Below are 57,671 nucleotides of genomic sequence, written 5' to 3'. Positions count from 1 at the left end.
CCGAATATCATTTCTTAAATTTGTCATATCTGCCTCTACTTCGTTTAGTTTAACTAAAAAAGTATATCACATATCTCCATAAAAAGCACCGATAAGCTGATTGTAAATGTTTTCAGAGAGGGACGATGAAAGAAATGAGAATTCTCATGAAATAAAAGGAGACAGAAAAAGGCTGGAGCTAGTGTCCAACCTTCTTAAGATAAGGCTACTAATTCCTCCAATAGTGGTGCGTAATCCACTGTAGCATAATCAGTAACATCTATCTCATAAAGTTTACCTAAAGAAAATTGATTGTACTGCCTCGCTTCAATAATATCCCAAAAACCTTGTTTAGTAATCAATTCGTCTGCCTGCTTACGATCCTGCAATGCATCCCCGTAGTGATAATGACTCATCAAAAAGCTCAAATGCCGACTCTCGTCTAAATCACGTTGAATCCTCCTTTGCCACAGGACTTCAAACTCAGCCACTAAACGAATCGTGATAATATGATAATTGTATTTTTGAGAAAATTCTTCAAAGTAAGGTTTTTGCTTATAAGAGAAAGGATACTCTGTTACAATAAATTGCTTTCCAACGCTCATGTAGATTTCCAAGGCTTGGTAATATAGGTGCCAGACTTGTTGTTCCAATTCCTTTTTCTCTTCTGCTGTTGAAAAACCGACACGATCCGCTAAATCTTGTTTGAACTCATCTGGTGAAATGGTATAGGTTTGCGGAAGAGCATCACATATCAAACTGCTTAAATAGCTTTTCCCCGTAGCTGGTGGTCCAGCCAAAAGAATCAAATACTTTTCCATAAGCTACCCCATCGTAATAGGCTGATGTCGATTGAGGAATAAGTTCATTTTATGTTTGACAATTTCTTTTACTTTTTGATTGGCTGGAATGACATTATATCGCAGGGATTTGTTAACCGCTGTTTCACCAAAGGTTTGTTTCGCTTCTTGGGTCCAATTAACAAGTAATTCTGTTCCTACGTTGAATTTCCGGATACCATTATTGATTAATTCAGGGTAATCCTCTTCTTTCACACCCGTACCACCATGAATCACTAAGGGAACATCTACTACTTTATGAATCTCTTTGAGAAGAGGGACATTTACTTCCGTTTTGGATTTAAATTGTCCATGATTTGTACCAATTGCAACTGCCAAGGCATCAACCCCTGTCTCTTCTACAAACAAAACAGCATCTTCTGGTCTAGTATAAACCTTATCATCTTCCGCAACAGAAATTCCTTCCTCTGTTCCACCGATAGTCCCAAGCTCCCCTTCTACAGAAACACCACGGGCATGCGCATATTCGACAACCAATTTGGTCTTTTCAATATTTTCCTTAAAAGGCAAACGAGAACCATCAAACATAATGCTTGAATAACCTGCGGCAATTGCCTCTTTTATCGCATCTACATCTCTTGCATGATCAAGATGCAAAGCAACATCTACCATATGTGTTTCAGCAAGCGACTTTACAACTGCTACAATCACTTCATAGCCAATGTATTTTGCTGTATCGATACTTGTTTGAATGATAATCGGAGCTCCAACTTCCTTTGCTCCCCGAATCATATCAGGAAGCATTTCCAAATTATGCATATTAAAGGCTCCAACCGTCATATTTAATCTACTTGCTGTCTCCGTTACTTCTTTTAAAGTTTTGTACATACACTCCTCCTATCTTGTCAACGTTAATTTTTTGGCGATATTTCGCATATCATCCATCTTACTCATGTAATAATCAATCGCCTCATTGTCTTTATCACGAGCGGCTTCTGCTCTTTTTAGGTTATATAAACTCATTAATTGTTTGTAACCGTCACCTATTGTCAACTTTAAATCCAGACTTTTTTCTAAAGTCTCAATGGCAACATTTGTTTCTCCTAATTTTGCCTGTAATAAGCCTACTTCTTCATAGAGTCGAGCCTGCTGAGCAACTGCAAGGCCTTCTTGCTCTAATTGCTTGTTTAAATCTAGGATTTTCCCCCGCAATAGAACTTTTTCGTCTGCACTTAAACTATCTTGAGGAATCTCCTCTTTTTTCTGAAATTTCTTTTTCTTAAAAAATGAAAACATATCTATTCACCTCCTAAGATAGATGACTAAACATTAAGCATTTTCAATAGTGGACTAAAAATCCAAGCATATAACAATGCTGCCGCTACTGTATCAACATCTGTTGCAGTCGCATTGACAAAGCCAAGTTGACCAAATGCAGTAACCAAGAGAGCCGGAAGAAGAGTGATGAAGAAACCATGAGCAATGCCGCCAATGATTGCTCCTCTGCGACCTCCTACAGCATTTCCGAAAATACCTGCTGTTCCACCAGCAAAGAAATTCGTCAGCATACCTGGCAAAATAGTCGCAAGACCAAATACTGGTAGAGCTACCATGGCAATCAGAGTTCCAATGGTAGTTGTAATAAATCCTAAAATAACTGCGTTCGGTGAGTATGGGAAAAAGACCGGACAATCAAGAGCTGGAATCGCATCTGGAACAAGTTTCATCGCAATTCCACGGAAGGCTGGTACAATCTCTGCTAACAAGAGGCGGACACCTGATAAGAGGATATATACCCCCACTACAAATTGAATGGACTGCAGGAAGGCAAACATGACATGATGTTGACTACCAGTATCAACGGCATCTGGACCTGCGATAATAGCTGTAATAAGATAAAGTGGTACCATTACTACCATGACAGATAGATAAGTATCCTGCAAGAAATCAAACGCTTTTGGCAACTCAATATCTTCAATAGATTTCTTATTTTCTCCGCGTTCTCCAAAAATTTTTGCTACTCCTGCCTCAAACAAATATCCAATTGTACAAAAATGTCCCAAAGCAATGTCATTTGAACCAGTTACCTTCCGAATAATCGGTTGAGCAATAGCCGGCATTGCAATGGCAAAGAAACCGCCGACAATACCACCCACAACAATCAGGACAAATCCACGCAATCCTGCAAAATAACCAAAGACAGTTGTCATCGTAGCCATCCAAAGAATCGCTTGACCAGTAAGGAAGATGTATTTCCACTTCGTTAGACGAGCAAATAGAATGTTGAAAATAAAGATTGCTAGAAAGGTCAGCGCAATATCGCTTCCTAAACCAAGGTCATTCATGGCTTGACCATTAATCGCTTCAATTGAAGGGACGATTCCCTGCGTATGGAAAGCTAGCTTAAAAATATCACCAAAGTATAACAAACTACCTACAATAACACTTGAGCCAGCACTCAACACTTGGAAACCAAGTAAGGTTTTTAACGTTCCAGAAATGACCTGCCCGAGAGATTTTTTCTGGAGAACAAGCCCTAGCATGGCAATCAATGCAATCGTAATAGAGGCCTGAGTTAAAATATTATTAATAATGAAATTCACAATCTGCATCACTTTTCTCCTTTATTTAATTACTTGTTTTTCCCGTAATACAGGTAATAATTTTTCTTCAATTTCCTTTGAAGACACTATGTTTTTTAAATAAATAATCGCCGTTTTCTCCTCATCAATTGAAAATGTTTCAAATTGTTTTTGGAAATTCTGTGCGGTGATAATAACATCTGGTTGAACAGAAGCCGCTGTTGAAATATCAACATGGTCTAATTTTGCATTGATATTGTATTGATTCAATACATCCTCTGCAGCCATCTGAGCAGCAAAACTAGACCCTAGTCCTGCTCCGCATACAAATAAAATTGTGATTGGACGTTCCATCATTCTTCCTCCTTATGTGAATGAAATAAAATTTGTTTGACAGTTTCAATGTCCCTCGCTTGGGAAAGCTGTTCCACTTTATCCGTATGGCGAATTAAATTCACCAAACTTTTCATAATATTCAAATGAGAAAATGCATCAACTGCTGATAAGCAAAAGATAACGGATACTAGCTGCTCTTCTTCTGGTCCAAAGTAAACTGGATTTTCAAAAATAGTCACGCTTAGTCCCAGTTCATTGGCTCCATCTTGTGGGCGAGCGTGTGCCAAAGCGAAATGCGGTCCTATGACAATGTAGGGACCATATTCTGATACACTATCAATCATGGCTGACACATAGTTTTGTGTAATGACCTCCTTATCCAGCAAAGGCTGAGCGACTAGTTTTATAGCATCTGGCCAGTCGTATTCTTTGGATACGATTTGAATAGCATCATCAGTTAAAATATCTTGAATCATTGGCTGTACCTCTCTTATATTAATTGTTAAATCATACTCTTTAAATAGTTGTTCTAGCTTTAGATAAAGTTCTGTGTCAACTTCTCCCATCTGCTCAATCATTTGAAGTAAGTCTCGAAACATGACTGTATACTCATTTCGTTTGTGGATAACTCGTCTAGCTTCAGGGTGTTCTGCTAAAAAATGTAAAATCCGAACCTTCGTTCCTTCTTGGATTAAAGAATCCACAATGAGTAGCGGTTTTTGAGTGTAGGTAATTTCTACTGTAGAAAAAACCAAATCCACATCCAACTTATCTACAATGGCCAATTCCTTAGAACTCAACACAGCAAAAACTTCAATGTTAAAAAATTCCCTAAGATTTTCGGAAAGTAATTTTCCAGTTGCCACGCCATGATTACAAATCACCACCGCTCGATACCAATACTGATTTTCCTGATTCATTTCGCTCAATACTGCTGAAAAATGAATCGCTAGAAAGGCAATTTCATCTTCCAAAATGGTCTTCCCTAACTGTTTCTCTAAATCAGTTGAAAATACTTGAACTGCTTCATAAATAGCCCCATAGCTTTGCCGAATTTTATCTGTCAAAGGATTTGTTAGCTGGATATCATTCTCAATTCGTGAAACCATGCTAATCATATGCCGATACAACGATTCTTGTAATGAATTTTCCTTTTTGGAAAACGGAACACCTGTTCGTTCTGTAACAAAATGAATCAATTGTAGTGTTAGCATTTGCAATTGCAGCCAGTTAATGGGACTATATTCTTCCTTTACATGAAAGGACTGTAACATAGCATAAATATAGTCCAACTCTGTAATGGTAGGTACCAAGGTATAGTATGTACAAATTCGTTGTAAATACTCTCTAATTCCACGAATATCTTTTACAGATTCATTGGGGACTTCCGTTACTTCAACCAACTGTCCTTTCATCATTCTTCCCATCCAAATACAAGTAAAAAGATTAAAGTGAAGTCGATGAAGTTGGTCACCAATCGAATAAATAGTTTCTTCAAATAAATTGTCAAGCAGGCGAACACATTCAGTTGCTATATAGCGTCCGATGATATCTGGACGACTTAGTTCAAATCGTTCGTTATCCCTCGCAATTGCCGAGCTGATGAAAGCATATAACATGGTTCGGATTGTCGACTCCTTTCCCTCTAAAACCAAACCAATTTTAGGATGACTAACAATTTCTACATGATAAGAAATCAGTCGCTGTCTCAACTGGCGCATGTCTTCATCAATAGTCGATTTCGAGACACGGTACTCTTCTTCTTTCCGATAGAGAAAAACAGGATTTGCATTTAACGCTATATCCAACAAAATATCCAACATGCGTTCTTCTCGTGTTAAATAATCTTGGTTTTTTTCATTACGTAGAGAATCCCTAAATGTCTTTTCTTCCTGCTCTGACAACTCCAATTTAAAGCCTTTATTTCTTATTGATTGAATTCTAGGAAGCTGATGTTCTTCCAGAAATTCATTCAAGTGAGTAATATCGTTACGAATGGTTCTAGCACTAACTTGCAAGTCTTTTTGTAGTTGATTCATTTGAACAGGGAGCTTTGAGACTAACAACTTGTTAATCAAATCAATTGTTCTCTCTTTCACCTTCTTCCCCTCTCTTTCTATATTTTTATTATAAAGCTCGATCAAATTGTTTGGTAGTAGATATTTTTGCAACCTGTATTGGCAACGAAGTAAGCGTTTCCTAGGGCACTAAAAAAGAACTGAAAATTCAGTTCTTTACAATATATTCTCAAATGTATCGCGGACGTCCTGTGGCCAAACGCTGGACTGGACTTCGCCGATGTGTTTTTTACGGAGGAGGAACATGGCAAGGCGTGATTGTCCGATTCCACCACCAATCGTGAGAGGGAAGAGACCGTTTAATAGGGCCTTGTGCCATTCAAATGCCAGCCTATCCTCATCACCTGTAATAGCCACTTGGCGTTTCAGAGCCTCTTCATCCACCCGAATGCCCATAGAGGACAATTCAAAGGCAGACTGTAATTGCTCATTCCAGACGAGAATGTCTCCATTTAGCCCCTTGTAGCCATTTTCAGATGGTGTCGTCCAGTCATCGTAGTCAGGTGCTCTGCCGTCATGTGGTTTGCCATCTGACAACTCTCCACCAATGCCGATGAGAAAGACCGCGCCATATTCTTTTGCAATGGCATTTTCCCGCTCTTTTGGTGTCAAGCCTGGATAGCGATCTGCCAATTCTTCCGAATGGATAAAGGTAATCTGCTTCGGTAGTACCGCTTCGATGTCATAGCGGGCTTCAACAGCTAATTCTGTCAGCCGAATAGCCTTATAAATCAACTCCACCGTCTCTTTCAAATAAGCGAGGTTGCGTCTACCATCTGGAATCACCTTTTCCCAATCCCACTGGTCTACGTAGACCGAGTGAATGGGATCAAGCGAGTCTTCATCTGGTCGAAGAGCCTTCATGTGGACAAATAGTCCCTCCCCTTCATTGAAGCCAAAGCGAGCCAAGGTATGGCGTTTCCATTTGGCCAAGGAATGCACAACCTCATAGGTCGCATCTGGAATCAATTTGACATGGACGGTGACCGCATTTTCAACCCCTGACAAGTTGTCCTGCATACCGTCACCGACACGGCTCAAAATCGGACCCTGTACTTCGACAATTTCCAACTTGTCCTTTAGATACTGGGTAAAGGTATTTTTGACAAAGGAAATCTCTTCCTGCTGGTGGATAAAACTCTTCTTCATACTCCATAACCTCCAAAACTATATTCCTATTATAGACTTTTTCAAAAAGATGTAAAGCAAAACATTGAATTTTCTGATAATTCTCCAAATCAGCACTCTTCCAGCAGTTTTTCCAATGCCGCTCTGCATTCTGGTGTCGCAAGCCGTGGTCCACGCACTGCTTTCACCCCTAATTCCTTCATCTGTGCCAAGGGAAAGGTATCATCTGCAAGTTCCCGAACTAATTCCAGCTGCATGAATTCCTTCTCCTCCCCAAGGATGTGGGCTTCGGTCACACGACAGAGATAGCGAATGGCCTGAATCGGTGCGGTCATATAAATACAGACCAGATCTCCTGCCTTGATTTTAGGCTTCTGAGTCCAAAGAATCATACCTTTACTGCGCAACTCAGTATCAATATCATAGAGTTTGGGATTGGCTGGGATAAACCAGCAACAAGGACCAAATGAAAATTGCGTCGTTTTCGGAGCGACCAAATCGCGGCTCTTGCTGACAAGGGCAAACAAGGCCTCATCTGCTAAACTGCCGTCCAAGCTAATCGAAACCCAGGTTTTCTTGGACATGTGGTAGGCAGGGTAAATGCCCTCCTGTGCCAACCATTCTTTCATCTGCCCAGCTTCTACTTTGACATTGATGATTTCGACTGTTCCTGCTTTGTCTACCACTCCCAAGGCTGTCCACGGCACTTGGGTCACCAACCCGTACCATTTTTGATTAGTAGCATGGCGTAAGGTAGCGATGTCTGGCGCCTTAGTAAAGGGATAATCAGGAACTTCTTGAAAATGTTCCTTTACATAGCGAACCAAGCGGTTTCCTTGGGTGGATCGAAAGGTTTCTTCTTCGGTGCAATGCTGTACCAAGTGTTGCAGAATCTCCGCATAACGCTCTCGTACTTCTCCTACAAAGGCTCCGACTGCACGCTGAATGCGAAAGCCATGGTATTCTTCATCCATATCCAAGTCCCAGATTTGGGCAGAGGCTTGATTGTTCGAGTCAACCTGAATCCGCGCTTCAAAATGCCCATCCATGAACGATTGGCAAAAGCGCAACACTCCTCTTTCTTCCTTAAAACCATAGTCCAACAGGCGCGCTCTCTGCCAGATTTTATCCTTGAAAAAGGCTTCTTCAAATTGCATCTTTCTCCCTTCCCTCACCTTTTATAGTCTTCAAAAAAGAGTGTGGAACTCTCCATCGAGCTTCCTCACTCTATCTACTCTTTTTCTGAATATCAGCCGACTAGTTGGCTGTATCGTCCTTGTCTGTTGATTCTCCTTGATCCATGGCTTTTTTAAAGGATGAAATCATTTTGCCGATGGAGTCGCCCAACTCTGGCAGGCGTTTTGGTCCAAAAATCAAGAGGGCACCCAAGACCAAGATAATCATTCCTGGTGCTCCAATATCGCGTAAGATTCCCATATCAGGTTCTCCCTTTTTCTTTTCTTCGGTAGAGCCACTTGCTAAGCGCCACACTCACTTCATAGATGAGAATGAGTGGCACCGTCATGGCTAAATCACTGGTAAAATCAGCTGGCGTAATGATAACCGCAACCACCAGCAAACTAAAGTAGGCATGTCTTCTATATTGTACCAAAAATAGTGGATGAAGGATACCAATGGAGGTCAAAAAAGCGACCAAAACTGGAATTTCAAAGACAACTGCCATAGGCAGGGTCGTATGGAGCAAGAAAGCGAGATAGTTTTGAGCCGTTAATCTAGTATCAAAGAGCCCCTCTCCAAAGGATAAGAGAACCTGTAAGAGGGCTGGACTAACCAAATAAAATCCAAATAGGAGACCCACCACAAAGCATAAAAAGACCGCCGGGATATACCAAAAAGCACTCCTTGCCTCTGCCTTATCAAGGGCTGGTAGGATAAAAGCCCAGACCTGATAGGTCAAAAAAGGCAGGGTCAGGGTAAAGGCCACGAGGCTTGCTAAATTGATATAAATCCACAAGATGTCATTTGGACCTAGCACAATCAATTTCTGGGAAAATCCCTGGGTCAAAAACTGATAGATACTACTCGAAAAGTAAAGGCTGACCAAGAAACTGATAAAGAAAAAGGAAATGGTCCAAATGAAACGGCTCCGAAACTCGGTCAAATGCTCGACAATGGTTAATTCTTGCTTAGTCTTCATGAATTTCGCGATTCCTCCAGGTTAGCCAGCCGATCAAGACGATAAGCAAGAGCTGTGACAAGAGAACTTCCAGACTTGGATAGAGGCCGATAAGGTCTAATGTCGGTACTCCTTTGATCACATGGCTCGGCAGGATACTGGTCAATTGTAGGGCATGAATACTCACGCCTAGCATCTTAAAGGCAAGGACATAGATCAGCCAAGTCAGGTAGAAAAAGACCCGATGTGGTTTGATTTTACTGGTCGTTTGTACCATCAGAATCGCTAGGATGATGAGAACAAGAAAGGCGAGACCAATCCCTAGCAAAAACTCTCTAAGACTAATTTGGGGAAGCATACCTGCATAAAAGAGAATGGTTTCTGCCCCCTCCCGAAAGACTGCTAGAAAGCTGAGGGCAAACATAGATACAAAACTACCACTTGCTGTCACCACTCGCATCTGCTCTTCCATATAGTCATTCCACTTCTTAACAGAGGACTTGCTGTGAAGCCAGATTCCAATGACAATCATCATCACTACCGCAACAATGCCGACTATCCCCTCAATGATTTCACGGTTGGTTCCTGATGAAAGGGTCGGAAAAAATTGTTGCAGCGCAATGGCTAGTATCGTACTGGCTAAAAGACCTACGACTGCTCCACCATATACCCACGTCAAGCCCTTTTTCTGCTTGCTGGCTTTAAGAGTAGATACCAATGCCATGACGATGAGCAAGGCTTCCACTCCCTCCCGAAGCAAAATCAGCATGGCATCAAAGGCATTGTAACTGGCAGAGGTATCAATACTTGATAAATCTGCAATCAACTGATCCAGCTTTTCTTGGTATTCAGCCTCCTCTCCCCGCACCATGATAAGGGGTGTTTGGTTCTCTACACGGGTATAAAGGCTCGGATAGCGCGTACTGACATCCCCTTCGATACTTGGCCAAATAGTGATAAATTCTTTCATGAAAGCAGTCCCTTTATCCCTATCTCCTGCTTCAAAAGCAGTCCGTGCTTGCTCCAGCAGACCGATCCCATCTTTCAAGGTCAGGTTGTTCGCAGTCGTTGCTACTTCCTTACCGTCCTTAAAGGCTTGAATCGCATTTTTCAGTTCATCAAACGACAGTTGAATCGCACTATAATCTACTGCTTCTGTCTCAATACTGCTACGCAAGAAAGAAATGGCTGTTTCAATTTTCCCATAATGACCCGTACTGGTATCACGAACAATACGCTCATTGACCGTCCAAGCACTGTTTAGTTTTTTGTACTGCTCCTTGACTGCATCCATATCCTTAGTATCAATAGCTGCCTGCAAGCTAGTATAACTAGGGGCGAGTTTCGTCATCAACTTCTCTTTTTCAGCATCAACATCCACGGGGTGTTGCTCCGCATCAAAGTCTAAAAGGGCTTTTGAAACAGCGACCAATTTTTCTTCTGTCGGAGCTTTTTCCAATTCCTCTAAGCGCTCGGTCACCGATTGACCAGCCTTGGAATCATGGTTTTCAATTTGCGTAAAATCTGCTCGTAACTGGGAAATCAGCTGCTCCGCTGTCCCCCGATCTCCTTTTTGCAAAGCGGTTGTCGCATCTGTAATCGTAATAAACAGGTGACTATAAGAATCCTCTGCTGAAACGGGGGAAGCAAGCAGGGTCAGAGCAAGGAGGGCAAGGACTGCCAATTTATTCAAATAAGGCTTGACCAATATACTCTCCTTTTTTCACACCAGCAAAACAGGCAAACAAACCACTTCCGACATGGGTGATGTACTCATTTAGCTTGTCTAGATTTCCAAGATTATTCTGAATAGTGATAAACTGCTCTGGATCTTTTTGGAAAGAGATAAAGAGCAGACCTGAGTCAAATTGCCCTGTTTTCTCATCAATCCCGTCTGAATACGAAAAGGCTCTGCGGTAGATTTCAAGCCCTGTTTCCTTTGCCAAGCGGACATGGGAATCAACCGGCACAACTGGCTCTCCCTTTTCGTCCTTCAAATCCAAGTCCACTTCGTCAAATTCATCCTTTTGTCCGAAAGGTGCACCACTTTCCTTATAGCGACCAAAGGTATGTTCCTGTTCGTTGAGACTGGTTCGATCCCATGTTTCCAAAAACATCTGAATCCGGCGCACCGCCATATAGGTACCACCCCGCATCCAGTTGGCATCATCACACCAGATGACCTCTTTAAACTCTTCTTCGGTTTTCCCATTTGCTGTACCGTCTTTAAAACCAAAAAGATTGCGCGGTGTTTCCTTGCGGTTACCAAGCGCTGCAAAACCTGCCTGACTCCATTTCATAGTCACGACATGGCGTCCCTTTCTCACCAGATTTCTAACCGCATGAAATGCCACCTGCTCATCATCTGCACATGCCTGGATAACAATGTCTCCACCAGTGTATCTTTCCTTGAGCTGATCCCGTGGAAATACAGGTAGATCTCGAAATTCTTTAGGCTTCTTACTATCCAAGCCTAACTTGGTCAAAAAAGCAGGAGAAATTCCAAAGGTCAGTGTCAGACGGTGCGGATTAAGCCCGACTGTCTCGCCTGTATCAAAAGGTGGCAGATAGGCATTGTCGCTATCTTCTTTGACCAATTGGCCTGTCACTAATTTCTCGCTGTAATCTGTCCAGTCCTTAAACATCTGGATAACTTCAGCCCTCTCTATTGAATGCAGGTCTAATACGACAAAATAGACATTTTTCTGCATTGGCGTCACAATACCTGCCTGATGTTCACCATAGAAAGAGATGTCTTCTCCACCCTCGGCTTTTGCGGTCTCACTCGTCACCTTTCTAGCGAAAAAAGCAGAGGCACCAGAAGCACCGAGTGCAAGTCCAGCTCCCCCTAAGCCTGCTTTTTTGAGAAATTCACGACGATCCATTTTCTTATCAAACCATTTTTCGTCTTTTGTCATTGTTTACTTCCCGTCTAAAATAATCCCCATTTGAGAAAGAGGTTCACCGAGCTTGGTCACAGCTTCAGCCAAGGTTTTGGTATCGTCTGTACTCAAATCAGTATAGAGCTTGTAGTGTGTGTCATCTGTCATGTATTGATCAAGAAGATCGTTGACATTTTTAAATTCTTTTTCGAGGCTTGTCACTAAACTACTATCTTTTAGTTCTAGCATTGGTTTGAAAAGTTCAAAAATCTTCTCCGCCCCCTCGATATTGGCTCTAAAGTCGTACAAATCCGTATGGGAATAGACTTCTTCCTCACCCGTAATCTTGCTGGTTGCTACTTCGTTGAGCAAGTCAACTGCTCCAGTCAACATGATGTCTGGCGTTACTTCAACAGTTGCAATTTTCGCCTTTAATTCCTTGATGTCATTGACCAGCTGGTCGGCGTATGCTTCAGTACCTGCTGTGGTATTGTCTTCCCAGAGGATTTTTTCAATACGGTGAAAACCTGACCAGCCTTCTTCTGTCTTATTTTCCTCCAGATAATCCACCAAGCGGAAATCGATCTTCACATCCGACTCACCGAAACTTTCCGCAATCGGCTCCGAGCGCTCATAGGCCATACGGATCACAGGATAGACCTTTTTAGCTTCTTCTAGCTTGCCATCTTTGAGCAACTGGGCAAAATCTTCCGTATCTGCCAACAGTTGACCAATTTGCTCTTCTACAAAAGCCTTGTACTTTGATGTCGCCTGATCTAGGTCCTTGTCATCCACCTGTATCCTTGTGCTTTCTTGGCTTGTCTCCCCTTGGGGTGCTGTTCCTGCGCATGCTGTTAGTAAAAGCGCAGATGATAATAGAATAATGCCGAATTTTTTCATCGTCCTTCCCTTTCTTAAAACCTATCTCCATTATAGCACAGTTTCTCTCATTTTCAAGTAATTGTCTGATAATTTTAATTCTATTTCACATTTCATTATGAAGATCGAGCCTTTGCCGCATTTGATAGGCTTTGAAAATCAAAAGGACACTTGTCGGGAACCTTGATATAAAAGCTACACTTTCATATCAAGCACTTGTCTAGTGATCAACTAGACCACTATCTTCGGCTTATCGGAGATTAACTGCGCCAAGCCTATCTCCAACCTTCCACTATCTCCCAGATAGTGGAAGCTAATCTAGTTTTGATTTTCGTTGGGTATGAGCAATGAAAAATCGAACAAAAAGAGCGAGACACGAAAGTTCTCGCTTCTTCCTTATTCCAGATACAAAGAATATCCATATCAGGGACAATCTCGTAACAGCTAGGGAGGTGTTGCATATAGTTCATCTTCCATTCGGCTGTTTTTAATCTTCCCAATTTCTTGACTTACTGGGTTGCTGACTGCAGTTTATTCCATCTCTAGGCTCGCACCTATCATGTAAGCCAACTCTTACGAATGACCAATTTTTACGCATCCTCTATCCTGTGACGAATTATCTGAACTGCCGCCTCCAAACTACTCTCGGCGGTGAGAAATGCCTCTTCCTCCCCGCCAAGATAATCCTGATCTAGCCACCAACGTTTCATATCTGCTGCGGTAAAGTCATGCTTTTTGACCCGGGTGGCATGTCGCTTAACGGTCTCTTCAAAGGGAATATCATAGTAATAAGCAAAGACCCTAGGTGCAAACAGGCTACGCAAGTTTGCCAGCATCTCTCCATAGACCTCTGCCTCATAAAATCCCTCAACAATCACCAATAAATCCTCTGCATACCCAAAGCGAGCGATTGTTTCGGTCAGCGCAATCGAAAGATTCCCAGGCTCCACTTTTTCTCTTAACATGGTCCTGCGAACATTGTCTTGGGAGATGAGCAGGGTTCTACGACCATAATGAGCCTGTAAAGCCGCTGCCAAACTGGTCTTACCCGAGCCAGAATTTCCCCGAATAATGACGAGAGTTGCCATCAGTCCACAGACCCTTTCATAAGCCGAACATATTCTCGCTTGATACAGCGATTCATGACCACATCTTCCCGACCTGCTGCCTGTAATATTGCTGCTGCTTCTTGGCTCTGTAAGTCTAGCTGCGCCCAGAAGACCTGGGCGTCGAGGGTCACAAATTCACGCGCTACATCCGCTAAATATTCACTCTTGCGATAAATATTCACAATATCAATCGCGAGCGGAATATCTGAAAGGCTCGCATACACTTTTTCGCCTAAAATCTCACCGCCAGCCAAGCGAGGATTTACAAGAATAATCTGATAGCCCATCTCCTGCATAAACTTAGAAACGCGCTTGCTGACCGCATCGTCCTTGTCCGATAAGCCTACTACCGCAATGGTCTTGCTATTTGCTAGATAGGCTTGGATCTGTTCATCTGTTGGATTTTGAAATTCGTACATGGCACTGCCTCCTTTTCTTCTATTATAGCATGGAACTCCTCCAATAGTCCAAGCATAAAAGGCTTGGACGAAACGATTATACTGTTTCTCCCAAGCCTTTGTAGGCATAGTCATCTAAGATCAATATCTAATATATTATACTCTTCAAAAATCAAAATACGACTCTCTCAACTTAATCTTGTAAGTTGAATTTGAGCTACATTGCTAGTGAAAAAGTGATGTAACTGTTCCAGTTTTAACTGATTAGAGATACTGCTCCTTTTAGGAACTAGGCTGAAAACCTCCACAGGAGCTTTTCACTCGTCAAAACTCTAGTTTGCTGTTGCAGGCTATGCTACTATGCAGATACAGTATAAACAGTCAGGGAAGTGACTATTTATACCTGAAAGAGTGCGCTTTGAGTTTTTTACGGGCTTTGTATCTTAGCGTAATTGAACTCGAGCTACGAGCTGTGCAAAAAAGATAGTTTTTCCTAGAACTTGTAGTTCTGCGTCAAAACTCCTATTTTTGCTGTGCTCGCTTCCACAGTCTAGGAATAGACTGTGGAAGGTTGGAGATAAAACGAGTGAAACTCGTGTCAAACGCTCTCGTATCTTGACTAACTGAACACGCCCTAAACTCTGTGCGAAAAGAGACATAACTGTTTCAGCTTTAGCTGATTACAGGTCTGGCTACCTTGAGGTATAAATCTTCCTAGCTCCAAAGGTATGGGATACCTTTGGAGGCGGGAAATAGAAGTTTGCGAAGCAAACTCTCTCTAGTCTCTGCGTCAGATTTCCTAGTTTGCCGTAGCCGTTGCGGACTATGTCCGCTTACGGATAAGGATACTCTTGAGTGCGCTGTGAGTTTTTTACGGGCTTTGTATCTTAATCTAGACGCAAGGCTAAAGTGGTCCACTGGACCACTTTACTCCTCGCTAAATTGGCTGTTATATAGGTTGGCATAGAAGCCATTTTGAGCCATGAGGGCGTCATGATTGCCTTGCTCAATAATATTACCATCTTTCATGACTAGAATGAGGTCAGCATTACGAATGGTAGATAAGCGGTGGGCAATGACAAAGGAGGTACGCCCTTCCATAAGTTTGTCCATGGCTTTTTGGATCAGTTCTTCCGTTCGGGTATCGACAGAACTCGTCGCCTCATCAAGAATGAGTAGCGGCGCATCTTTTAAAAGCGCTCGAGCAATCGTCAGCAATTGTTTTTGTCCGACTGACAAGGTCACTGTATCATCAAGTCTGGTATCATAGCCCTTTGGCAAGGTCATGATAAAGTGATGTACTCCGACCGCCTTTGCAGCCTGGATAACCGCCGCATCCGAAATATCTTGCTGATTATAGATTAGATTTTCCTTAATGGTTCCTTCAAAAAGCCAGGTATCTTGCAAGACCATACTAAAGGCATCATGCACCTCGGAGCGTTTCATGGTCTTGGTATCCACACCATCAATCAAAATCCGTCCTTGGTCAATCTCATAGAATTTCATCAGCAGATTGACAATCGTCGTCTTGCCAGCACCAGTCGGGCCAACAATGGCAATTTTTTGCCCTGCCTTAGCGACTGCAGAAAAGTCATGGATAATGGTCTTATCAGGCGAATAGCCAAAGGACACATGGTCAAAGGTCACGTCCCCTTTTAGAGAAACTAGCTGTTGCACTTTTGCCTGATCATCTTCCATCTCTTGCTCACCTAAGAAGTCAAAGACACGCCCCATAGCAGCACTGGCAGATTGCAAGACTGTCAAACCTTGCGCAATCTGGGACAGAGGTTGAGAGAAAATACGTACATAGGCCATAAAGGCAACAATCGTCCCCATCGTTGCATGACCATGCAAGGTCAAAGCAGCTCCTGCTATCACTACCATCACATAGCCGAAGTTTCCGATAAACATCATCAGCGGCATCATAATGCCAGAAATAAATTGAGATTTCCACATGCTGACATAGAGGGCTTGATTGAGATTTTCAAACTGCTTTTTTACTTCATGGTCCGCATGATAAGCTGTCACAACCTGATGACCAGAGTACATCTCTTCTACGTAACCATTCACTTTGGCGAGATTGGTTTGCTGGTTCTTAAAAAATCCTCGCGCCCGTCTCATGATAATGCTGACAAAGACAAATCCAAATAAGACAGAACCGATCGCTACAAAGGATAGGGTTACGTTGACTTTAAACATCATTATAAGGGTCACAAGTAAAAGGATACTTGAGGAAAGAACGGTACCCAAACTTTGATTCAGAGACTGGCTGGCTGTATCCACGTCATTGGTCACACGAGAGAGGGTATCTCCTTGGGAGTGACGATCAAAGTAGCCCAAAGGGAGCCTGTTGATTTTTTCTGCAATTGCTGTCCGCAGGCGTTTTGAAAAATACTGAATGATCGTTGAAATCGTAAAGGATTGAGCGTAGTTGAGAAGAGCTCCGATTCCGTAAAGAAGCGCCAGGGTCATTGCAATCTTAGATACTTTATCGGTGTCAATCCCTGTCCTCAATCCCTCAGTAATCAAGTCTGTGATCTCCCTGATCTTATCGGGTCCAATTACCGTAATCACACTTGATATAAACGCTCCAAGCATCGCAAGGACAAAAGGAACTTGAAAACCTTTGATATGAGGTTTCATTTGGCTAAATAAAGAAGATGTCTTATTTTCCATTTTCCAATTCCTCCTTTGATAATTGTGAGTAAGCAATTTCTTGATAGACTTCATTGTTGGCAAGTAATTCTTTGTGACTTCCTTGACCCACAACTTTGCCCTTATCCAGCACCAAGATTTGATCAGCATCCATAATGGTCGAAATCCTTTGTGCTACAATCAACTTGGTCATCCCAGCAGTACGTTTTGCAAGCTCCTCCCGTAACGTACGATCCGTCCGGTAATCTAGAGCAGAGAAGGAATCGTCAAAGATCAGGATTTCAGGCTTACGAGCAAGGGCGCGTGCAATCGCTAAGCGCTGACGCTGACCGCCGGAAAAATTGCTCCCCGACTGGGCGACATGTGCAGAAAGCCCGTCTTCTTTTTCCGCAACAAAATCTTTAGCCTGTGCCAGATCTAAGGCTTCCCAAATCGCCTCATCATTGAGTGGGCTCTCCTTACTCTCTCCAAAGTCAATGTTACTGCGAATATCGCCTGAGAATAAGACTGCTTTTTGTGGAATGTAGCCGACCTTGGCACGCAAGTCTGCCTCACTGTAATTTCTGACATCTACCCCGTCTAGCAAAATCTGACCTTCACTGACATCATAAAAACGCGGAATTAAGCTGACCAAAGTAGATTTTCCAGAACCAGTTGAACCGATAAAGGCCACCGTATCGCCAGCTTTTGCGGTAAAGCTGACATGCTCAATGACTGCCTCTGATGCATCTGAATAACGGAAGGTCACATCATCAAAGATAATCTGCTCCTCCGTAGCTACTCCTGCTTGGGATTTTTGAAGCGAAAGAATAGAGGAGGTTAAGTCCAGTACTTCATTGATCCGCTTGGTTGAGACCAAGACACGCGGTAGAATAATAAACAAAGCACTCATCATCATGAAGCCCATGACCACCTGCATCGCATAGGACATAAAGACGACCATATCGCTAAAAATCGGCAACTTATCTGCTAGAGCAGCCTCATTGATGAGATAAGCACCAATCCAATAAATGGCTAGGCTCAAGCCACTGGAAATCATCATCATGACAGGATTCATCAGCGCCATTAAACGGCTGACAAATAGGTTGAGTGCTGTTAGTTCTTCATTGGCCTGAGCAAATTTTCCATCCTGGTACTCTTCGGCATTATAAGCACGAACGACTCGGATACCTGTTAGCCCTTCACGGGTAATACTGTTCAAACGGTCGGTCAATTGTTGGACAAGCGTTTGTTTTGGAAAGGCGAGAGTGACTAAAACCGTCATCATGATTAGGTTAATCAAGACTGCTACGATGACCGCCCAAAGCCAATGATCTGATTTGCCGACAATTTTACTCAATGCCCAGAGCGCCATAATCGGTCCACGAGTTGCAACCTGCAAGCCCATGGTGAATAAGAGTTGAATCTGGGTCAAGTCATTGGTTGTCCGTGTCAAAAGACTAGGGATACTAAAGTGCTTAACTTCAGCGTCTGAATAATCTAAAACTCGGTGAAAAATATCCTTGCGCAAACGGGTGGTAAAGCTGGCAGCCAAGCGCGACGCCATAAAACCAACTATGATAGAGGCTCCCAAACTAGCTAACGAAAAACCCAGCATTTTGAGACCCGGTGACCAGAGTTCGGAAGTCCTTGTATCCGGCAGTTGCAAGAGTCTAGTAATGTCAGACATATAGCCTGGGACTTCTAACTCTAGCCAAACTGTCAGACAGACAAAGGCGATACTCGTTAGAATCATCAACCACTCTTTGCCATTTAAGCGTTTAAATAGTTTACTCATTCTTTCTCCTTCTGCTCAATTTTTTCTAAATTATGATGAAGTTGTTGGATAACCTTTGAAAAGACTGCTAGATCTTCTTCTGCGATCCCTGCTAGTAATTTTTGGCGCATATCACCCCAAAACTTACCGATCTTTTGACTTTTTATCCTAGCAGTATCTGACATGCGGACAATTTTCTTGCGTTTATCCCTCTTAGATGGCTCCACCACGATAAAGCCATTTTTTCCCATCCGCTTGATGAGGTTGCTGGTTACAGATTTGGAAATCTTCAGATGGTGCTCAATATCCTTGATAAAAATTTCCTCATCTTCATGGTGGGCAAGATAATAGAGGACATGCCCCTGCGGTCCTCCCAGCAATTCCATATCAGCATCTCGGGCGGCAGAATGGACAACCGAACCCATGTTATGAGCTAGTCTATTAAATTCTTTCAATAGATCTGTCGTCATAACATTTTCCTTTCTTATTCGTTACCATGAGAACTATTTTAACACTTCTAGATCGAATGTCAAGAAAAAGTTCTCGTGAGAACGATTTCCCGACTTATAAACTGCTTTCGGTCCAAGGTGACAAACTAGCCTGTTCATTTTCAAAGGGGTTAAACTCTATGGCAAACCGAAACCTAGCTGTTATACAGATAGGGATTAGCTTATTTTTTAGGAACCTTATAGCAGTCTTTCACCATCTTTTCTAGTACAAGGATTTATGGTATACTAACTAAATATTTCGCAATTTAGTTAGAAAGAAAGGTCTTTACTCTTTATGATTCTCCACCTCGTTTGGCTCTTACCTGCCCTCTTATTTATGGCACTCTTTCTCCTCGAACCAAGGCGTCTCCTCAATGCCTACCTCTTTTTTATAGTCTTGATTCTCTTTGCCTTTATCATAGCAGGTTTCTTTGTCGTCCAATTGAGCCTCTGGGACAAGCAAACAGCTATACTCATCCTTATCGGTGGACTACTGCTCATCCCCCTGAGTGTCCTCCTATCCACTATCTATCTCCTCTTTAACGGCAAACAGATGATCACCTTTGAGGGGCGTAGGTTAGCCAATCTTCTCTCCCTCTTTTACGGTCTTGCGATTCTGATTACTCTAGCTCTGCACTTCTTTGGTGGCTATTTCCTCATTAGAAAAATCACCGAATTGCTGGACAGCCTGCTCATCTACGGAAGTTTTATCTACCTATCCTATATCGCCTACGGCATTTTTTACAATCTATTCCCCCTCACCTACCAGCCAGACTATATCATTGTCCTTGGTTCTGGACTGATAGGGGACAAGGTTCCGCCCCTCCTTGCCCAGCGACTAGACAAGGGACTATTCTACTATGAAAAATTCGGCAAACAGCCAACCATCATTGTTTCTGGTGGTCAAGGAAATGATGAAGCGATTTCGGAAGCCCAAGCCATGTCTCGCTACCTCCTTGATAAGGGACTGGCGAGCGACAAACTGCTCCTTGAAGCACAATCCACAACGACCCTCGAAAATCTAACATTTTCCCGGAAGCTCATTGGTGAAACTCAAGATACCACACCACGTTTTCTGGTTGTGACCAACAGTTTTCATTCCCTGCGAGCTGGAATTTATATGCGAAAGCTAAAACTCAAGGGGCGCAGTGTCGGTTCTAAAACAGCCTTCTACTACCTCCCGAGTGCTTGGATCCGTGAAACAGCCGGCCTCGTGCTCATGTATTGGAAATGGCACGCTGTCATTATCGGTCTAAACATTTTATCGTGGATTAGCTCGCTCTTTTTCTAATCTATTCGTAAAAAAGAGACAAAATAGAACATTTGACAAGTCGAAAACTCCAGAGGGGATTTGCAGCCTATTTCTAAGGGCATCACTAAAGGGAACACAGCTTTTATACAGCTCGTAGCCTGTGTTCAATTATAAAAATAAACGGAACAACTATAATAAAAAACAACCACTCGTATCACAAGCTTTCCCAGAGAGCTTGTGATATTTTCACATTTTGAGTGCAAATCAATTGACGCCGCTTTCAGAAATTGCTATACTACTTATTGTAAGCGCTAACAAAAATAGATTTTTATTAGAAAGTAGATCTAGTCTAGATTTAGAGGAAAACCGCATGGATTTCAAAACAAGTAAAGCAGAGGGCCCCGTTGAATTTATCAATGTCTTTGACTTAGAAAAAATGGCACAAGGGGTCATTCCAAAAGGGGCATTTGGTTATATTGCAAGTGGAGCTGGGGATACCTTCACTTTACACGAAAACATCCGTTCCTTTAACCACAAATTGATTGTGCCTCACAGCTTGAAGGGGGTTGAAAATCCTTCTACCGAAATTACCTATGATGGGGATAGACTAACTTCTCCAATCATTATGGCTCCCGTTGCTGCTCATAAGCTAGCCAATGAGCAAGGCGAGGTTGCCAGTGCTAAAGGAGTCAGCGAATTTGGTACCATTTACACAACCAGTTCCTATTCAACTACCGACATTCCTGACATTACACAGGCTCTGAATGGCGCTCCTCAATGGTTCCAGTTCTATTACAGTAAGGATGACGGTATCAACCGCCACATTATGGACCGCGTGAAAGAACAAGGGGTTAAAGCGATCGTCTTAACAGTGGACGCTACTGTCGGAGGAAACCGTGAGGTCGATAAACGTAACGGCTTTGTCTTCCCAGTCGGTATGCCAATCGTCCAAGAATACCTACCAGACGGTGCTGGAAAGACCATGGATTACGTCTACCGTTCAGCCAAACAAGCCCTCTCACCAAAAGATGTCGAATATATCGCCCAATACTCCGGACTTCCAGTCTATGTCAAAGGACCCCAGTGTGCCGAAGATGTCTTTCGTGCCTTGAATGCTGGAGCAGCTGGTATTTGGGTCACCAACCACGGTGGTCGTCAGCTCGACGGTGGACCAGCTGCCTTTGATTCCCTCCAAGAAGTGGCGGAAGCTGTTGACAGACGTGTCCCAATTGTCTTTGACTCTGGCGTTCGACGTGGGCAACATGTCTTTAAAGCGCTGGCTTCTGGTGCCGACCTTGTCGCCCTCGGTCGTCCAGTGGTCTACGGACTGGCTATGGGAGGTAGCGTTGGTACCCGCCAAGTCTTTGAAAAGATAAACGAGGAACTCAAAATGGTCATGCAGCTGGCTGGTACTCAAACCATTGAAGATATCAAACACTTTAAACTACGCCACAATCCCTACGATTCCTCTATCCCTTTCAATCAAGATGCCTTGAAATTGGACTAATGCTCTTTAAAAACCTTGTTGACTTATCTTGATGAGTGACAAGCACCAGCAGAGGTTTTCATACCGCTCCCTAAAAATGATAAGGAACAACCTTCTACCTGCTCCAACAATATGGGGAGAGATTGTTGGAGGTAGGAGATAGAACAAGTGAAACTCGTGTCAAACAGTCTAGGAATAGACTGGGGAAGGTAGGAAATGAAACGAGTGGAACTCGTGTCAAGTGTGCCCCCTTTGGGACATAACTGTTTCAGCTTTAGCCAGTTCCAGATTTTGATTTTTCTTGGGTATAAGCGTTACAAAACAGGAAAGCTAACCAGAAGCTATACTGACAGATGGCAAGGAGGGGCTGGTATCATGTACTTGTGAGGTTTGCAGTATACTAGCCTGCTATTTACAAGAGACACTCTAGCAATCTTTCTGAATATACTCCATATACCTTTAAAATACAGATAAAAAAGAGCCAACTGGCTCTTTTTTATGCACTTTCTTCTTTTTTCGCGAATTGACTTGTGTAGAGATCATAATAGAAACCCTTGTCAGCCAAGAGGCTCTGATGATTTCCTTGCTCGATAATTTGGCCATCTTTCAAGACCAAGATCTTATCAGCTTCTTGAATGGTGGATAGACGGTGGGCAATGACAAAGCTGGTCCGCCCTTTCATCAGGTTCTTCATAGCCTTTTGAATCAGGAGCTCCAAGCGCGTATCGACAGAACTCGTCGCCTCATCCAAAATCAGGATCTTCGGATCTGCTAAAAGCGCCCGTGCAATGGTCAAGAGTTGTTTTTGACCGAGCGAGATATTGCTTGATTCCTGGTTCATCTCCATATTGTAACCACCGGGTAAGGTGCGGATAAAGTGATCGACATTGGCAGCCTTGGCAGCGGCAATGATTTCCTCATCTGTCGCCTGCAAATTCCCAAAGCGGAGATTCTCCTTGATAGTCCCCTCATAGAGCCAAGCATCCTGCAAGACCATCCCAAACTGCTGGCGGTATTCCTGCCGAGAGAGTGTGCGAATATCATGGCCATCCACCATAATCGCTCCACTTGTTACATCATAAAAACGCATCAAGAGATTGATCAGCGTCGTCTTCCCAGCCCCTGTCGGACCAACAATTGCTACCATTTCACCCGGTTCTACTTCCAGATTAAAATCCCGAATCAAAGGCTTGTTTTCCACATATTGAAAATCAACATGCTTGAAGCTGACCCGCCCCGTCAAATCATGGGCTAATTTCTCTTTCACCTCCATCTGCTCATCTGGCTCGTCTAAGACTTGGAAAATCCGCTCGAGTGATGACTGGGCACTCTGCAAGGGTCCTGCCAACTGGGTCAAGGTCTGAATCGGCTGACTGACCTGCCATACATATTGGACAAAGGCCTGCATATTCCCAATGGTCAAGCGCCCTGCAATGACCTGTAAGCCACCGACAACAGCGACAAGTAGGTAGGTCACATCAGACACTGCATGCAGAATGGGCATCATCAAACCAGAAATGAAACTTGCCCTAAAGCCAACATGCTGCAAGGTATCCGTGATTTTTTGGAAATCCTCTGTTGAGGTTTCCTCACGACCATAGAGTTTTAGGACATTGAAACCTGATAAATTCTCTTGAACAAAACCATTGAGCCGTCCTAAAATAGCCGCCTGCTCCTTGAAATAGGGTTGTGATTTTTTTAGGATAAATTGAGCACCAAGGTAAGTCAGGGGAATACTGATGATGACAATCAGTGCCAAGTTGAGGTTCAAAAAGAGCATCATGGCAATGACAAGGGCAATCGTAAAGATGGCATTGACTAGCTGGAGCACACTTTGCTGGAGGGCATTGGATACCGTCTCCACATCACTGGTAAAGCGTCCCAATACATCACCGAACTGTTGCTTATCAAAGTAAGAGACCGAGATACGATTGATTTTTCGACTCAAATCATTACGCAGATCCGCCACCGTCTGCTGCACAGCATTGGTCATGAAATAATTGGAATAATAGGCTCCGATTTCATAGAAAAGCGCTCGGATAAAATACAGAACCAATATCCAGAAAATATAGCTTACATTGATCCCTGCACCTGCCACACCTTTTGCCATCTCCATGAGATTTTTGGTCAACTCGGTAATCGCAAGCCCCAAAACAAAGGGCTCCAAGACACTCATCACGACACTAAGAATCTTGAGAAAAACGGCTGCAAAAAGAGGCAGTTTATAGACTTTCAAATAGCTCCATAAACGAGCAAAACTAGATGATTTCTTCATGTTTCCTCCTATTCTTCTGTCAATGAGTGACTATTCAGCTGAGAGTTAGCTATTTCACGGTAAATATCATTGCTCTCCATCAGTTCCTCATGTGTCCCGCGACCGATGATTTCTCCCTTATCAAGAACAATAATCTGATCAGCATCCATGATGGTTCCCACACGTTGCGCCACGATGAGAACCGTCGCATTCTCCGTTACTTCTTTCAAGCGGCGACGTAAGATGGCATCTGTCTTATAGTCTAGAGCCGAAAAAGAATCGTCAAAGATATAGATATCCGGTTCTTTGACTACCGCACGGGCAATGGACAAGCGTTGCTTTTGTCCACCAGACAGATTGCTTCCTCCTTCTGCCAAGTGGGTTTCAAACTGGTCTTCCTTGCTTTCGATAAACTCACGCGCCTGCGCTACATCCGCTGCCTGATGCAGTTCCTCATGGCTAGCATCTTCTTTTCCGTAGCGGAGATTTTCTGCAATCGTCCCAGTAAAGAGAAGCGCCTTCTGCGGGATAAAGCCAATCTTCTGGCGAAGGGCTTTGAGATTATAGGAGCGCACATCCACCCCGTCCACTAGAATCTTTCCAAGAGTAACATCATAGAAACGTGGAATCAACTGGACCAAGGAAGACTTACCAGAACCAGTCGAGCCGATAAAGGCAATGGTTTCACCCGGTTTCGCCTTAAAGGAAATGTTATGCAAGACTGGACTTTCTGTTTCTCCCGGATAGGCAAAGGTCACATTATCAAACTCCAGATAACCCTTGGTTTCTGTCTCTGTAATCCCCTCTTCATTCGGATTGATCGAGATTGGCATCTCCACGACTTCCTTCAAGCGTTCGCTAGAGACTGCCGTCCGAGGGTACATGGTAAAGAGATTCGATAGGAGAAGGAAAGACAAGAGGGCGTGGAAGCTGTACTCGATAAAGGCAACCAAATCCCCAATCTGCAAGTCGCCCCGACCGAGTGGCGCTAAAGCAAACCAGACAATGGCAACAATCATGGCAATGATAATCTGGACAAACAAGGGCTCTGTCAAACCGGTCAATTTAAACAAGCGATTGGAATTTTGCGCATAGAGATTATTTTGCTCCGCAAAGCGGTCTTCCTGAAATTCCTCCCGCGCAAAGGCGCGAATAACCCGCAAACCAGTCAAATTTTCCCGAGCATACTGGTTGATCTTATCCAAGGTTTTCTGTTGCTTTTCAGATAACGGACGGGTTTTCACCGCTACGTACCAGACAACCATCGCTAAAAAGGGCATGGCAAAGGCTACTATCCAAGCCATGGATGGGCTGGTCAGAAAAATCATCATGACGCTTGAAAACATCATCAAGGGCGTAATAACCCCCAATTTCAAAACCTGCTCCGCAAATTGCATCAGAACAAAAGCATCACTGGTCAGCCTTGTCACCAAGGAGGAAACTCCGATTTGTTCATATTCATGATGGGAGTATTCCTGCAACTTGGCATAAAGGTCATTTCGCATATCGCGCACCATACTAGTCGTCAATTTACTGGCAGCGTAAGACAAAACAATTCGTCCCAAGGTTCCAAGAACAATCACAACCAGCATGATCATAGCCCAGAAATACAAGCGCTCCATGTCTCGGCTATTGATACCCTCATCAATCATTCGAGCCAGAACAGTCGGCAGACCAAGGTTGACAATCACGAAAAAGACCGCACCAAACAAATCTAGGACCAACCACTTGGGGTATTTTTTCAAATAAGACCAAATATAGTTCATTTCTCCTCCTTCTTACAATAAGAAAAAAGTACCCAACAGCACTTTTTTGATTTATCTATACTCAGTATAACAGAGTTCTGAAGGAAACTCAACCCTCGAAAGAGTTGAAGTCCCACTCTGCCAACACAAGCTCCTTTTGGGAAATAGTTACCGCAAAACAATAATGCCAAAAAACATGACGTTTGTGGAACCATTCGAAACAACACAGCAAAGTTAAAATAAGGCAGTGATTTTTAATCCAGTCCGTACTCAACTTGAAAAAGTGGGCACCGATTCGGTGCTTTTTTGCTGTCCAAATTGATATCCAATTCTATCATTATTATACTCTCTTTTACTAATTATGACAATCTTATAATGGTTTTATTTAGCTTTTATTTACACATGAAGAAAATGCCTGCAACTTGTTGCAGTTACATGCATTTTTCAAAGTATCTTCAGCCATTTTACAAAAAATGAGATGCCCTTCAGTAAATTCGTTCTCTGAAAACGATTTGTCGTGGGAGATTCTTACTACTTATGAGATGAAAACAGGCTATTTTCTTTCCCCTATCTATCCCCCATTGTACCTGCGTCCATTTATTTTACTAGATCGTTAAGCGACCAAAATTATTCTTTCATCGCTTCATCACTTCTTTTCCCAATGATGTCTCTAAATTCTTGAACCAAATTTTCGCTTTCAATTCGGAGAATCAGTGGCTCCTCCTTGTCATATTGCTGCGTGAGCATCGGCAGTTTACCAAACCAAACAACACGGTTATCAATCAGTAGAAAATTAGGGAGGGGTTCATCCACCTCATGCATGATGATTTGTGTACCTACTAGTTGTTGTAAGATTTCCTGATTTCGTTCACTCCTTGAAATATAAATCTCTAGGCTAGCTCCCTTCGCCAAGCCTACCAATTGCTGTAATTTCAAACGATGAGCTGTTGATAAGGAAAGAATGAGCGTTTCTACAGATGCCAAATCCTTTCCAAAAGCTCTTTCATACGATCGAACATCAAAAATACTCTGGTTCGCTAATTGAGAACTCGTGACATAGCACATCTTTCGGTAAGCGACCTGACGCTTGTGAAACATCCTTTCCAGATAAGGAACATGAATATCAACATAATCATAGATGGTTACTCGCTTCTTTTCAGGATAAGGACGATGAATCCGACCTGCATACTGAATCAGATTATTCTTCCACGATAAAGGACTAGCTAAAATCAGGGTATCCAACTTAGGCAAATCAAATCCTTCTCCCACGTATTTTCCAATCGATAACAGGACAAACGGCTCATGATCACTTAACTGGTCTATCTGTGAGACGATTTCCTGTTTTTCTTTTACTTTTGTTTGCCCATTTAGAGTAAAAATAGATGATAAACCTGCTTCTCTGAGCCTTTTTTCAAGAATTTCCAAATGCCCTAGCCTATTGCTCAGCACTAAAATATGACGCTTTTTCTGGTAGGCTTCAATAATATCTTGCACAATCAGTTGATTTCGAGAAGAAGATTGAGCTAGCCGATCGCAGAGTTCCACAAAATTACTGCTTTTCCTATCCTGAACATCATATTTTCCAAAATCTGTAAACCGAAGGGATAAGTGCTTTTCAAAAGTCACTTGCCCTTCACTAGCTGTATGCAAAATAGGACCAATACGCTGAAAAAGAATGGGCTCATGACCATTTTTGCGCTCAGGGGTCGCTGTCAAACCATAAAGATAGGTTCCAGAAAAACTAGCGACTACTTTTTCAAACATCACAGCTGTCACATGATGGCATTCATCTACTATCATCACATCATAATCGGATAACAACTCCTCCAGATTTTCCACAGTCATCAGTGATTGCATCATGGCAACATCCACCAAAGTCGTTCGCCACTTTTTGGCACCTGCAAATTGACCAATATGCCCTATCACTTTTTCTCGACCAGAAGGCGTGGTTCGAATGGCCTCCTCCTCTTCAAAAGTCAAAAACTGGGACAAGCGCTCCAGCCATTGTTCTAATAATTGCCGATTATGAACAACTATCAATGTCCTCTTTTTACGCTCAGCAATGAGAGCAGCTCCCAGAACAGTCTTGCCAAACCCAGTACCTGCACAAAGGACGCCGTTATCCGCTGACAACATATCCGACAAGGCTAATTCTTGGTCGAACCGTAATTGTCCGCTGAATGATATTCTGAGGTCCTGTTCTTGTTCTTTCCTTCCCGTAACAGTCAATTTAGGAAATGTTTCTCGAAGATTGAAAATGAGACCTCTTGGCAGATATAGGTAGACATCATTCTCTTCAAATAAGCATATTGTTTCAGGAATCTGATACGTTGGCTGTCTCATCGCTTGCTTTACATAATATTCTGGATTTGAAAATGATGCCAATCTTTTTAAGTAGAATAGCAGTTGAGGTGAGAGACCGGCTTTCTCTACCTCTAATACCCGTCCCAACTGTATTTCTAGCAACTCTTGTTCAACACACATCGTCAGGGACACCTTAGTTAATTCTTGAACCTGCTGGTAAGTCACACGTTTCAGTTCTTTCAGATATCCCCACTGGTCAGGATAAGGAATATAATGTTCATCGACAAACACTCTTTTTCCCTCTTGAAAAGACTGCCCTTGCAAAGGTAGGGCAATCAGATTTCCAAAACCACCCTTGGGTAGACGGTCTTGATTGGGAAACATGCGATCGAAGGAATCAAACGACAGCTCCAGTGACTCCTGCATGGCTAGCTCCAGCAATTTCCGACCAAATAATCGCACCTCTCGACAAGATATGGGATGAGCGAAGAAAAACCAGACATGTGCCCCGTTTCCTGAACGAGAAATCTCAACATGTGCGCCAATTGTATAAGTATCCGCAACCTGTCTCAAAATCCGAACAGCCTCTTTCCAATCTCCCTTATCAAAATCAATAGCTAACAAACTACACGTATCGTCCTTTAGAATAGGAAATAAACCAATACTTATCTCACCCCTAAAATGCGCCTTTAGCACCTCATCTGTCAACGGTTCACAGAGCCGTTTATCAGCTGGCAATTCTTTCCAACCATAACGATAAGAAGGATAGTATTGCAATCTACCAGTATCGTTTTGATAGGATTTAGCATAGACATCATCCCGTCCTCTAAATAACGAACGATAAATACTCAATTTTTCAGCAGTTGTTAGTTGAGAACGTCTAGGCATAAATAGCTCCTGAAAGTCACTCTCACGAATCAGGACACATGCACCATCGTCCTGATATTCTAGCAGTAGCAACTGTAATTGCGAACCATAATAAGGATACCTTGTTCTCACACAAACTATTCTTCCTGATGATTTCTCAATAAACTGCTCCATCATTTCACCATTCAATCTTCCTCATCGTACATCTAGCTAACTTGACAAAAAATATCCATCGTTCCTTCTGAAAATCCCCAGCCAATATCTTGGTTAGTTTGATAAATATAGAGTAGTTCTTCTTTTACCGAGTCAAAAAAGCCCTCATTTCCTTCTGCAACATCAACCGCAATCTGATAAGAATGCAACAGGGCATTATAATAGGCTACTGGCATATCCCCACAAGTATCCGTAAACCGCGTCCCATCCAGTGCAAATTGAAGATACACTCTAGCTTGCGCCTCTTGCTCTGTGCAACGCTCCTTGAACTCAGCAAGCAACCTCTTGGCAGCTTTATACTGTGACCTCCACTAAGCAGATTGTCAGGGAACATCACCCTATGTATTTTACGGCAATAGTCAGCGACTAAATCTGCCACATAGCCCTCTCCCTGAAAAGAAACATTGAGCTTACCCTTCACCACCTCACTCTCACCATATAACTGACCGATAAGCCCCACCAACTCCTCCTTTTCCAAAGCCATCAACCGCTTTTTCAAGGCTACCTTCGATAATGCTTTCATCATGTCCCCCCAGTCTACTGTTAAAAAATGACTTTTCTTTGTTATAATAAAATAGCAATATAAGAGGATATGAATACCGTTCTCCCTAATTCCTCAAGTAAATCCGACATCAATTCTAGCCCCTTTTCCTCTTTGTATCTTATCTTTGGAAAGACTCCTATTCTTTTAGCAATCTCTTTAACTTTTTATAAACTTGAGTAGCTAAAGCATTTCCTCGCACCTCAATCAAATCTTCATCAAATTCTTTCGCTTCCCAATCTCCCCAAATTTGTCCACCTGTACGATATTTTTTATATAAAAGTTCTTTTACTTGGGGATAAGCTGATTTTTTATATAAAGCCAATTTATCTTGGAGTGGCTTATCTCCAGCATCATTATTAGGACTTCTTTCAAAGGTTAAAAGATTTCCAATTTTATATTGGATAGAATCCTCATTGATAGCAAAAGACTTAGGCAAAATATGTTCGATAGAAAAATCATCATCATCTCTTGTCCGACTAACCTCTCCTGCTCCATGATTATAGCGATCTTGCCAATTATTCAATGTATAGATAGCATATTTTGAAAGTAATTGCTCATGATTCGTTCGATAAGCGCTATGAGCTGATCGATCAATATATCTCAACTCACTAAACAATCGTTGAAAGTCATCCAATCTCATTAGTGATTTTCTCATCTGCTCTTTTATATCTTGAATATCATTTCTTTCCGAATAGATAAAGCGATAATAAGACTCTCGAACATTATCATAATTTACATCTACTCTACGCTTTCTCCAGTACCTTCTCTCCTCATCTGTTGAAAAAATTTTAGGAAAAGTACTAATATTACGAACAAACTCGTAGACAGTTAAAAGTTCTATGAATTTTGCTTGATGAGGGATCGGACTTTCAACTAATTTTATTATCAATTGAATCGCCTCTTCACTACCAAATTTTAAAAGATACCTCAAATTACGACCAATTTTATTATCATTTCCACCAGAGTTATCTTTCCAAGATTTAATCCGCTTGGCAACATCACGAAGACTGATTAAGAATAACTTATAATCTCCTATCTCATCAGAAAAGTAATTAAATAACCTTTTATCTGTTTTTTTATAGTTCGTGTAAAAATATAATTCTACAAAACGTTCTATAGACATATTCAATTCACTTACCGTTATTTGTACTTCCCTCCAAGTTTCCAGAATTTCATCATTAAAAGAAGGCCCAGCTTGTTTATCAATTGTTGAAAAAACAAGATATTTTATTAAATCTACATCATGCAACTCTAGTCCTCTCGTATTGATACGACCGAATAATAAATGACTTTCAAATTCATTATCCACCGTAACCACCGTTATTTGTGTAGAATAAATGAACCTTACCAACTCTTCTCTATCAACCGTTCTAAAACGATCTTGGAAAAACTGTTTTGCAAGAACCAAACGCTGTCTCTTTTCTGCTGAATCTATCGATTGATTCATCAGTAATTTTTTAAAAATAACTTGCTGGTGATTATCAAAACAAAGAGGATAGCGACCATTATCAACTAAGTTTTCCCCCAGTGCTAAAAGGCAGAGAAGTAAAGTAACAATTCTTTGTTGTCCGTCAACAATATTGATATGATTTTCAGAATGGTAAACAATGATATTTCCCCAATAATCTGTATCTAAATCCTCTTTTGAAAGAGCTCTTGTTAAATCATCTGAAAACTCTTCCCACTGCTTTTCACTCCAAGAATATTCACGCTGAAAACGCGGAATAGAAAAAATTTTCTCCTTTCCTAAGAAACTACCTTCAACACGAGAAAATAAGCCAGAAATAGTATACTTTTGAACTCGAATATCCAAACTAATCCCCTTTAAATGCTAATTTATTTAAAATATGATAAATCTTGATAAACTCTTGTAATTTCATATAGTTCCCCATAAATAGATAATCAATCCCTTGATGATGGCTTATGGGGAGCATGATATTTTGTTTCTTCATTCGTTCGCCATTAAACTTATAACCATAGGCATATTTTTCCTTTTGCATCAGTAACATTTGCTTCAAAAAAAGGTAACAGTACCTATTCTGACCGTCCTTATTACGCCATTTCAAACGTTTCACATCATCAGAAAAAATAGCTAAATATGGATGATAAAAATTCTCCACAACACTGCCGTTATAATTAACGCCTAGCACATTATTATCTAAACTACGATTACTATTAGCAATGAAATCTGTTATACCATTGTTAGACTCTGTTGCTCCAATAAAGGGTCTATCCCCATCTATTTGCTCCGCCTTTGTAAGACGGACACCTGATAAAATTTCACAAACTTGTTCAAGTCTATAGGACTTCCAGCCACGCTTCTTCACTTGTAAATTGCTCAAATCCCTTATTTTTCTATATATATATATATATATTAGAGAGTATTTTTTCTATCTTATCAAGTTCCATTTTTTTCACAAAGTCAGACATATATTGCCAATTAGGCTGACCATTCTTATCTGTAGGAAGCAATAGTTTCTCTCGGCTAATTCGATTGTCATTTATTTCACGATTAAAAGAATACTTTTGCTCTAATCGCTTTATCATCGTTGATAAAAACAAATAGACTTCTTTACAAAATTGCTCATTTTTCAACGCTGTAACATGATCGCTAGCTATGAATTTATAACGATGATAAAAACTAGCTCCGACACTTCCACTATTGGCTACTGTCAAACAATTCTCAAATTCTCTGACTTTTTCATTATTTCCAATAAATCCGTCAACACCATTATTCATAGCAGTAGAAGAGACATACGGCTTCTCCCCTGCTACATGTTGATGTTTCGCTAGACGTTTCCCTCGTTGTACTGTGGTAAAAATATCTGTAAAACGAAACTCTTTCCATTCTACCTCTTCTAAACCGACCAAATCACCCGCTAACTGATAAAACTTGCTTTCATAGTATTTTTGTAATTGGAGAACTTGTTTTTTCTGTTCTTGCTTGATATAGTCTTCCATAAATTGCCAGTTAGGTTGACCTAAAGAATCAATGGGAAGCTTAATTTTTTGTCTCTTAATTCTCGTTTGATTGAATTTATATCCATAGTTATATTTTTGATTTACTGATATATTAATAGCTGTTTTTAGAAAAATTCCGATATTCCTAGATATTTTTTCACCTGATTTTAATGCTATTTTCTCAACATGATCAGTTGCTATAAAATCCGAACTCTGATAAGATACAAATCCCTCTGTAGCGCTATCAACAACTAGCACCCCACCTTTCTCTGTAGGTAAATTCTGATAAAAATCATCTATAGCATTATTCGTTGAAGCACAAGTTACCCGAGGAGTAGGACCGTTTTTTATAAGTTTTGACGGGGGAGTTGTTATTGTCCCTTCAACAGAAAAAATCCCTTCATCCCCACCTATTAAAAATTCTTCCCACTCCACATCTGTCAACCTTAATTCACTCATCCTCATCAACCTCCTCTAAACCAAAAAGGTAGCCTCGTCCATGAGTAATCATATTCACTTCAAAAGTTAGATAATCTGCAATGGTCTTTGCAAAGTCCTCTTCCGTAGGAATTTCATCATTAAAATAGAAAAAGGAATGTAACCACTCATCTTCATAGGTCACAGGGGACTCCACCATATACTTGGTCCGAATAGGTTCATTATCAATCTGTCTAGCCTTATGTAGAACAACCTTTAATAGATTATCGCGTTTTTGTCTGGCAGTTTTATCTGCAACAAGCCCCACATGTTTTTGTAACACATAACCATCATCCCTGAAATCAATAAACTTTACAGAGCTATCTGGATGATGAGGAATCCCCGCCTTAAAAATGGCAATCACTGGCTGGACACCCGCCCGCTGTCCAGCAAACGTTTGTGGATTCAAGGTGATAACTGTCTCTAAGCTATGCTTTTCCAAAATAGCTTTTTTGAAATTTTTTTCATCAGTTGTTTTGCCAGTCATCGTAGACTGTGGTACTAAGGCTGCTAGTAATCCCCCTTTTTCCATCATTGATAAACTGTGGCGTATAAAATTGATTTCATATAGCTCTTTATTTGCTTTGGAACCTTGACTGTAAGGCGGATTCATTAGGACTTTAGTAATCCCTATTGGCTCTTCCTTCACTTTTAAATCTTTAGCAGATTTAGTAAAGACATCTGCTAATAAAAGATTAGCTTTCCCATCTCCTCTTAGAATCATATTTGTTGTAGCAACGGTATACATCTTCTCCTGCATTTCAATCCCATGCAGTTGTTCTTGTTTTATCTTTTGGACTGCATCATCATTTTGTCCTTTTATCATACGATTCATGGCAGCAATCAAGAACGCTCCGCTACCAGCCGTTGGATCTAAGACATAATCCGTTGCTTGCACATCAATTAAATCTGCCATTAGGCTAGTAATATGACGAGGAGTTAAAACGATGCCTAAACTATTCCCGTCTGAACCACCATACTTTGTAAATTCACCGTAGAAATTCCCTAAAATATCAAAATTCGTATTCGACTGAAAATGATGGTGGATAGTTGTTAATTTTTCAGTAAAATACTTGACTGGCGTTTTACCTCCTAAACGTTCTGATTTAGCATTGAGAGCAACATTGTTTTCAAGAAATCTAAATTTATCTAAAACGATTTTTTTCTTAAAATTCGGCGAAATAGCATGCTCATCCATATAGTCTTTCACCGCACGAAAAATAGTCACTCCATCTTTACGCCCGTTTAATCGTTCTGCGATACTTGGATCATCAAACAGTGCTAATAGTATGGCAGAAACAACTGTAGCCTTGTTTTCTCCCTCTAAGTTAGCATAATTCCGTAAATCCTCATGCATCTCGGCTGCAAAAGATTTTAACTCAACCTCAGCTAAACTTTCTTTATCAATTCCCAAAACATGTTTCGCATACCATTCATCAAAATGCTCTGGTGATAAGTCAGACCAATTGATAATTGTTCCTATTTTTTTAATACCATGCTCTTTTTTCTCTATATTAAATTCAACAAACCAAGCTTCAACTTCCCTTTGTTCATTACTACCAGTAGCTCCAATAGCAAGTACTTCTTGATAGCCTAACGCTTTCTCTGTAATATGCTTTGCATAATGAACAGCACCATTCACAGCATATTTAGCAGTTGCCAAAGGAACTGTTAAATCTAACTCTCCCGTCTCATTGTACTTGACCAACTCACTTGTTGAGGGTTTATCTTCAATCACAACCAACGTTTGATTTAGTAAGAAGACAAATTCAGGTTTGCCTACACCTCTTCCACCCTGTTTCGAGGCGTTTTTTAAAGCATTCTTTACTTCTTTAATATTTGAAGTCTGCTCGGTATAATTTTCACCGACCAGTTGCTCTATCTCTTTTCGAACCCACTGATCCGTTTTTTTCTCGTTTACCATTTTCTTATCCTTTAAAAATTAGCTTTACATAACCCAGCCTTTCATCCTAAGGCTGGGTAAATTATTAACTATCCCACCAACTTCTCCATCTCCGCGATGCGGTCTTTTGTGGTGTCGTACTTGGTCTGGTAGTCGGCTTGTTTTTGTCGTTCTTTTTCGACGATTTCTGGTTTAGCGTTGGCGATGAATTTCTCGTTGGTGAGTTTCTTGGCAACCATATCGAGTTCTTTCTGCCACTTGGCAAGTTCTTTTTCAAGACGGGCGATTTCTTCTTCCACATTGAGTAGGTCTGCAAGCGGTAGGTAGATTTCAGCACCTGTGATGACGCTTGACATGGCGAGCTCTGGTGCGGTTAGGCTACTGTCAATTTCCAAGTGTTCCGGATTAGTAAAGCGCTTGAGGTAGTTGACATTGGCCTTGAAGAACTCCTCTAACTGACTATCTGTCGGCTTAATAAGGATTGTGATAGGCTTGCTTGGGGCAACATTGACCTCACTGCGAGCATTCCGTACTGCACGAATGACATCTTTCAGCGCTTCCACTCCATTGGCTGCTGGTTCATTTTCAAAGTCGGGACGCACCACTGGATAGCTTGCGGTTACAATGCTGTCTTCTGAGATGTACCCAAAGATTTCCTCGGTCACAAAAGGCATGATTGGATGAAGTAGGCGCAAGATCTGATCCAAAGTATAGAGGAGCACGGAGCGGGTCACGACTTTGTCTTGCTCATTATCACTATAGAGCACTTCCTTGGTCAATTCCACATACCAGTCGGCAAATTCATCCCAGATAAAGTTATAAAGGATATGCCCCGCTACACCGAATTCAAACTTATCAAAGTTCTCCGTCACTTTGGCAATGGTTTCGTTGAGGTTGTGGAGAATCCAGCGATCTGTCACATTTCCTGCCTGACTATTCGCCACTTTTACAACATTTTCACGCGCGACTTCAAGGCTCAAGTCTTCATTGTTCATGAGAATGTAGCGGGAAATATTCCAGATTTTATTGATGAAATTCCAGCTGGCATCCATCTTCTCGTAGCTAAAGCGGACATCCTGCCCCGGTGCTGAACCATTTGATAGGAACCAACGGAGACTGTCTGTTCCATATTTGTCAATGACGTCCATTGGGTCAATCCCATTGCCGAGAGATTTGGACATTTTACGCCCTTGCTCATCACGGATCAGACCATGAATCAGCGCATTTCTAAATGGTGCTTTGCCTGTAAACTCCAGCCCTTGGAAAATCATCCGTGACACCCAGAATGGGATAATGTCATAACCTGTGACGAGGGTTGAAGTTGGGAAATAGCGTTTGAAGTCTGCGCTATCCTCATCGGGCCAACCCATGGTTGAAAATGGCCAAAGGGCAGAGCTGAACCAAGTGTCTAGAACATCTTCATCCTGTGTCCAACCGTCACCTACTGGAGCTTCTTCACCGACATAGATTTCACCCGCTTCATTGTACCAAGCAGGAATCTGGTGTCCCCACCAAAGCTGGCGCGAAATCACCCAGTCATGGACGTTTTCCATCCATTGGAGGAAGGCATCATTAAAGCGTGGTGGATAGAATTTGACTGCATCATCTGTACTTTGATTAGCAATAGCATTCTTTGCCAATTGATCCATCTTGACAAACCATTGGGTTGACAAGCGTGGCTCTACGACAACGCCTGTTCGCTCGGAGTGACCAACTGGGTGCACAATGGGAACTAGCTTCTCTAACAGCCCTGCTTCCTCTGCATCCTCGATAAACAACTTTCTTGCCTCGTAACGATCTAATCCTTGGTATTTCTCAGGTACGCGGTGGGTGGATGCCATGGTTCCATCCAAATTCATAATAATATCTTGCTTGATATTGTGACGCAAACCAACTTCAAAATCGTTGGGGTCATGGGCAGGAGTAATCTTCACACAGCCCGACCCTTTCTCCATATCCACATATTCATCTGCAATAATCGGAATCCGGTAACCTGTCAAGGGTACGATCACATACTTCCCAATCAGGTCAGTATAGCGCTCATCATCTGGGTGCACTGCAATAGCTCCATCTCCGAACATGGTTTCGGGACGGGTGGTCATGATAGTCAAATAATTTCCGCTATTGTCATCAAACATATATTTGAAATAATGTTCAAAACCATTGATTTCCTTATGGATAACTTCAATATCCGAAAGTGCTGTGCGGGCTGCTGGATCCCAGTTGATGATAAACTCACCACGATAGATCCAACCTTTTTTATACAAATCAACGAAGACCTTACGAACAGCCTTTGACAGTCCCTCATCAAGGGTGAAACGGTCGCGTGAGTAGTCGAGCGACAAACCCATCTTGCCCCACTGTTCCCTAATGGTAGCAGCATACTCGTCCTTCCACTCCCAGACCTTTTCTAGGAATTTATCACGACCGAGGTCGTAACGGGTAATGCCCTCACCACGCAAACGCTCCTCAACCTTAGCCTGGGTAGCAATCCCTGCATGGTCCATACCTGGAAGCCACAGGGTGTCAAAGCCCTGCATGCGTTTTTGGCGGATAATAATATCCTGCAAGGTCGTGTCCCAAGCGTGTCCAAGGTGGAGTTTCCCCGTTACATTTGGCGGTGGAATCACAATCGAGTACGGCTTGGCATCTGGATTTCCAGACGGTTTGAAAACATCGGCTTCCAGCCATTTAGCATAGCGACCAGCCTCAACCTCAGCTGGATTGTATTTTGGTGATAATTCTTTTGACATTTATTTTCTCCTTATATTTATATCATTATTTATTTTGTCATAATTCTTAGGGTATATCTTTTTAAATAGTTATACAGAATGTGATAATCTCTTTACTATTTTCTACATTTTTCTTACACCAAAACATAAGCATCATTCAAGCTAAAGATATACCTGTTCTCCCACTACTCCACTTCCAGCTCCTCTACTTTTTGCAAAATCAGCTGGGGTGCTTCCTGAGCCGAAAGTGTTGTATTATTCAATTGGTAATAGCGTTTGAGAAAGTCAGGCGCTTGTTCAAGATTAAATTGTGCCGTCGCCATAGTAGACAGAATATCATTTTCAGACCAGTCCACATTCCGTTTAATGGGCTTGCAGTTCATCCGATGTTCTGTCCGATTGCGTCTAAGACGTTCCTCTACATCTGTCTCCAACTCCACAAATAGGACTTCCCTCCCAAAGGTATGAAACACATCCTGAATATCTCTTAAAAAATCGAGATCATTTCTATCATTAAAGTCAATGACCACGGTAAAATTAAGGGATTTCCCACTTTTAGCAAAGGCTTCAAAAAAAATCCATCCGAATCTTTCGAATCAAGTCGGTTGCTCTATCTCCCCATTCCATAAAACGTAGCACAAAATCAATGCTATCATGGTTATGAAACAAGGTCATATCCCTTCTTTTCTCAATTTCTTGACCAATCGTCATCTTCCCTGAAGCCTGCGCCCCAATAATGACTATATTCATCCCAGATCCTCCCAAACAACCTCAATCTTAATCCTATCTGGATCTTCAAAAAAGACAGCATAATGGTTAGCTCCTCCAGCGTATGGGTAGGATCCGTCATACAGCAAAGGCACACCGTCTGCCCGCAAGCGTTCACGCAAGGCATCGACCTGCGCTTTTGTCGGTAGGCAAAAGGCTATGTGATTGAGGCCTGTCTGTTTTCGATGATAGGGTGCTTCTTGATAGACCTCCTCGGTCTGGACAAAGACCAGATAGGTGCTCTTATAGCGATAACTGAAGCCTGCTTCCCACTCCTGATAGCGCTCATACCCTAAATCCTCAAAGAGCCTGTCATAGAAAAGGCGACTCTTTGCCAGATTCGAAACATTGATTTCAATATGATGGAGCATGCAATATCTCACCTTTCCTTTATAGTCGCTTTCAAAATCAAGCACATAGTGCTTCTATGATCTTGTGCTACTAGCGATCCATTCCTCTCTCAACAATCCATACACCAGCTCATCACAGCGGTTCCCTTGGATACCTCTCCGATCCCGAATGCGGGCTTCCAGAGTAAAACCGAGCTTGCGAGCGACTGCCTGACTTTGCTGATTACTACTGTAACATTTCAGCTCAATCTTATGTAAATGTAGAAGGGTGAAACCTACTTCAATTAAAGCAGCTACTGCTTCTGGCATGTAACCCTGACCCCAGAAGTCTGGATGAAGTAGGTAACCGATCTCCAATACATCATCAGCATGGCGGTGATTAAAGTCACAGGATCCGATAATACGATCGCTCCCTTTAATAGTAATCCCATAGCCAGACGGTAGATTTTCTTCTGCCAGATGTTGAACATAGCGACGTTCCAGATAGTCCAGCTCTTCTTCCAGAGTAGCTACTGCTGGAAACCCTGCTGGGTGACAAACCTCAGGCAAGCAGGCATAGGCAAAGATTGCTTCTACGTCTTGAACTGTTCATTGCCGCAATAACAGGCGTTCGGTCTCTACATTCGGCAAGGATTTACCGTCATAAGATTCTAGGATATTGATCATCATCTGCCTCGCTTTCTTTCATCACGGTACAAAAAACGCCCCTGCCATACGACAGGGACGAAATTCACTTCATGATTGTTCCGCGGTACCACCCAGATTCGGGTCAAGCCCGCTCTCACTTTATTCAGTTATTCTATGTAACCTCAGCAACAAATACTGACATCTGTGCGGATTTCTCAGCGCCACCGCTTTCTGTAACAGACAAACTCATTATTCCTCCGATTGGATTTATTGTAGCAGATTTTTCAAGAAATTGCAATCTATTCGGATCTTTTAAACACGATGCCATTCTTCTTTAATTGTTCAATTGTTTTTGCCCCAATGCCCTTGAGAGCAAGAACTTCCTTCTCCGTCCTTGCTTCAAAATCTTTCTTACTTCTGAAGCCTTCTTTGTAAAAAATTTGAACAGCATTCATGCGAAGATCCCTAAAAATCGGCAATTGGAACAGTCCCCAGAATCCAAGATTCAAATGCTCACAAAAGTCCTCTCCCTGTCGCTCCAGTGCCCTTTCTTTTAAAAACTCTAGTACAAGAGGCGTGTCGAGTAAGAGCACTAGTAGGGGGTTCAGATGAGAAGCTAGAGATTCCGAGGTGCAGTGATAATAGCTTTCTTGATTCTCTATTCTCTCAATATGGTCAATGGGATCTCCTGCAAAGAATGTTAGTGTATCTGGATTGATCATCATCAGTTGGTCAAATAGCCTTTGTGCCTCTTCCCAACGACCTTGTAAGATACGTGCAATCATCAAATGTACTAAAACAGTATCATCTTTTGTACCATATTTCTTCACTCTCATCTGGTAAAAGCGTTCAATTTTATCAAAATGCCCTAGACGGTTATAGAGTGCCAGCATACGAACAACAAAGCCTGTCGGAAATCGCCCTGGTCGCTTACTGTCGACCAATATCGCAATTTCTAATGCCTTGGAGTAAAATCCTGCCTCACAATAATAATCCATCAAGTAAACCAAAGCAGTGAGATAAGGACGTGCTGTAAAGCTATGCCAATCAGCGTAGCCCTCCTTTTTCCAACGCTCAATCGTATGGGCTTGAAAGGCTTGTGTGTGCACAAAGTAACTCGGACTATATACATCCCAATCTGCCAACCAGAGATGAAGTTCTGCTAAAAAGTAATCGGGATTTTCAGCTAATACTTGATGTAGTATCTTCTTTCGCTTGTGATCATTTGGTGTAGTCACTGCCTTTTGATAGAGTAAATGATCATGCCTCCAGACAAAGGTCCCAGTAGCAAGTTGAAGCGGAAGCATACCGATGTCATCATCGGTCAAACTATCATTTTCTTCCAGAAGCTGAAGGGCAGCTGTATTAGTGGGGTCAAAATGGGGAATGATTCTCTCCTCGTAAAAGAGCTGAGTTGGTCCTCCCTTTTCAAGAAGCGCAGCCTCTTGTTCGGACACTATTTTTATATCCAACTTTTGTTGTCGTTTTAATTCTTTTTTTCTATTTTTCTTTTTCACCATCGCTATCTTTCTATTCTGTATAGGCTAATCCCTATTATATAGTCTTTTCGTTTACTTTTAGTACTCGCTCCAATCGTCTGGGAGACTGTTGGAGGTTGGAAATAAAACGAGTGTAACTCGTGTCAACGAGCTTTTGTAGCATGCGGAATTATGTTCGAGCTAAGCACTGTGTGAAAAAGATAGGTAGCTGTTCTCGCTTTAGCGAGTTACAGCTAAGAATCCCTTTAGTGGATAGGCAGATGTTTCGGCTTTAGCCGATTACAGATGAGAATCCCTTTAGTGGATAGGTAGCTGTTTCGGCTTTAACCGATTACAGCTGTTCCTACCTTTAGGTATAAACGAACTGACGATATAAGTAGGGAGTACCACTTAGGAAAATAAGTGCCCACCGTGGCGTACGAAATAGATACTCTTTGAAAATCTCATCTATCCTATCGCTTAACTCTTACAAACTTACTCTCTTTACGGGCTTTTAATTCCCTCAAATCACAACTAGTCCTTCAATGCAATGCCTTTTTCTTTCAATTGTTTCAAGGTCGCAGCTCCGATTCCTTTCAAGGCAAGCAAGTCTTTTTCTGTCCATGCTGCAAAGTCGGCTAGGCTTTTAATTCCTGCTTGGTAGAAGGTTTCCAAGCGACTAGCTGGAATCCCTTCCAATTCTGGTAGAGTTTGAAATTCCTCTAGGCTAGCTACTTCTTGCCCCTTGATTTCTGCCACCACTTCCTTGACTTGCTCCACTGCCTTATCCACAACCGTTTCAGCAGTATCAACCACTTGCCCCAAGCGCTCACGACTGGCTTTTTTCAATCTTGCCCATTCGCGCTTCAATAATTTTTTACGATTTACTTTTTTCTTTGCCATTTTTCATATCTCCTTTTGATTCATTTTTAATACTGTCTTTGACCAAATAGCTCATCTGGTAAATCATGGAATCCCTTGCCAGCAGCGTAGTTGGCAAACTTTCCCTGAATAAAGCGATAGGCATCTACCTTGCTCTCATAACGAATGTAGGCATCTGCTGCCCGCTCGTCCTTGTCTTCTTCTAAGACACGGCGGCTTTCTTCCATCGCCATTTCATTGATCATCACTTGGGTATTAACCCAAGCTTCAAACTCTTTTAAAAATTCCTCTTCATACGTCATTCATCAATCTCCCTGTACACATCTGTATCAATCGCCCGATAGGGGGCAATATCTTGGACATATTCCAATACCCCTTGGAATTCCCCCGTCGCATCACGGACAGCCTTATAGGTCACATGGATAAATTGACCGCGCGATTCTGACTTGAACCACATTTCAAATTTATCCTTACGCCCCTCACGCAAAGCCGTGAAAATCGCTCGGACCTTGGGCAATAATTTCGGCGGGTGGCATAATTCGACATGCCGACCAATCTGGCTCGGAGTTCGTTTAAAAATCATTTCCTCGCTCGGTACCGCATCATTATAATACTGGAAAATATCGTCTTTGTTGACGAAGGTAATTTCTATCGGGAGATGATTCAAAATCAGATTGGCCTGCTCCACAGACAAGTAGCCATTACCAAAGGCTTGGCTTTCCTGTGCTGATACTTGTCTGGGTTTAAAAGAAATCGTCAACTCACCTTCCGGCGTGTCAATCCTGTGACGGATGACCTCACTTGTACTTGCAGTAGCCTCTTCTGCAACTTCTGTGACATGTGCTGCTGGGGTAAACCTTGTTCGTTCTGGGTACCAAACCTCACTCGGACGGATAATAGCATAGCCAAAGGTCTCACTTTCTCTTGCAATCTGAAGCCAGTCGTCCTGAGTAAAGCATTCTAAGAGAATCATCAGTAAAATGGACTCTTCCTTAAAGATCATGCTTTCAAATTCAGTCGCAAAGGCTTCAAAACTCTCTTTCAACACGAGAATTCCACGCTGATCTAAGGCATGACGGTCTTCTTTGACGGTCATAAACAAATCCCGAATCTGGTCATCCACACCCCACATGACCTTAGGTGGTGCGTCGTGACCATATTTTTCCATTAGTGGAAAGAAGAGCTCCTCCTTACGCCGATAGTGATTCTCAAATTGCCCTAAGAGGTCAAGCTGACGCTCCAAGCCTTTGGTGAGCTCACTACGAACCACTGGATCTTGCGTCTCTTCATAACTGTTTAACAACCGACGAACCCGAATAAGGGCTGCTCTTAAAGCTAGATTTTCATCTTTAAAGATACGGACAGGGTGACCTGCTTGATCCGCATCTGCTACCTCTACATTCTGGACCGCTTGTTTAAACAGATTGGCATGTACATCGCATAGTGCCATGACATCTTCAAAGGTGACTCCCGAATCCGAATTCATCAATTCATGTTCCATGAGTGAAATTTCAATGGCTGAAACACCTGCAAAGGTCTGATTAAACCGTTCCTGCACACTAGCAGGACTCGCTCCACGATGTAACGTTAATAAAATCTCCTTTAAAATATGAATCCGTTCGTCTGTCATGTTTCTCCTCCAATCACATCATAGCCATTCCACTCCAGAGTGGAATGAATGCGTGCTAAATCAATCCCTTTCATCTTGGCACCTTGCTTGAGCGATACTGTTTTTCCAAGCGTCTGCCGCAACAAGGGATTAGCCAGTGGGGTAAAGCCAAGTTCGACCAAGATATCCAACACCTCTGGATGTGTTTCAATTACTAGGGCTACAGGAACAGAAAGATCAATCGTGTTCATACTACCACCTTCATCCGTTTTTTTCATTATACCACACTCTAAAAGGAAAAGGGAGGGAAAAATCGTTTTTCTCTCCCTCTACTAGACTCTGGCTGACAGTCAAAAACTACCGGAACAACAACCTCAAACTCCTACTATTTTCTCCACTGTTACAGTTGTTTGTTTCTGTTTTCTATTTGGAACTTTTCCTTAGGGGGCGACAATATCGCTATTATCTGTCACTTACATTTAGGACTGTTAAAATCGTGCTTTATAAACGAAATAACTATACCGCTCTCGTATCTTACTAACCGAACTCAATCTAAAATCTTTATGAAAAAGATAGGCAGATGTTTCGGCTTTAGCCGATTACAGCTGAGAATCCCCTTGAGGATAGATCGCCTTGTGTTCATCGAACACGTCGTCAATCTTCTATTTTTGCTTTGCTCGCTTCAACAGTCTAGGGATAGACTGTTGAAGGTTGGAAATAAAACGAGCTTTGCTCGTATCAAACGCCCTCGTATCTTGTGTAATTGAACTCAGGCTAAAAGCTCGGAAAATAGACTTGCAGTAGTTGTTCTCGCTTTAGATGATTCAGCTGAGATGCCCTTTAGAGATTAGGCTGAAAACCCTCCACTGGAGCTTTTCTCTCGTCAGATTTCCTATTTTTGCCATAGCTGTTACGAGCTTGCTCGTTTTCCAGATACGGAAGAAATAATCCAGTGGATTGTTTCTTCAATGAGAGTACAGTCGCTTTTTTCACGCCCTCGTAACTTATAATTGAACACGCCCTAAACCCTGTGTGAAAAAGATAGGCAGATGTTCTAACTTTAGTTAGTTACAGCTGAGAATCCCTTTAGGGATAGCTTTGTTTGCGTTCATCGAACGCTTCACAAATCTCCTATTTTCATTAGGACTTTTTTTACGCTCTCACTACTTAACTGAACTCAAATTTGTAAGATGTTAGATGGTCAAAGAGCTGATCTTTTTCTAGTAAAATAGAGCCAAATCCTTCTATATTGCAGGCGTTAGGAAGTCCTTGACATTCCAAACTAAAGGCTCCGTGAAAGGCTGCCATTCCCTCGCTTGGAAAATTATAGGTATAAATAACCACTGCTGGTTGGTTAGTCTCAACGGTCAAACGGATTTTGCGGTCTGGACTGATCACCTCTACTGGCTCATCCACCTGATCCAAGACCCAGGGATGATCATAGCCCTTGACCAATTGATTCTGCGGATGCTCTAAGGCAAAACCTTGGGCAAATGTCCCGCCTGATCGGAAATCAAAGGGGGTTCCCTCTACTGGCTCTAACCTGCCAAGGGGCAGATTATCCTCACCGAGCGGCGCATAGGTTTGAGCTGCAATCCGCACATGGTGATTGGCAATATCACGATTAACATCACCTGTCAAATTAAAATAAACATGGTTGGTCGGGTTAAAAATGGTGTCCTTATCCGATTGAGCAGTATAGGAAACCTCAAGCGCATTATCTTCTGTCAACCGATAGCGGGCTTTCACACGCACATTGCCCGGAAATCCATTAAACCCATCTGCCAACTCAATTGAGAAAACAACACTATTTGTTAGCTCATCTACTTCCGCATCCCAATACTGTTCATTAGCAGTATTCACACCACCGTGCAAGGTGCGACCTGGCTCATTTTCGGTAAAAGAATAGACCTGTCCATTAATAACTGCCTGCGCGCTTGAGATACGACCCGCAACTGGAACAATAGTCGCACCGGGATAGGCATCCTTCGCTAGATACTCCTCATCTGACCCTGCTGCCATGGTCAGATTGCGTAAGCCACCATTTTCTTCCACTGGCACCAAAATCTCCACAATTCTCGCCCCAAAATTGGTCAAAGCAACCTGCATTCCAGCTTCATTGACCAAGCGGTACTTCCTAGCTTTTTCACTTCCAAATGAACTGATTTCTATCATCCTATCTCCTTTCAAATCAAATGATTCTATCTGTATTATATACTATTTTTCAACCTCATACGCTTCAAAACCCAAACAAGAGCTGGCATTTCTGCCAACTCTTGAGAATACTTAAAGCCTATTCATCTTCGTCATCGGACATGCTAGCCAATACATCATTTACATACTGAATATATTCTGATGTGTTTTCGTCATAACGTGATGTTGTTCCAAGAAGGGCATCATTGATAAAACGAATGACCATTGGCATATTCATTCCTGCATAGAGCTCAATCGCACGCCCTTCCAGAATCAATTTGCTGACGACGTTACAGGGTGTACCACCGAGCAAATCCGCAAAGACAACAAAATCGTCTAATCCTTCAATCGTCTCTAAAAATTTCGCTTGAAATGCTTCTGGACCTTCTGCTGGGAGCAAGGAAACAGTATGAATATTGTCTTGTGGCCCCATAATCATCTCTGTACTTTGCTTCAAACCTTCACAGAATTGTCCATGGCTTATTAATACTAAATGTTTACTCATAGAGGATACCTTACATCATCTGGAAGCCGAAACGACCAAGAGCTGATAGAGCAAGAGCTACTATAATGATAATTACGATTGCTTTTGTAGAAGTCATACCTTTACGGCCAAGTAACCAGAAGATTACACCTGTAATCACGGCTGGCACCAAACGTGGGAAGATTTGGTTAATCATGTCTTGAATCATGATTGCCTTGTCACCGATATGCGGTGTCCAAGTCACTTCAACGTTAATCATAGTTGCAATCATCGCACCAAGCATGAAGACCCCAAGAACAGAAGCTGCATCTACAAGGGCAGTCAATTTGCTACGCATGGTTGTAACAAGAGTTGTTCCTTCTTTATAAGCAAATTCCAACTGTTTCCAACGGAAAATATCGTACACAACTGCTACGGCAACCCACATTGCAATACCGATGGGAGAGCCGGCTTTTGCTTGAGTTGCTGCGATAGATCCCATAATCGCTGGCACAAGTGAACCAAAAACAGAGTCTCCGATAGGGGCAAATGGCCCCATCAAACCAGTTTTCACACCATTCACCGCATCTTTAGATGCAACACCTTCATTTTCTTCCAAGGCAAGGTCAATCCCTGCGATAATCGTATGGAAGAATGGTGATGTATTAAAGAATTGAGTATGCAATTGCATCATTTCTTTCAGCTCAGGAGTGCCATCTCCATACATTTTACGAAGCTGTGGCAAGAGCATATAGAGATAACCAGAACCTTGCATCCGCTCATAGTTCCAACCCAATTGGAAGGTAAACAAGCTACGTTTGTTAATTTGATTAAAATCTTCTTTCGTAAGTTTGTAATTAGATTTCATCATCTTCAATTTCCCCACTTTCTGCATTAGTTGGAGCTGCAACGACAGTCACATTTTGGCCATTCTTGTAATGAAGAACTGCAAGACCGATACCGATTATAGCAATTGCAACCATTGGTAAACCTTTATCAAATGCTGATGATGAGAAGCCGATGGCTGATTCTGCTGATTCATCATAAGCACCTGCAAGTGTGCCTACAGCACCACTAAGAGCTGAAAGACCACCAAATACAGTTGTCATCATTGCAGTAATCGCAAATCCCATACCAAGGTAGTGAAGATTGCGTTTCAATGGAAGATAGTGAAGTAGGATAGCGAATCCAAGACCTGGAAGCATACGAGCTGCAAGTGTCAAACCAGATGCTACCCACTGGTATTCTTTAATGAAGTCAACAACTGTTTGAACAAAGTCCCCACCAAAGGCAAGGGCAAGAAGAACTGGAACTGCACGAGACGCTGCCCAAGGAATCGCACCTAGAAGGTAGTTACGCTCAATTCCTTTGTAATCAAAGCGTTCCACTGCTGCGTCCACACGGTGGGCAAAGTAAGTAGTTGAGAAACGACCGAGGATATCGGCATAAGTAAGGAGTGCTGCTACTGGTACCGCAATTGTAGAAATCGCAAGCTCAGGATCAATTCCTTTGGCTACAGAGAAGGCAGTTGCTATAACCGCACCAGATGTCGCATCAATACGTGATGCACCACCGAAAGTACCTACACCAAGCACTACCAATTGGAGAGAACCACCGATAAACAAACCAGTCTTCAAATCTCCCATAATCAAACCGGTAATGAACCCTGCAAATACAGGGGAACCGGCAGAAGATACGATTGTCAACTCATCACAGATTTGATAAGCTGAGTACAAGGTAAGTAAAAGAATTTGCCACCATTGAATCATGATGTAACCTCCTAAAAATTTTTATAATATACGAAATAAAATCATACTCCCTAAAACCAGCTGTCACCCCACTCTGGAATAAAAGCTGATTTTGATGAACAGGGATTGCTTATCTTACCTTATCAAGTAGAGGTAAGAAGTCTTTGGCAGTATCCCCTGGTACCATTTGATGGATCAATTTCACACCTTTGGCATGCAATGCATCAAAGTCTTTGATGTCCTCATCAACCACATTTACCGAACGGGTAACAGAGCGAGACTCAGCTGACTGAGACATATTTCCAACATTCAGTTCAGGAAGTTCAACTCCTCTTTCTACCAATCCTAAGAATGGAGCGGGACGTTTCCCTACAATCAAAAGACGCTGTGAATCATACTTCCCTGCTAGGATATTTGCCGCTGCCTTTTCAACCGGTAAAATCGATAATTTTACACCCGCAGGACAAGCTAATTTCAAGCCTGATTTTTCAATATCGTTATTAACAACCTCATCATCTACAACCATAATTCGCGAGATGTTGAGTTTGGTTGTCCAAAGATTCGCCACTTGACCGTGAATCAATCGACCGTCAATACGTGTTCCTATAATTGCCATAGTATTCTCCTTTTTGCTGTTTAAATCTCTTTATAGACATGTTCCTGTGAGAAACGAAGGTTCTCTCTATATTTGCCTTCTGTTTCAAAGATAATAATTTCATTTTCTCCTTTCTTTAAGTATCCTTTCGGTACATAGAGAGAAAGAAGTGGGCCTCGTTCCCAGAAACGACCTATATTTTCCTGATTTACAAAGACAACTCCCTTACCAAATCCTGTCATATCTAGATAGGTATCTTGGCAATGCTCAATCGTTACACGGTAACGATAGAAGGCTGGTTGTTCTTCTTGCCATTCTTCCGTGAAAGCCAGCTCACCAATCCGATCCAGCGGTAGCGGGTACATGTCCCACTGTCCGATGAAGTGTAAATCTGCAATCGCTCCACGTCCAAGTCCTTTATATTGAGTCGAAGCTGTCAGTTTATGTCCGTAATTGACACGCCCCATATTCTCAACCAACACACCTAATTCTGCTTCTGTATTCGCTTGTTGGAAATGAATATCTTCTCCAATTTCTTCCTGATACTGGGTCGCAATCTTCTGACCGTCTACAAAGACTTGAATCCTGTCCCTCGCATCAATAATTCGCAAGCGTTCGTCATCAGCCTTATCTTTTTCAATTCGTGTCCTGTAGTAAATGTAACCGACATTTTGACCAAGCTCTTCCATCGATTTTGGATAAAAAGCATGATGGCGGGTGCTTAGCTGCTCTACTGCTGCAAACAAGCTCACCTTGTCATTCAACGGCACCGTTGGATAGGCAGTCGCTTCTTTAATCAAGGGCTCTGCATAATCCAATTGTGGATAGCGCTCTTTCATCAAAGTTTGGAGGGCATAGAATTTCTTGGTTGGATTTCCTGCCTCATCTAAAATCGCATCATAGTCATAGGAGGTAATCTGCGGTAAATCGATCTGTCCTCGCGCTGAGCAGCCATTCATAAAGCCAAAATTGGTACCACCGTGGAACATATAAAGATTGATACTTCCTAACTCAAGCGCTTCCATGACAGCTGCCGCCAGTTCGTCTGGATCTCTCCGAATGACTTCCTCACCCCAACGGTTGAACCAACCATCCCAAAATTCCATACACATGAGTGGCCACTTTTTATCGTGTTCATCGAAGAAGGCCTGTAGTTGTTCGAAATTGTCTTTGGCTTTTGAACCGAAATTCGCTGTAACCAAAATATCCTCATCAATCAAGGTTCCAGCTCGCAAGGTCGCTCGCCATGAACCATCTGAGGTAAAGAGGGGAGCCGTCAAGCCATATTTTCTCATCAGAGTAGCTACTGCTCTCAAGTATTCCTTATCCTCACCGTAAGAGCCATATTCATTTTCAACTTGGAACATCAAGATATTGCCCCCTTGGGACAACTGATACTTGGCTAGCTTAGGTAAGAGAAAGGCGTAGTAATCGTCTATATGCTGTAGATAGGCTTCATCTCTTGAACGAACACGCACCTTCTCGGTTAATAACCAAGCAGGAAGTCCTCCCCATTCCCATTCTGCACAAATATAGGGAGACGGCCGAACAATAGCATATAAGCCAAGTTCCTGCGCAATGGTTAAAAAACGCTCAATGTCTAAGATGCCTTCTGTTGTAAACACACCTTTTTGAGGCTCATGTAAATTCCAAGGGACATAGGTTTCAACGGTATTAAAGCCTAGAGCCTTCAAATTATACAATGAATGATACCAGTCATCCGGATGGACTCGAAAATAGTGAATCGCTCCTGATAGGATTTTGAATGGCTGAGCATTGAGATAAAAATCGTCTCGAATTTGGAAAGTATTCACCACGTCCTCCTTGTAACCGTTTTCTATTTTCTATCAATATATTAACATAAATTCATGGTTATGTCCAGTTGTTTTTAAAAAATTTTCTTTTTTTATCAAAATTTAGTATAATAAGTACCATAAGATGTATGAAAATTCGTAATGTTAGAAAGGGAACACCATGAAAATACCAAAATACCAACAAGTACAAAATGACTTACGTCACCAAATCATTTCTGGAAAATTTGAAAATGGGGATAAATTTTATACCGAAGCTGAATTGACCAAACTCTACAATGTCAGCTCGATCACCGTCATCCGCGCCGTCAATGAATTAGTGAAAGACGGCTACCTTGTCCGCCAACAAGGAAAAGGAACCTTTGTCTCCCGCTCTCGCAAGGGCAAACTGGTTGAATTTTCGGATATTGAAGTCTTTTCACTTGAAGAAGAAAGCGTCAAAGTCTTGACTTGCGAAAAGGGCAATGACCCCCGTATCCTTGAAGAACTTTCGCTAGATAAGACGTCCTACTACTATAAAATTATCCACTTGCGCTATGCAAAGGGTGCTCCTTATATTTATCAGCAGTCCTATATTCCTGCTCGCTATATCAAACATCCTGAGGCCCCCCTCTCCCATTTCCAATCCATCTACCAACGCTTTAAACTGGACTTTAACATCCATATGTCAGAAGAGCTCTATGCTGAGACCAATGAAGTGGTCTTTCCTACTCCAACAGAAGTGGCAACACATCTCCAGATGTCAAAAGATGAGCCAAGTATCCTGCAAATTCGCACCACCAAGCGAACAGGTAGCGAAGAAGTGTTGGAATACATTGAAACCTACAAACATTGGAAATTTTTCAAATTTGAAATCGTTGCGAATAAACATTAAAATGATCAGAACTACAAAAATAAACGAGGTTGGACAGATGTACCAACCTCGTTTATATATTCCGACCTATTCTCCCTGTGTATGACTAATCTTGTACCGAAATTGATCGGCACGTGCAATACTAAAGGTGTATTCAATCATGCGATTCTTATCATTATAGGTCTTACGAATCAGGTGTAGAACCGCATCCCCATTATGAATATCTAGTAGCTTTGCTTCATTTTCAAGAGCGATGCTGGCATAAAATTCCTCTTCTGCCAGGCGAATGACCTGATCGTAATCCTCAGCAAAAATTTCATAGAGCGGCCGCACCTGCAACTCTGTTTCAGATAGGGAATCAAAAATCAGCGCTGGTACATAGGTTCGTTCCAACATCATGGGAATCCCATCTGCCAAGCGCAAGCGCTCCAATTCAAAGATAGGCTCACCAATGGCAACCTGCAAGCGTTGCGCCAGAAACTCCGTCGCCTGAATGCGCTCAAAAGACAAAATCTCTGTTTTCGGTACTCGACCGACCCGACGCATCTGCTCGGTAAAGCTGTAGGTCATGGACAAATCAACAGCCTGTTGACCAACTTCTGATACAAAGGTCCCCTTGCCATGAACCTTATAGACTAGTCCCCTTTTTTCTAATTCCTGTAAAGCTAAACGGACAGTAATCCGACTGACGCCATACACCTGGGTCAATTCTCTTTCGGAGAGTAATTTTTCATTTGCCTCCATTTTCTCTCGAATCTCTGTTTCAAGCGTCTCCACTAATTGTAGATAAAGAGGCTTTGTGCTAGATATATCGGCCATAATATCTACTCCTTTATCGGTTATAACCACTATAAGTATAGGCTATTTTCGGCCGAAATGCAAGTTTAAAAATACCCTGCCTAATCTTCTTTACATCATCTTTCCGTTTTTATTGAATACTGCAACTATAAGCTAGAGTAACGTGTTAATAGCGACTAAAGTCCTATACAGCTTCTGTTTTAGCAAACAAGAACACCACTAATTGACCAAAGAATAATCGAGCCAATGCCCTGCAACAAAGAAATGTAAAGGTAGCGCCATAACCGCATTATTGAGCCAAACAAGACCATCCCTTCCAAAACTGAGCGGTATACCATTCATGCTAAGGACATTAAGGTGACCATAAACAACACCGTCGTACCTGAAATGATGAGGATGTCAATCCTTGATAGGGGCTGGGATCAGGCTTAAGAGACGGAAGGCAAGCTTTTCGCAAGAGGGTCTACCAGTAGCATATCTAACGCAAAAGCAAGCAAAAAACAGGGGCAAAACCTGTCAAAACATGACTCCACGAAAACTGTCCCACAAGAAACAGATTTCAACAGCTCATCCCAGAGACCATCGAGCCACACATCAACGTGGTAAACAACAAAGCTTCTTTAAATTTTTCGGTATATTCATCCCCTTTTCTTTTCTGAACATGTTATTCTACACTATTTGAAATTTTGTGTAAGCGCTTTATACAAAAGTTTTTTATGTTCCACACCTCTGACATCATTTGAAATATTTGTTGATAGACTGAAAAACAGAGCTCTGTTAGCCCTGCTTCATCTGTTATCGTCATTTCGTTTATACCCACAGCTGTAATCGGCTAAAGCCGAAACACCTGCGTCCCCTGATAGGAGCCGTATCCGTAAGTGAACAAAGTTCGCAACGACGGCGTCCCCCCTAAAGGCGTTCGTAGTTGTAACTAGCTAAATACCTATCTTTTTCATAGTGACGTTTAGCTCGAACACAATTCCGCATGATACAAAAGCTCGTTGACACGAGTTACACTCGTTTTATTTCCAAGCTCCAACAGTCTTCCAGACTATTGGAGCGAGTACTAAAAGGAAACGAAAAGACTGATATATCATAATTCGTTAACCTGCCGTTTGGATAATTTCACCACGCACTCTGTTCTTGCAGTATGGGGGAACATATCCACCGACTGAATGTAGTCAACTTTATAGACCTCCGCCAGCTGGACCAAGTCCCGAGCCAAGGTCGACACATTACAAGACACATAGACCATCTTTTCAGGCTGGTAACGGACAATGGTTGCCAACAACTGCTCATCAAGCCCCGTCCGTGGCGGATCGACAATCACAGCATCTGCCCGATAGCCTTCCTTATACCAACGAGGGATAATGTCCTCTGCCAACCCCTCCTCATAATAAGTATTGGCCAACCCCAACGCTTTTGCATTGCGCTTCGCATCCTCAATGGCTTCTGGAATCATATCCATCCCACGTAGCGATTTCACTTTCTTTGCAAAGGCAAAACCAATAGTGCCAACTCCACAATAGGCATCAATCAAGTGTTCATGCCCTCGAATATCTAGCGCCTTAGCGGCTTCACCATACAAGACTTCTGTCTGCTCTGGATTCAACTGATAAAATGCACGCGGTGACAAGGCAAACTCATAGCCCAACACAGACTCCTCAATCGCCTCTTGTCCCCAGATGATTTCCGTCTTCTCCCCGTAAATCTCACTTGACTTTTTGCTATGCCAATTGACTGCTACCGTCACAATCTCTGGAAATTCTTCAACAAGCTCTTCTACTAGGAGCATCAGATTGATCTGACGAGAGGTCACAAAAATCAACTGAATCTGCCCAGTCTCCCGAGCCCGCCGCACCATAACGGTCCGAATACCTCCATTACGCCGTTCATCATAAATTGGAATCCGATGTTTGGTTAATAAGGTGGCTACCTGATTGATGACCTGCTGTGTTATTTTATCCTGTACCAAGCAATCTTGAATCGCAACCAAGCGATGAGAATGCTCTGCGTATAGCCCTGCCTGAACTTGTCCTTTTATTAGACGCGTCTGAAACTGCAGCTTTGCCCGATAGTATCTCGGCTCTTTCATGCCAATAGTCGGACGAAGCTCATAGTTTTCAAAACCAGCAGGCTGAAATTTTTTCAAGGCTTGCCATAACAAATCCGTCTTGAAATCCAACTGCCGATCATAGCGCAAATGCATGATTTGGCAGCCACCACAAGCCTCATATAGGGGACATGCTGGAGCAACCCGAAACTTGGAAGGACGATTCACCTTGAGCAAACGTGCCTCTATAAAATTCCGCTTAACAGCTGTCACCTGACAATAAACTTCTTCACCCTTTAAGGCTCCCGGCACAAAGACTAGCGTTTTCTGATAAAAACCAATCCCCTCACCATTGATTCCCATTCGCTTAATTTTTAAGACAATCCGTTGTTTTACTTGTATACTCATAATACTATTTTACCGAAATTTCATGTATAATGAAAGAATGAGAATTACAAAACTTGAAAAGAAAAAGCGTCTCTACCTCCTAGAAGTAGATAACGAAAACCAAGTCTATATTACCGAAGATACCATTGTCCGTTTTATGCTCAGTAAGGATATGGAACTGACGCTAGAAAGCTGGAAAGAAATCCAAACCTTTGCTCAACTATCCTACGGCAAAAACCTTGCTCTTTATCACCTTTCTTTCAAACAGAGAACCCGCAAGGAAGTCCAACTCTACCTTGAAAAATATGAGATTGAAGCAAGCATTATTCCCCAAATTCTTGACAATCTTGAAGCTGACAAGTGGATTGACGACCAGAAATACGTTGAAACCTATCTTTATCAAAACCAATTATCTGGAGACAAGGGGGCACAAGTTCTCAAGCAAAAACTCTCTCAAAAAGGCATCCCTCTTTCACTCATCGAAGAAGGGCTCCAAGAGATTGATTTTTCCCCAATTGCAGAGCGTGTTGTCCAAAAACTTGCTAAAGCACATGCCCACAAATTACCGCATCGTGCCTTGCAGGATAAACTGCTTCAATCCTTATTCAACAAGGGATTTACTTACAGCCAAGCACAGACAGCTGTCCAGAATCTGGAATTAGAATCAGACGATGAACTAGAAGACTTGCTCATTCAAAAAGAGTTAGACAAACAATATCGCAAATATAGCCGCAAGTACGAGGGCTATGAATTATGCCAACGCCTAACGCAAGCCCTCCTGCGTAAAGGCTATGATTATCAGCAAATAAAAAGCATCCTACGCGACTATCTCTAACTTTCTATTTCCGAACAAAAAAGTCTAGACAGTAAAAATTTTTCCTATTCTTTAAAAGTTATGGTATAATAGGGAGAATTAAACTTAAATTGTAGAAAGTTGGTAACCAAGTGAAATTACCAAAAGAAGGCGACTTTATTACAATTCAGAGTTATAAACATGATGGTCTATTGCACCGCACCTGGCGCGATACCATGGTACTAAAAACAACAGAAAATGCTATCATCGGTGTCAACAATCATACCTTGGTCACCGAAAATGACGGCAGACGTTGGGTCACCAGAGAACCCGCAATTGTCTATTTTCATAAGAAATATTGGTTTAATGTCATTGCTATGATTCGCGAGAATGGTGTTTCATATTATTGCAACCTAGCAAGCCCTTTCGTTCTTGATAACGAAGCCCTCAAATACATCGACTATGACCTTGATGTGAAGGTCTTTGTGGACGGAGAAAAACGCTTGTTAGATGTTGACGAATATGAACGACACCGAAGACAGATGCAATACCCAGCAGATATTGACTTTATTCTGAAAGAAAATGTCAAAATCCTCGTGGATTGGATTAATAACAAACGCGGCCCCTTCTCTCAAGCCTATGTCAACATTTGGTACAAACGATATTTAGAACTACGAAATCGTTAAAGTTGCATACAGAAAAACCTGATTTTCAGGCTTTTTTCTTACGAATAAAAGGAAAACATTATGGCATTTACAAATACAACTGGACGCTATGCCAGCTTCAGTACCGTCACTTCCCTTCCTGGGAATGTGATTGATAGCATCTGGTATATCATTGACAATTACCTCAAGCACGTTATCCCCTTGAAATCCATTATCCGATTTCAGCTCAGCAACAAAAAGGGGAAAATCACGGTCACCTTTTCACAAGAGCATTATCTAAATGCTCTCTCCGTGGATTTACAGATTCCCTTTGATCCACTTTACCCTGGCAAATTACTCGTCATCGACAAAAAAGGGCAGGAAACTATTGTTTTGCCAGATGAATTACATTTTTAGCATATTTTTTTAGTTAGTTTTGATACATTGTTACTTTCGACTTGCCGTACTTAATTCCTTGTCTGAAAATTCATTCATTTGACTATATACACCCATGAGACTAATTGACTCTCTTAACAAACAGCAAAGGGCGAAAAACCATCCTCACAATATTGGTTTTAGCCTTTTTCAATTCCCGAATTTCAATTAATAATTTTTCGCATTTTATAGTTATTAAGTTTTAAGACCGTACGCTAAGCAATCTGTCACAGATATTTTTAGCTTCATCAATATAAACAAATAGGGAGGGCAACGAGGACAGCTAAAACGGCCAGGAAACGTCTAGGTTCTGTTCTCGATAACTTGTCTAAAGTAATATTGTATTTCCTTAGTGCTTTCCAAACAGCATGAATCGCACAGGAAAAGTACTCTACGATTTCTCGAAGATAAGCATCTGGATGTTGCTCAACGTAAGCCAATAACTGGTCTTTAGGAAGTTTACGGAGAGAACGCTGTCTAGGCTTGTTCTGCAAGTGCCCTTTTTGTTCCCATTTACGTAAAGTAGAGGCATCGATAACAAAAAGAGCACTGGCTTCTGTTCGAGTGTGCCCTTCCTGAACGAAAGACAGCAGACATTTTCTAAAGTCAATACTATATGTCATAAGTCTATTATCTAAAGTAAAAAAGAGAGCCTAAGCTCTCTTGTCATCATAGTCCGTACGGGATTCGAACCCGTGTTACCGCCGTGAAAAGGCGGTGTCTTAACCCCTTGACCAACGGACCATATTGATATAATGGGCACGAGTGGAATCGAACCACCGACCTCACGCTTATCAGGCGTGCGCTCTAACCATCTGAGCTACGCGCCCAAACATCTGTTTGGTATTGGATAGTCTCCAAAAGCGGGTGACGAGAATCGAACTCGCGACAACAGCTTGGAAGGCTGTAGTTTTACCACTAAACTACACCCGCTTATATGGGAGTTAACGGGATCGAACCGCTGACCCTCTGCTTGTAAGGCAGATGCTCTCCCAGCTGAGCTAAACTCCCTTTGACGGAAGTTCAGCTCACTGGATTCCCCTGTCGTGCAATGACTACGTCATCTGCGACAAAGGCGAACTTTCGTTCTCCTTAGCTGAGCTAAACTCCCTATTCTAGCTAAGCGACTACCCTATCTCACAGGGGGCAACCCCCAACTACTTCCGGCGTTCTAGGGCTTAACTGCTGTGTTCGGCATGGGTACAGGTGTATCTCCTAGGCTATCGTCACTTAACTATT

At 42.1% G+C, this 57,671-nt stretch carries 49 protein-coding genes, 4 tRNA genes, 1 rRNA gene and 4 pseudogenes (1 of these 58 running past the window's edge); 7 read left to right on the top strand and 51 right to left on the bottom strand.

Going from position 1 to position 57,671, the window contains the following annotated elements; all coding sequences use genetic code 11:
* The 19 genes from typA to E4T82_RS00190 form a co-directional block, all read right to left on the bottom strand.
* Positions 1–27, bottom strand: partial view of a translational GTPase TypA gene (gene typA, locus E4T82_RS00285; protein WP_135180920.1) — the beginning only. 1,824 nt of this gene lie to the left of the window's left edge; 27 of the gene's 1,851 nt are visible here — the first part of the coding sequence; its start codon is at positions 25–27; its stop codon lies beyond the left edge, outside the window.
* 167 nt (positions 28–194) lie between these two features.
* Positions 195–800: an AAA family ATPase gene (locus E4T82_RS00280; protein ID WP_135180919.1), complete on the bottom strand. Its 606-nt coding sequence runs from the start codon at positions 798–800 to the stop codon at positions 195–197.
* 3 nt (positions 801–803) lie between these two features.
* Positions 804–1,667 carry a class II fructose-bisphosphate aldolase gene (locus tag E4T82_RS00275; RefSeq protein ID WP_135180918.1) on the bottom strand — a complete coding sequence of 288 codons (864 nt, stop codon included), beginning with the start codon at positions 1,665–1,667 and terminating at the stop codon, positions 804–806.
* Between the two features lie 9 nt (positions 1,668–1,676).
* A complete protein-coding gene (locus tag E4T82_RS00270; protein ID WP_135180917.1) occupies positions 1,677–2,075 on the bottom strand; it encodes a tetratricopeptide repeat protein in 399 nt (132 codons plus the stop codon).
* 26 nt (positions 2,076–2,101) lie between these two features.
* Positions 2,102–3,391, bottom strand: a complete 1,290-nt coding sequence (locus tag E4T82_RS00265) for a PTS sugar transporter subunit IIC (RefSeq protein WP_135180916.1) — start codon at positions 3,389–3,391, stop codon at positions 2,102–2,104.
* Between the two features lie 12 nt (positions 3,392–3,403).
* Positions 3,404–3,715 carry a PTS sugar transporter subunit IIB gene (locus E4T82_RS00260; RefSeq protein WP_135181150.1) on the bottom strand — a complete coding sequence of 104 codons (312 nt, stop codon included), beginning with the start codon at positions 3,713–3,715 and terminating at the stop codon, positions 3,404–3,406.
* Complete coding sequence (locus E4T82_RS00255; protein WP_135180915.1) at positions 3,715–5,796, bottom strand: BglG family transcription antiterminator; 2,082 nt, start codon at positions 5,794–5,796, stop codon at positions 3,715–3,717. Before E4T82_RS00255 ends, E4T82_RS00260 begins: the two co-directional genes overlap by 1 nt.
* Before the next feature lie 135 nt (positions 5,797–5,931).
* Complete coding sequence (gene asnA / locus E4T82_RS00250; RefSeq protein ID WP_135180914.1) at positions 5,932–6,924, bottom strand: aspartate--ammonia ligase; 993 nt, start codon at positions 6,922–6,924, stop codon at positions 5,932–5,934.
* Positions 6,925–7,013: 89 nt separating this feature from the next.
* On the bottom strand, positions 7,014–8,060 hold the full coding sequence (locus E4T82_RS00245) for an MmcQ/YjbR family DNA-binding protein (RefSeq protein ID WP_135180913.1): 1,047 nt from the start codon (positions 8,058–8,060) through the stop codon (positions 7,014–7,016).
* Positions 8,061–8,160: 100 nt separating this feature from the next.
* A complete protein-coding gene (locus E4T82_RS00240) occupies positions 8,161–8,340 on the bottom strand; it encodes a twin-arginine translocase TatA/TatE family subunit (RefSeq protein WP_135180912.1) in 180 nt (59 codons plus the stop codon).
* A gap of 1 nt (position 8,341) precedes the next feature.
* Positions 8,342–9,061, bottom strand: coding sequence for a twin-arginine translocase subunit TatC (tatC, locus tag E4T82_RS00235; protein WP_135180911.1), 720 nt, complete (start codon positions 9,059–9,061; stop codon positions 8,342–8,344).
* The gene (locus E4T82_RS00230) at positions 9,051–10,748 is read right to left on the bottom strand and encodes an FTR1 family iron permease (protein WP_135180910.1); all 1,698 of its coding nucleotides are present in this window, start codon (positions 10,746–10,748) and stop codon (positions 9,051–9,053) included. The genes tatC and E4T82_RS00230 overlap by 11 nt, the downstream gene beginning before the upstream one ends.
* Positions 10,726–11,958: an iron uptake transporter deferrochelatase/peroxidase subunit gene (gene efeB, locus E4T82_RS00225; protein WP_135180909.1), complete on the bottom strand. Its 1,233-nt coding sequence runs from the start codon at positions 11,956–11,958 to the stop codon at positions 10,726–10,728. Before efeB ends, E4T82_RS00230 begins: the two co-directional genes overlap by 23 nt.
* A 3-nt stretch (positions 11,959–11,961) precedes the next feature.
* Positions 11,962–12,822 carry an iron uptake system protein EfeO gene (efeO, locus tag E4T82_RS00220; protein ID WP_135180908.1) on the bottom strand — a complete coding sequence of 287 codons (861 nt, stop codon included), beginning with the start codon at positions 12,820–12,822 and terminating at the stop codon, positions 11,962–11,964.
* A 569-nt stretch (positions 12,823–13,391) separates the two neighbouring features.
* Entirely contained in the window at positions 13,392–13,889 is a 498-nt protein-coding gene (locus E4T82_RS00215; protein WP_135180907.1) for a kinase, read from the bottom strand.
* Positions 13,889–14,329 (bottom strand): CoA-binding protein, encoded by a 441-nt coding sequence (locus E4T82_RS00210; protein WP_135180906.1) that lies wholly within the window; start codon positions 14,327–14,329, stop codon positions 13,889–13,891. The genes E4T82_RS00215 and E4T82_RS00210 overlap by 1 nt, the downstream gene beginning before the upstream one ends.
* Before the next feature lie 906 nt (positions 14,330–15,235).
* On the bottom strand, positions 15,236–16,984 hold the full coding sequence (locus tag E4T82_RS00200) for an ABC transporter ATP-binding protein (RefSeq protein ID WP_135180904.1): 1,749 nt from the start codon (positions 16,982–16,984) through the stop codon (positions 15,236–15,238).
* The gene (locus E4T82_RS00195) at positions 16,974–18,740 is read right to left on the bottom strand and encodes an ABC transporter ATP-binding protein (protein ID WP_135180903.1); all 1,767 of its coding nucleotides are present in this window, start codon (positions 18,738–18,740) and stop codon (positions 16,974–16,976) included. Before E4T82_RS00195 ends, E4T82_RS00200 begins: the two co-directional genes overlap by 11 nt.
* Complete coding sequence (locus E4T82_RS00190) at positions 18,737–19,189, bottom strand: MarR family winged helix-turn-helix transcriptional regulator (RefSeq protein ID WP_135180902.1); 453 nt, start codon at positions 19,187–19,189, stop codon at positions 18,737–18,739. Before E4T82_RS00190 ends, E4T82_RS00195 begins: the two co-directional genes overlap by 4 nt.
* Before the next feature lie 313 nt (positions 19,190–19,502).
* On the opposite strand from E4T82_RS00190, the gene E4T82_RS00185 reads away from it, so the two are divergent.
* Positions 19,503–20,498 carry a YdcF family protein gene (locus E4T82_RS00185; protein ID WP_135180901.1) on the top strand — a complete coding sequence of 332 codons (996 nt, stop codon included), beginning with the start codon at positions 19,503–19,505 and terminating at the stop codon, positions 20,496–20,498.
* Between the two features lie 331 nt (positions 20,499–20,829).
* Positions 20,830–21,966 carry an L-lactate oxidase gene (gene lctO, locus E4T82_RS00180; RefSeq protein ID WP_135180900.1) on the top strand — a complete coding sequence of 379 codons (1,137 nt, stop codon included), beginning with the start codon at positions 20,830–20,832 and terminating at the stop codon, positions 21,964–21,966.
* 475 nt (positions 21,967–22,441) lie between these two features.
* Here the strand turns inward: lctO and E4T82_RS00175 are convergent, their stop codons facing one another.
* The 12 genes and pseudogenes from E4T82_RS00175 to E4T82_RS00125 all read right to left on the bottom strand — a co-directional run bounded on the left by E4T82_RS00175 (position 22,442) and on the right by E4T82_RS00125 (position 39,726).
* Positions 22,442–24,220 (bottom strand): ABC transporter ATP-binding protein, encoded by a 1,779-nt coding sequence (locus tag E4T82_RS00175; protein WP_135180899.1) that lies wholly within the window; start codon positions 24,218–24,220, stop codon positions 22,442–22,444.
* An 8-nt stretch (positions 24,221–24,228) separates the two neighbouring features.
* Positions 24,229–25,965, bottom strand: a complete 1,737-nt coding sequence (locus E4T82_RS00170; RefSeq protein WP_135052333.1) for an ABC transporter ATP-binding protein — start codon at positions 25,963–25,965, stop codon at positions 24,229–24,231.
* A gap of 606 nt (positions 25,966–26,571) precedes the next feature.
* Positions 26,572–29,289, bottom strand: coding sequence for a TOTE conflict system archaeo-eukaryotic primase domain-containing protein (locus E4T82_RS00165; protein WP_135181149.1), 2,718 nt, complete (start codon positions 29,287–29,289; stop codon positions 26,572–26,574).
* Positions 29,290–29,321: 32 nt separating this feature from the next.
* Positions 29,322–29,558, bottom strand: coding sequence for a hypothetical protein (locus tag E4T82_RS00160; RefSeq protein WP_135180898.1), 237 nt, complete (start codon positions 29,556–29,558; stop codon positions 29,322–29,324).
* Positions 29,559–30,008: 450 nt separating this feature from the next.
* Positions 30,009–31,685 carry a DUF262 domain-containing protein gene (locus E4T82_RS00155; RefSeq protein ID WP_135180897.1) on the bottom strand — a complete coding sequence of 559 codons (1,677 nt, stop codon included), beginning with the start codon at positions 31,683–31,685 and terminating at the stop codon, positions 30,009–30,011.
* Position 31,686: 1 nt separating this feature from the next.
* Entirely contained in the window at positions 31,687–32,214 is a 528-nt protein-coding gene (locus E4T82_RS12705; protein ID WP_228065003.1) for a restriction endonuclease subunit S, read from the bottom strand.
* Positions 32,215–32,227: 13 nt separating this feature from the next.
* On the bottom strand, positions 32,228–33,292 hold the full coding sequence (locus E4T82_RS00150) for a restriction endonuclease subunit S (RefSeq protein WP_228065002.1): 1,065 nt from the start codon (positions 33,290–33,292) through the stop codon (positions 32,228–32,230).
* A complete protein-coding gene (locus tag E4T82_RS00145) occupies positions 33,285–35,234 on the bottom strand; it encodes an HsdM family class I SAM-dependent methyltransferase (protein WP_135180896.1) in 1,950 nt (649 codons plus the stop codon). The genes E4T82_RS00150 and E4T82_RS00145 overlap by 8 nt, the downstream gene beginning before the upstream one ends.
* A 68-nt stretch (positions 35,235–35,302) precedes the next feature.
* On the bottom strand, positions 35,303–37,966 hold the full coding sequence (locus E4T82_RS00140; protein WP_135180895.1) for a valine--tRNA ligase: 2,664 nt from the start codon (positions 37,964–37,966) through the stop codon (positions 35,303–35,305).
* 164 nt (positions 37,967–38,130) lie between these two features.
* Positions 38,131–38,695 (bottom strand): annotated as a pseudogene (locus E4T82_RS00135) (shikimate kinase).
* Positions 38,692–39,084, bottom strand: a complete 393-nt coding sequence (locus E4T82_RS00130) for a VOC family protein (protein ID WP_135180894.1) — start codon at positions 39,082–39,084, stop codon at positions 38,692–38,694. The pseudogene E4T82_RS00135 and the gene E4T82_RS00130 overlap by 4 nt, the downstream one beginning before the upstream one ends.
* 54 nt (positions 39,085–39,138) lie before the next feature.
* Positions 39,139–39,726: pseudogene (locus E4T82_RS00125) on the bottom strand (GNAT family N-acetyltransferase).
* Positions 39,727–39,800: 74 nt separating this feature from the next.
* Between E4T82_RS00125 and E4T82_RS12400 the strand changes: the two are divergent.
* Positions 39,801–40,028, top strand: coding sequence for a hypothetical protein (locus tag E4T82_RS12400; protein ID WP_167753527.1), 228 nt, complete (start codon positions 39,801–39,803; stop codon positions 40,026–40,028).
* On the opposite strand, the gene E4T82_RS00120 is transcribed toward E4T82_RS12400, so the two are convergent.
* The 12 genes and pseudogenes from E4T82_RS00120 to E4T82_RS00070 all read right to left on the bottom strand — a co-directional run bounded on the left by E4T82_RS00120 (position 39,990) and on the right by E4T82_RS00070 (position 50,472).
* Positions 39,990–41,210 carry a hypothetical protein gene (locus E4T82_RS00120; RefSeq protein ID WP_135180893.1) on the bottom strand — a complete coding sequence of 407 codons (1,221 nt, stop codon included), beginning with the start codon at positions 41,208–41,210 and terminating at the stop codon, positions 39,990–39,992. The genes E4T82_RS12400 and E4T82_RS00120 overlap by 39 nt on opposite strands.
* Before the next feature lie 492 nt (positions 41,211–41,702).
* Positions 41,703–42,071: a helix-hairpin-helix domain-containing protein gene (locus E4T82_RS00115; protein ID WP_135180892.1), complete on the bottom strand. Its 369-nt coding sequence runs from the start codon at positions 42,069–42,071 to the stop codon at positions 41,703–41,705.
* 26 nt (positions 42,072–42,097) lie between these two features.
* Positions 42,098–42,352 (bottom strand): DUF1912 family protein, encoded by a 255-nt coding sequence (locus E4T82_RS00110; RefSeq protein WP_135180891.1) that lies wholly within the window; start codon positions 42,350–42,352, stop codon positions 42,098–42,100.
* A pseudogene (locus E4T82_RS13115) lies at positions 42,349–42,837 on the bottom strand (PAS domain-containing protein); the annotation flags it as partial. The gene E4T82_RS00110 and the pseudogene E4T82_RS13115, both read right to left, overlap by 4 nt.
* 65 nt (positions 42,838–42,902) lie before the next feature.
* Positions 42,903–43,680, bottom strand: a pseudogene (locus tag E4T82_RS13110) (DUF438 domain-containing protein); the annotation flags it as partial.
* Entirely contained in the window at positions 43,677–43,910 is a 234-nt protein-coding gene (locus E4T82_RS00100) for a DUF1858 domain-containing protein (RefSeq protein ID WP_135180889.1), read from the bottom strand. The gene E4T82_RS00100 and the pseudogene E4T82_RS13110, both read right to left, overlap by 4 nt.
* A 916-nt stretch (positions 43,911–44,826) precedes the next feature.
* Positions 44,827–45,834 (bottom strand): aldose epimerase family protein, encoded by a 1,008-nt coding sequence (locus E4T82_RS00095; protein WP_135180888.1) that lies wholly within the window; start codon positions 45,832–45,834, stop codon positions 44,827–44,829.
* 118 nt (positions 45,835–45,952) lie between these two features.
* Entirely contained in the window at positions 45,953–46,357 is a 405-nt protein-coding gene (locus E4T82_RS00090; protein ID WP_135180887.1) for a PTS sugar transporter subunit IIA, read from the bottom strand.
* Between the two features lie 10 nt (positions 46,358–46,367).
* The gene (locus E4T82_RS00085) at positions 46,368–47,186 is read right to left on the bottom strand and encodes a PTS system mannose/fructose/sorbose family transporter subunit IID (protein WP_135180886.1); all 819 of its coding nucleotides are present in this window, start codon (positions 47,184–47,186) and stop codon (positions 46,368–46,370) included.
* The gene (locus E4T82_RS00080) at positions 47,173–48,084 is read right to left on the bottom strand and encodes a PTS mannose/fructose/sorbose/N-acetylgalactosamine transporter subunit IIC (protein ID WP_135180885.1); all 912 of its coding nucleotides are present in this window, start codon (positions 48,082–48,084) and stop codon (positions 47,173–47,175) included. Before E4T82_RS00080 ends, E4T82_RS00085 begins: the two co-directional genes overlap by 14 nt.
* Before the next feature lie 109 nt (positions 48,085–48,193).
* The gene (locus E4T82_RS00075; protein ID WP_135180884.1) at positions 48,194–48,679 is read right to left on the bottom strand and encodes a PTS system mannose/fructose/N-acetylgalactosamine-transporter subunit IIB; all 486 of its coding nucleotides are present in this window, start codon (positions 48,677–48,679) and stop codon (positions 48,194–48,196) included.
* 20 nt (positions 48,680–48,699) lie between these two features.
* Positions 48,700–50,472 carry a glycoside hydrolase family 35 protein gene (locus tag E4T82_RS00070; protein WP_135180883.1) on the bottom strand — a complete coding sequence of 591 codons (1,773 nt, stop codon included), beginning with the start codon at positions 50,470–50,472 and terminating at the stop codon, positions 48,700–48,702.
* A gap of 160 nt (positions 50,473–50,632) precedes the next feature.
* Between E4T82_RS00070 and E4T82_RS00065 the strand changes: the two genes are divergently transcribed.
* Positions 50,633–51,343 carry a GntR family transcriptional regulator gene (locus tag E4T82_RS00065; protein WP_135180882.1) on the top strand — a complete coding sequence of 237 codons (711 nt, stop codon included), beginning with the start codon at positions 50,633–50,635 and terminating at the stop codon, positions 51,341–51,343.
* Between the two features lie 66 nt (positions 51,344–51,409).
* On the opposite strand, the gene E4T82_RS00060 is transcribed toward E4T82_RS00065, so the two are convergent.
* A complete protein-coding gene (locus tag E4T82_RS00060; RefSeq protein WP_135180881.1) occupies positions 51,410–52,141 on the bottom strand; it encodes a GntR family transcriptional regulator in 732 nt (243 codons plus the stop codon).
* A gap of 1,072 nt (positions 52,142–53,213) precedes the next feature.
* Positions 53,214–54,581, bottom strand: coding sequence for a 23S rRNA (uracil(1939)-C(5))-methyltransferase RlmD (gene rlmD / locus E4T82_RS00050; protein ID WP_135180880.1), 1,368 nt, complete (start codon positions 54,579–54,581; stop codon positions 53,214–53,216).
* Positions 54,582–54,618: 37 nt separating this feature from the next.
* Here rlmD and recX point away from each other — a divergent pair, with 37 nt between their 5' ends.
* The 3 genes from recX (at position 54,619) to E4T82_RS00035 (ending at position 56,414) form a co-directional block, all read left to right on the top strand.
* Positions 54,619–55,395: a recombination regulator RecX gene (gene recX, locus E4T82_RS00045; protein WP_135180879.1), complete on the top strand. Its 777-nt coding sequence runs from the start codon at positions 54,619–54,621 to the stop codon at positions 55,393–55,395.
* Positions 55,396–55,505: 110 nt separating this feature from the next.
* A complete protein-coding gene (gene ntdP / locus E4T82_RS00040) occupies positions 55,506–56,039 on the top strand; it encodes a nucleoside tri-diphosphate phosphatase (RefSeq protein ID WP_135180878.1) in 534 nt (177 codons plus the stop codon).
* Positions 56,040–56,099: 60 nt separating this feature from the next.
* Positions 56,100–56,414: a DUF960 domain-containing protein gene (locus E4T82_RS00035; protein WP_135180877.1), complete on the top strand. Its 315-nt coding sequence runs from the start codon at positions 56,100–56,102 to the stop codon at positions 56,412–56,414.
* A gap of 266 nt (positions 56,415–56,680) precedes the next feature.
* Here the strand turns inward: E4T82_RS00035 and E4T82_RS00030 are convergent, their stop codons facing one another.
* The 6 genes from E4T82_RS00030 to rrf form a co-directional block, all read right to left on the bottom strand.
* Entirely contained in the window at positions 56,681–57,055 is a 375-nt protein-coding gene (locus E4T82_RS00030) for an IS630 transposase-related protein (RefSeq protein WP_228065001.1), read from the bottom strand.
* A gap of 49 nt (positions 57,056–57,104) precedes the next feature.
* Positions 57,105–57,176, bottom strand: a tRNA-Glu gene (locus tag E4T82_RS00025).
* Positions 57,177–57,188: 12 nt separating this feature from the next.
* Positions 57,189–57,262: transfer RNA gene (locus tag E4T82_RS00020), tRNA-Ile, on the bottom strand.
* A gap of 32 nt (positions 57,263–57,294) precedes the next feature.
* Positions 57,295–57,365 (bottom strand) — tRNA-Gly (locus E4T82_RS00015).
* A gap of 5 nt (positions 57,366–57,370) precedes the next feature.
* Positions 57,371–57,443, bottom strand: a tRNA-Val gene (locus E4T82_RS00010).
* A gap of 107 nt (positions 57,444–57,550) precedes the next feature.
* Positions 57,551–57,666 (bottom strand): 5S ribosomal RNA (gene rrf, locus E4T82_RS00005).
* Positions 57,667–57,671 lie beyond the last annotated feature (5 nt).

Origin of the sequence: Streptococcus cuniculi (assembly GCF_004570575.1) — a bacterium.
Lineage (GTDB): Bacteria > Bacillota > Bacilli > Lactobacillales > Streptococcaceae > Streptococcus > Streptococcus cuniculi_A.
This window is presented reverse-complemented; position numbering and strand designations above follow the sequence as displayed.

Bases quoted from the DNA above. Each gene is read 5' to 3' on its own strand.
- rlmD (WP_135180880.1), bottom strand. From the start codon at position 54,581: ATGAGTATACAAGTAAAACAACGGATTGTCTTAAAAATTAAGCGAATG.
- E4T82_RS00275 (WP_135180918.1), bottom strand. From the start codon at position 1,667: ATGTACAAAACTTTAAAAGAAGTAACGGAGACAGCAAGTAGATTAAAT.
- tatC (WP_135180911.1), bottom strand. From the start codon at position 9,061: ATGAAGACTAAGCAAGAATTAACCATTGTCGAGCATTTGACCGAGTTT.
- E4T82_RS00075 (WP_135180884.1), bottom strand. From the start codon at position 48,679: ATGGCAATTATAGGAACACGTATTGACGGTCGATTGATTCACGGTCAA.
- E4T82_RS00280 (WP_135180919.1), bottom strand. From the start codon at position 800: ATGGAAAAGTATTTGATTCTTTTGGCTGGACCACCAGCTACGGGGAAA.
- E4T82_RS00060 (WP_135180881.1), bottom strand. From the start codon at position 52,141: ATGGCCGATATATCTAGCACAAAGCCTCTTTATCTACAATTAGTGGAG.
- E4T82_RS00100 (WP_135180889.1), bottom strand. From the start codon at position 43,910: ATGAACACGATTGATCTTTCTGTTCCTGTAGCCCTAGTAATTGAAACA.
- E4T82_RS00270 (WP_135180917.1), bottom strand. From the start codon at position 2,075: ATGTTTTCATTTTTTAAGAAAAAGAAATTTCAGAAAAAAGAGGAGATT.
- E4T82_RS00215 (WP_135180907.1), bottom strand. From the start codon at position 13,889: ATGGCAACTCTCGTCATTATTCGGGGAAATTCTGGCTCGGGTAAGACC.
- asnA (WP_135180914.1), bottom strand. From the start codon at position 6,924: ATGAAGAAGAGTTTTATCCACCAGCAGGAAGAGATTTCCTTTGTCAAA.
- E4T82_RS00265 (WP_135180916.1), bottom strand. From the start codon at position 3,391: ATGCAGATTGTGAATTTCATTATTAATAATATTTTAACTCAGGCCTCT.
- E4T82_RS00090 (WP_135180887.1), bottom strand. From the start codon at position 46,357: ATGAGTAAACATTTAGTATTAATAAGCCATGGACAATTCTGTGAAGGT.
- efeO (WP_135180908.1), bottom strand. From the start codon at position 12,822: ATGAAAAAATTCGGCATTATTCTATTATCATCTGCGCTTTTACTAACA.
- E4T82_RS00165 (WP_135181149.1), bottom strand. From the start codon at position 29,289: ATGGAGCAGTTTATTGAGAAATCATCAGGAAGAATAGTTTGTGTGAGA.
- E4T82_RS00245 (WP_135180913.1), bottom strand. From the start codon at position 8,060: ATGCAATTTGAAGAAGCCTTTTTCAAGGATAAAATCTGGCAGAGAGCG.
- efeB (WP_135180909.1), bottom strand. From the start codon at position 11,958: ATGACAAAAGACGAAAAATGGTTTGATAAGAAAATGGATCGTCGTGAA.
- E4T82_RS00110 (WP_135180891.1), bottom strand. From the start codon at position 42,352: ATGACGTATGAAGAGGAATTTTTAAAAGAGTTTGAAGCTTGGGTTAAT.
- E4T82_RS00190 (WP_135180902.1), bottom strand. From the start codon at position 19,189: ATGACGACAGATCTATTGAAAGAATTTAATAGACTAGCTCATAACATG.
- E4T82_RS00170 (WP_135052333.1), bottom strand. From the start codon at position 25,965: ATGAACTATATTTGGTCTTATTTGAAAAAATACCCCAAGTGGTTGGTC.
- E4T82_RS00195 (WP_135180903.1), bottom strand. From the start codon at position 18,740: ATGAGTAAACTATTTAAACGCTTAAATGGCAAAGAGTGGTTGATGATT.
- E4T82_RS00200 (WP_135180904.1), bottom strand. From the start codon at position 16,984: ATGGAAAATAAGACATCTTCTTTATTTAGCCAAATGAAACCTCATATC.
- E4T82_RS00145 (WP_135180896.1), bottom strand. From the start codon at position 35,234: ATGGTAAACGAGAAAAAAACGGATCAGTGGGTTCGAAAAGAGATAGAG.
- lctO (WP_135180900.1), top strand. From the start codon at position 20,830: ATGGATTTCAAAACAAGTAAAGCAGAGGGCCCCGTTGAATTTATCAAT.
- E4T82_RS00130 (WP_135180894.1), bottom strand. From the start codon at position 39,084: ATGCTCCATCATATTGAAATCAATGTTTCGAATCTGGCAAAGAGTCGC.
- E4T82_RS00080 (WP_135180885.1), bottom strand. From the start codon at position 48,084: ATGATTCAATGGTGGCAAATTCTTTTACTTACCTTGTACTCAGCTTAT.
- E4T82_RS00210 (WP_135180906.1), bottom strand. From the start codon at position 14,329: ATGTACGAATTTCAAAATCCAACAGATGAACAGATCCAAGCCTATCTA.
- E4T82_RS00260 (WP_135181150.1), bottom strand. From the start codon at position 3,715: ATGGAACGTCCAATCACAATTTTATTTGTATGCGGAGCAGGACTAGGG.
- E4T82_RS00120 (WP_135180893.1), bottom strand. From the start codon at position 41,210: ATGGTGAAAAAGAAAAATAGAAAAAAAGAATTAAAACGACAACAAAAG.
- E4T82_RS00085 (WP_135180886.1), bottom strand. From the start codon at position 47,186: ATGATGAAATCTAATTACAAACTTACGAAAGAAGATTTTAATCAAATT.
- E4T82_RS00065 (WP_135180882.1), top strand. From the start codon at position 50,633: ATGAAAATACCAAAATACCAACAAGTACAAAATGACTTACGTCACCAA.
- E4T82_RS00030 (WP_228065001.1), bottom strand. From the start codon at position 57,055: ATGACATATAGTATTGACTTTAGAAAATGTCTGCTGTCTTTCGTTCAG.
- E4T82_RS00035 (WP_135180877.1), top strand. From the start codon at position 56,100: ATGGCATTTACAAATACAACTGGACGCTATGCCAGCTTCAGTACCGTC.
- recX (WP_135180879.1), top strand. From the start codon at position 54,619: ATGAGAATTACAAAACTTGAAAAGAAAAAGCGTCTCTACCTCCTAGAA.
- E4T82_RS00185 (WP_135180901.1), top strand. From the start codon at position 19,503: ATGATTCTCCACCTCGTTTGGCTCTTACCTGCCCTCTTATTTATGGCA.
- E4T82_RS00140 (WP_135180895.1), bottom strand. From the start codon at position 37,966: ATGTCAAAAGAATTATCACCAAAATACAATCCAGCTGAGGTTGAGGCT.
- E4T82_RS00095 (WP_135180888.1), bottom strand. From the start codon at position 45,834: ATGATAGAAATCAGTTCATTTGGAAGTGAAAAAGCTAGGAAGTACCGC.
- E4T82_RS00175 (WP_135180899.1), bottom strand. From the start codon at position 24,220: ATGAAGAAATCATCTAGTTTTGCTCGTTTATGGAGCTATTTGAAAGTC.
- E4T82_RS00150 (WP_228065002.1), bottom strand. From the start codon at position 33,292: ATGAGTGAATTAAGGTTGACAGATGTGGAGTGGGAAGAATTTTTAATA.
- E4T82_RS00240 (WP_135180912.1), bottom strand. From the start codon at position 8,340: ATGGGAATCTTACGCGATATTGGAGCACCAGGAATGATTATCTTGGTC.
- E4T82_RS12400 (WP_167753527.1), top strand. From the start codon at position 39,801: ATGATTGTTCCGCGGTACCACCCAGATTCGGGTCAAGCCCGCTCTCAC.
- E4T82_RS00115 (WP_135180892.1), bottom strand. From the start codon at position 42,071: ATGGCAAAGAAAAAAGTAAATCGTAAAAAATTATTGAAGCGCGAATGG.